Origin of the sequence: Pseudoalteromonas sp. CO348 (assembly GCF_004208845.1) — a bacterium.
In the GTDB taxonomy this organism is placed as follows: domain Bacteria; phylum Pseudomonadota; class Gammaproteobacteria; order Enterobacterales; family Alteromonadaceae; genus Pseudoalteromonas; species Pseudoalteromonas maricaloris.
Map to the genome: position 1 here is coordinate 173,014 of NZ_SGPI01000012.1, position 57,671 is coordinate 230,684.

Here is a 57,671-nt window from a genome sequence, read left to right on the forward strand (position 1 = left end):
CACCGGGAGCTTATCCGGGCGTAGGCGCTGAAGAGCGCGGTCAAAGTGAAGCGATTGCACGTAACCTTAAAGTGATGGCAGCGCTCAAAGTACCAACAATTTGTACCGTGATCGGTGAAGGCGGTTCTGGTGGCGCATTAGCTATCGGGGTAGGTGACAGAGTAAACATGCTGCAATACAGCACGTATTCTGTAATTTCACCTGAAGGGTGTGCTTCTATTCTTTGGAAGAGTGCAGACAAAGCTTCACTTGCAGCAGAAGCAATGGGTGTATCAGCTTCTCGAGTAAAAGAGCTGGACCTTATCAATAACATCATTGAAGAGCCGCTAGGTGGCGCACACCGCAATTATGATGCGATGGCGAAAAACCTGAAAGTGCAGCTTAAACGTGACTTGGCTGATCTTGAAGCGCTAAGCACCGAAGAGATGTTAGATCAGCGTTATAAGCGCCTGATGTCATTTGGTTATTGTTAATACGGGTTTCTGCTCGTATTGATATCAATGCTAATTTAAGTTAAAAAGCCGCTATCGAGCGGCTTTTTTTATTGATTGTAGAAAACATGATTAATAGTCGGGTTTACCAACAAGTAGAGTCAAGTTTAAAGGTATTGAGTTCCAGCCTTGACGCCAAAGGGTTGTGCATTGCCTTATCTGGTGGTGTGGATTCGGTTGTGTTGCTCCACCTTTGTCGAGAATATGCAAACAAGCATAACGTTATACTCCAAGCGGTTTATGTTAATCATGGCTTGTCACAGCACGCTACGCAGTGGCAGCAATTTTGCCAATCACTTTGTGAAACACTTAATGTTCCCTTTGTTGCAAAACAGGTTTCGATTACTCGAAAAACCCGCACTAGCCTTGAAGCGCAAGCACGCGAAGCTCGCTATCAAGCATTAGATGACGCGGCCAAAGCAGGTTTTGCAATCGTGCTTGGGCAACATGCCGATGACCAAGTAGAAACTTTTTTACTGAGATTAAAGCGCGGCTCTGGATTACTCGGGCTTGGAGCGATGAGAGCGACAACTCAGCTGGCATCAGGGCGCTATTGTATTCGTCCGTTACTTGCCGTTAGTCGCAATGACATTGAAGCATTTGCACGGCAGTTTGGTCTTGAGCATATTACTGATGAGTCCAACGCCGACGATGCGTTTGACCGTAACTTTTTACGCAATCAGGTGATCCCGTTACTTACCTCTCGATTCAATGGTTTTGTCGCTAACACACTGCGCAGTATTGATATTTTACAGCGCCAACAAACCATAATTGATGAGGTCAGTGAAGAAGACTTGCAAAAGTGTCGTTGTCGGATGGCGCTAAATATCACGGCTTTACAACAGCTCTCTTTTGCAAGAAGAGATAATGTCATCAGACTGTGGTTATCAAAGCAGGGCATAGAGATGCCGAGTCAAAAACAGTTGGATGAAATCGTACAACAGGCGTTTTCATCACGCCAAGACAGTCAACTTGAAATTCGTTTTAAGCAAGGCGCAGTGAGGCGTTATCGTGATGCACTTTATTGGGTAACGGAAAATAGCCAAAAGCATGACATTGAGACCGTTAACCTCAACGAACTCAGCGGGCAAAGTACACCTGTTGCTTTACAAACGGGCAAGGGGGTCCGCAAACCCTTCACGGACGAAATCGTTAGCATTCGTTACGGTAGACTTAAAGATAAAATCAAACCACAGGGCAAACCTGGCTCTAATACCTTGAAACACTGGCTAAAAGATTTGTACATTCCAAGCTGGGAGCGTGATTCTATTGCGGTTGTTTATTACAATGATACACCGGTGGCGGTGAACGGACTGTTTGTGAGTGCCGAGCACGCAGAGGATAATGGCATTATTTGGGTAGTAAAAGATGACTGAAAGTAAAAAGATTGGCCAACAGTTAGCGCAAAAAGCGCCTTATGCGGTGGTGTTCACTGCGGTGGTGTTTATCGTACTCTTTATGTCGAGTGAAGTGGTGTGGCTGAATCAAATATTTGCTTCGGCATCAGGCATTATCAGTATTGTGTTTTTACTTCTGTATTGGCATGGTAAGGGCGGAATGTATTTTATTCTTGGCTTACTTGCGCCAATGCTTGCGGTGATGTTTTCAGAGTTACCCGATTTCCTTGCGCTGGCATGGGTAATAAATGGATTTTTTAACGGCGCGGCACTTGCCCTGATGGCATACCTATACTTAGGAAAAGATGCTCAGCGTTAACGCATAACGCTGAGCAAAAGGGGAAGTGGTTTTTTTATACTGCGCGAGCGCAGTTTCGTCCGGCTGCTTTTGCGCGGTATAAGCCGCTATCCGAACGAGCAAATATATTGTCGGCAGTATCATGGCTCGATGCCAGCGTAAAGCCAATGCTTGTGGTCACCGTGTATTTAGCCAACATACTCGACTTTCTTACGGCTTCCATAATTCTTTCTGCGATAACTTTGTTGGTTGTAAACGCAGGGTCGTCAATTAAGATGGCGAACTCATCACCACCGAATCTAAATACCGAATCAGTTGCGCGCGTTGAGGTTTGCAAAATACGTGAAAACTCAACCAACACTTCATCACCGGCTTTATGGCCATGAACATCATTCACCTGCTTAAAGTTGTCTAAATCTAAAAGCATTAAGCTGAAATTACGATGTTGACGACGGCATCGTTCAAGCTTTTCTTCTAAGTTGTCTGCAAACTGGCTGCGATTGTAAAGTCCAGTTAGTGAGTCCTTGGTTGCTAGTTGCAACACACGGTTATACATCAAAGCGTTACGCATTGGGTAAATTAAACAGGCGTGTAATTTTGACAATTTTGCCTTGATAGCTTCACTAAATGGAAACTCACTGAAATACACCAGCTGGCCTAAGTGTTCTTTTTCGAGCTCAAGATCAAACGTACTAGCTGGAAATTGGCTATCGCTGTCCTTCATCTGAAAGACGCCAAGGCTACAATGGAACTGGAGTCCCGAAATTTTTGAAATTCTTGCCACATGCTCCGCGTAAATAGTCAACAGCTCTTCAATGTTGAGTGTTGTCTGAAGTTTGTCGACTAATCGCGCGTAGTGTTCACCGCCTTGCGTACTATACTGTTCAGAATTGAACGGCAAGTAATCGCCTCTGGTCGGCAATCTTTGTGTCAAAATATGGACATTTTCCATATTTCTTCCCCTTAAATACAACAATACATGATTAATATGCGAACTTTGTGCCAAAAATTTAAACTGGCTTAAAAACAAACGCTTGCTATATTTAAGAGAAAGAAAAAGAAATCCACCTTTATTCCCCGTCAATTTTTTCGCTCAGGAGGCAGATTGCAAAGTATCTTCGCGCAGGTTTTTGCCTTGCTGTTATGTGCTGTAATTTTAGTCTGGTCCTTTAAGCGGGTTGGCTTGCCGCCTATTCTGGCTTATTTGCTCACTGGAGTAATTGCGGGCAGTCACGGCATTGGATGGATGAGTGACAGCCAAGAAATTCACTTTATGGCTGAGCTTGGGATCGTGTTTTTACTGTTCAGTTTAGGGCTTGAATTTTCCGTGCCAAAATTAATGGCAATGCGAAACGTAGTATTCGGTTTAGGGAGTTTACAGGTCATTGTGACCACGATAATTGGTATGTTGGTATTGCGTTTTATGCAATATGAGTGGGTAGGGGCATTTGTGATTGCGAGCCTCATCGCACTTTCTTCTACGGCGGTTGTGGTTAAGCTGTTAAAAGAGCTGGGGATGCTCAACACACGTCATGGTCAGCTCGGTATTGGCATGTTGTTATTCCAAGATATTGCCGTTGTGCCGCTGCTCATCGCGTTTCCGCTTATTTCCTCTGCGAGTAATTCAGAGCTGGCATCAGCGCTACTTTTTGCATTTGCTAAGGGTGCGGTGGTGTGTCTGGTTTTATGGGCAATAGGTAAGTGGTTACTACCTAGAATATTTAACGAAATCGCATTAGTAAGAACAGATGAGCTCTTTGTTTTATCTACTTTGGTTGTAGCCCTGTGCGCGGGCTCGCTCACTTATGCATTCGGACTTTCAATGGCGCTCGGCGCATTTTTAGCGGGCATGATGTTAGGGGAAAGCCAATATCGGCATCAGCTTGAGGCAGAAATTAGACCATTTCGAGATATTTTAATGGGACTCTTTTTTGTCACAGTGGGTATGCAGCTAAATATTCCTTATGTGCTCGACCAGTTTATTTATATTGTTGCAGCACTTGCCGCGGTGCTTGTGATCAAAGTGTTGATCATCGTTGGCGTTGCGCAGTTAATGGGTGAGCGTAAAAAAGATGCTTGGGGCGCTGGTATTTTGATCTGGCAGATGGGGGAATTTGGCTTTGTGTTACTCGCGCTTGCCAGTAAACATCAGTTGTTGGATCAAAATGCGGTGTCCTTCTTGATCACGCTTGGCGTGTTGTCTATGGCGTTAACGCCATATCTTATTAGTAAAACCGCGCATATTCTCAATATCTTGGGAATAGAAAAAGACTGGCAACCCGAAGCGCCGAGTGGTTATAACGCGGCTGATTTAAAAAATCATGTTGTGATTTTTGGTTATGCGCGTGTTGGTCAAACTATCGCACGATTTTTACGCCCAGAGGCTATTCCTTATATTGCGGTAGAGCGCAACCCGCAAATTGTACAAGACGCACAAATTGCGGGTGAGCCCGTGCTATTTGGTCATGCGGCACAAAAAACGCTGTTAAAGTCAGCAAATATTGATAAAGCGCGCTTGGTTATCATTACCTTTGATGACTTTGAACAGACGCAGGTGGTTGTTGACGCCATTCGTCGGCGTACCCACGAAGTGAAGATCTTGGTACGCATGAAAGATGACAGCTACATGGAGCAATTAAAAGCCATGGGCGTCGCAGAAGTTGTGCCAGAAACTTTAGAAGCAAGTTTGATGCTGGTTTCTCATGTGCTGTACATGTCTGGCGTGCCAATGCGCAGAATTTTTCGTCGTGTCAGTAAAGAGCGAGAAAATCGTTATCCGTATTTACATGGTTTTTTTGCTGGAGACAGTAGTGATCTGCATGAAGTTACTGGCGAGCGGTTAGAATATCTGCATGCCATTGCTTTGCCAGACCATGCATTTGCCGTTAACAAGTCAATTGCTGAGCTTGAGCTCAAGGTTAAGCGCGTTGATATTACTGCGTTAAGACGCGACGGCGAAGAAATTGCTCAACCAGATGAGCAAACCGTTTTACGCGTTAATGATGTTTTGCTGTTAAAGGGAAAACCCCGCCGCGTTGAACGTGCGGAGCAGTTTTTACTCGATGGCCTGCCGTAATAACGGTTCTTAAATCTATGCTTTTTTAACAGCTCGCCGCGTAAAGCGTCTTCTACGGCACGGAGTAGGAGCAGGTTCACCCTGCGATCTTGCTCTATCTATGTTCCTCGATCATCAGGTGTATTAAATGACACGATATGCTTTTGCATCAAATGCATTTGAGTAAACAAAAAGGTTTCACCGTTAAAATCTGCTAAGTAGCGACTGTTACTGGGTACCTCTGCAAGGCGTTGATATATCCCTGTACTGAGATGATAAGACCATAGTTGGTTGTCGTTGTTTACGCCGTACAATATACCGTCTTTATAAACGGCAAATGGCTGCGCTAACTGAGCGCGTAATTCATGGACCTCAGTCGGTACGGGAGCTGCGTTTGTGTTAACAAGCCAAAAACGCTGACTCATATCTTGATAAAGAAAATGCTCACTATCTACTTGCGCGGCCCAAACTACATTTTCAGAAACAATGAGTGAGGCTTCTTTGGTATCTTTATTTATAATGTAAAGCCCCGCGCTTCCATTTTCCCTTGCTGTGACCAACAACGTTTTCGGCGTCAGCCACTGCAGGACGGAATCAATGGCAAGCGAATTAGCAATGAGGGTTTTCTCACCATTTAAGGACCAAATAGTGAGTCCTTGTTGTGTTGTGCCAGCTATCTCATTACCCGCAGGAGACCACACAATTCGTTTGCTGATATTGTCGTGCCGTGAATCGGTAAGCTGTGAAACACCTTGGTCATTGTAAAGCCATATTTGTCTTGAGCCGGTACGTGTAGATGTAAAAGCAATATGATCACCATGAGGTTGAAACTGTGGGTTGTCCTCCTTCATTGTTGTTCTGGCTATCTTTGCTGCCGCAGCGGTTTGGTGATTTCGTATTTGAGCAAGACTTAAGGTAAAAATATCGGTATCGGCATTTATCTGTGTCGCTAAAATCTGTTTTCCATCAGCTGAAAAAGAAGCCTCTCTTAGATTCTTTCTGCCCCCAGTATCAAGTGCAACCATGCTCCCGTTGGTTTGCAGTTTATAAAGTCCATTAGTCGTCGATGCGAGCAAATACTCGCCGCTTGGATGATAACTGACTTCAATTGGCTGTAATGGTGACAATTCGTGCGGTAGTACTATCTTTGCCGTGATCGTTAGTGTCTTATCAGGATTGTAAATATTCAGGTGATGAGAGTTGTGCTCATCAATGCTCACCATTGCGAAAACATTTTGATCTGCAAGATAGTCAAGAGTGTAGTTTTCAAAGTTTGGCAAATACTCGGTAGTGCGGCTTTTTTTTGTATTTAAATCAAAAAGGTAGGGCACTACTCGCTTAGGGCGCAAATGAGATAAGTAACTGATCTCGCCGCTTTTCATCCAATTTGCACGCCATATGGGCTTTTCTTGGCAAGCGATAACGGCATGTGGATTTTGTGGTGAGTTGATTGCAGTATCGACATTTAGTGTGTTTAAAGACCAGCAAAAGGGAGACGTCTCTTGAGCCTTGCAATGACTCCGTTCAGTAAAAGTTAGTTGCTTTGCGTCCTGTGACCAACTTGGTTTTCCGTATACGCCCTGGCGAGCGGTTAAACGAGAGGTTTTGTGCGAGGCTAGATTTTTTACCCAAAGCTGACTATGGCAATTATCGCTAAAGCGCTGAAAAACAATCCATTGTCCATTGGGTGAGTAGCTGGCATTTGCATCCCATGCGTCACTTGTGGTCATTGGAGTAAAAGTAGGTTGAATCGGTACTCTGGGGTTGGTTTTTGGTTGAATTATAACCGTAAAGAGATAAGCCGTGATAACTATCGCTAGTGCCGCTACCCCAAATCTTGCAGCGCGTGGGTGAGATTTTTGAGTCGCTTTATGCGCGCTCGGCTTATCGCTTGTCGACGTAACGGATGCCTCTAAACTATAGCCTTTTTTACTGTGCGTTTTTATAAACTCTAACTCACTACCAGCATATTTGAATACTTGGCGAATTTGGAAAATGCAGCGCTGCAATGTATTGGGAGAAACAACTCTGTCGTGCCAAACGGTGTTAAGTAGTTGCTCAAAGCTCACTACTTCTCTAGGTTGTTTTGCCAATTCACAAAGCACCGCTATTGCTTTAGGGGGGAGCGCATAAGTCTGTTGGTCGATAACAATATGATTGCGGTTTACATCCACAAGGTGCTCTGCTACCAAAAACTGCTTTAATTCCATTTTAAAATTCTTTTTTCAGCGAATTATCAGCGAAAAATCAGCAAACTTTGCTGTTTTATCGCTCTGTTTTTTTCTAATGTAACACACTGATAAAAATAAACTAAAAAGGAAAGTCATGCGTTTTATTATTTTGCTATTGTTAATGCTACTTGCAGCATTGGGCAAGGTGTATGGGCAAACATTAGAACAACAAGCCATCACGATTGGGTCTAAAATAACTTTTGCATCTAAGATATTAAGTGAGAATAGGGAGGTCATGGTTTATACGCCAAATGATTATGACCCTAAGAAACAATATCAAGTGTTGTACTTACTCGATGCAGAATTCTTTTTTACCCAAACAGTGGGCATTGTGGAGTCTTTGGTTAGCACTGGAAAAATACCAGCTACCATCGTTGTTGGGTTGAAAACCACGGTGAGAACAAGAGACTACTTACCGCCAATTAACGGTGAGGCTCAAAGTGATCGACAGCGCTGGATTAAAGAGAAGTTTCCTCAATTTGGCAAGACAACCGAGTTTACAGCCTTCTTAACTCAAGAGTTATTTCCTTTCATTGAGTCACAATATTCACTCAAACCTAATCGTACATTAGTAGGGTATTCCAATGGTGGGATCTACGGACTACACACCTTTTTAAATAAGCCAGAGATATTTACTAATTATCTGCTTGTTAGTCCGCCAGGTTGGTGGGGTGAGGAAGAGCTCGATCAGCAGTTTAAAGCACTCAGCAACTCAGCACATGATTTACGTCGCAATCTGTATCTTAGTATCGCTGGGGAAGGTGGCGACTTTTACACCAACGGTATGCGAGTTGCGTCAAACCTGAAAGCACTCCGATCAAAAGAAGTAAATTGGCAATTTAGCCTCAAAGAATTGGAAACGCATCAAACGACGTTTTACCCAAGTCTCTATGAAGGGTTAACGAAACTTTTTGACGATTTTTACTTTGAGCTTAGTGAAGAAGCAGGAAAATATGCGCATATCTCTGATATTGAAGATTATTATCTAAAGCTCTCTAAGCGCTATGAGTTTGATGTGTTAGTGCCAGAGTCTATATACAGAGCACTTGCTGACGCGCAAACCAGCCATAAACGTCTAGACGCTGCACTTGCGACTTTAAATGCATTTGTCACGCGTTATCCCGACTCGTCTTATGCCCATGCAAGCCTAGGCCATGGATATATAGAGAACAAAGCGTATAATAAGGCGCTGAAAAGCTTTAATCACGCCTTGCAACTTGCGAAAGCACAGCAAGTCGAAGATCCGTCAGTATATGATTATTTTGAAAGCATGATAGCTCAAGCAAAAAGTAAAATCGTGCAGTAAGCTATACAGATCGCCGCGTAAAGCGCCTCCTACAACGGAGTAGGAGCAGGTTCACCCTGCGATCTTGTGTGTTGTTTTTGTTGTTACTGCTCGTCGCGTAAAGCGTCTCCTACAACACAAAATAGGAGCAGGTTCACCCTGCGATCTTGTGTGTTGTTTTTGTTGTTACTGCTCGTCGCGTAAAGCGTCTCCTACAACACGGAGTAGGAGTAGATTTACCCTGCGATCTTGTGTGCTGTTTTTGTTGTTACAGATCGCCGCGTAAAGCGTCTCCTACAACACAAAGTAGGAGCAGGTTCACCCTGCGATCTTTTATGCTTTTACTACCTGTCGAGCTTGCTCAATAAATGCTGCTTAACGGTGGGCCATTCTGAGGCTATAATCGAATACACAACGGTGTCTCTTAGCTCGCCGTTTCTACCGATCTGGTGGCTGCGCAAGATACCATCGAGTTTGGCGCCAAGCCGCTCAATGGCATTGCGAGAGGCATGATTAAAAAAGTGGGTTCTAAATTCAACGGCAATGGCGTCAAAATCTTCAAAAAGTTGCTGTAACAGCAAAAACTTACACTCCGTGTTAACCGCTGTTCGACGTACTTTATCGCTGTACCATGTATAGCCTAGCATGGCACGGCGATTGGCTATATCTACATTGTAATAGCGGGTGGTTCCCACGATTTCGTTGCTGCTATTTAGCCTTACCGCATAGGCAAGGTTGCCTTCAGATCCTTGGCTTATCGCAGTGTTAACATAGCGTTCCATATCGTCTGGGGTGGGGACATTGGCATACCAAAGCTTCCAAGCTTCACCATCTTTTACTGCCTGTTGCAGCGCATTAATATGTGTTGTTGATAATGGTTCAAGGGTGACATGGTGTCCTATCAGTGGTTTATCAGTTGGCCACATGCGTTACTACTTCCTTATTTTGAGTATTTTGATGGTATCTTGTTTTGCAAGAGATACAGCTAAATGATTTGCGTCAGTCACAAAAGCCAAGGCCGATATATTGGCTAAGGAATTGGTCAAATCATCAAAAGTTGCGATATGTGTGAGCTTGCCCGTTGCGGTAATGCTAAACTCTGCAATACCAGAGCTACTCTCAGACGCTGCGAACAACCTTTTGCCATCAGCAGCAAGTAACAAGGTGGAGACACCGTTAAGTGGCTTGCCAACTTGGTTTGCATCAATGGTCTGGAGCAATTGATATTGACCATTTTGTTGACGCTCAAAGGCTAAAATGCTGTTACTGCCCGCCGCTGCAACATAAAAAACAGTGAAATCTGAGCTTGCAACCAAGGCTTGTGGTTTACTGAGTGCGAGCAGGTTAGTGTCGTTTTTAACGATGCGCTGCTTAACAGTATAAGTACCTTTTGTCTGTTGCCACAGCGTAATGACATCGCCTTCATAACCTGCAACGATAAGCGCGTTAGCCTCTTTACTTACTAGCACATCCACAGGCCCACCCATATCAGTTTGCTCAGCGCTATCAATTGGGCCGAGCCAAGTCACGCTGTTTGTAGGAGTGATCCTAAAAGCAGTGACCGTATTGCTTTTATAACTTGGGATAAATGCATAGCGCTTGTCGCCACTTAAGCTAATTTTCCAAGGTGCAAACAAGCTAAGGGTGTCATGAGCTGAGGCATTTTTGGTTGGATCAAACACCACTTTGTAAGACACTTCGTCAGAAAAGGTTTGCACAAGGTTAAACTTACCCGTTTTATCTTTTGCAAACACATTTAATGCACCATCGTAAAAGCTAGTGTTAAGAATGAGATTGCTATTTACGAATACCGCATCGGATGCGCCGGTCAGTAAAAGTGGATGCGCGTCGCTCGATTGAAAGAGTTGATCTTGGACTAGCTGCTTATGTGCATCAAGCGTAAATGTAACCACTGCGTTATCGTCGCCACTTACTGCAACGGCCTGCGTACCTTGGCGATTAAAACGCAGCTGCCTTGGATTATCTAAGCCGCTAAACCCAGCGGTGTTATTTTGGATGGTTTGAACAACGTCGAACGTTTGGCTGTGTGCGCTAAATGAAATTGACCCAAGTGCGATAAGCAGAAGTGCACTTATAGTAGGTTTATACATCTTTTTCACTACCTATTTTTATTATTGTAAATCTTATTTGAGTTCCAAAAACGCTCTCATTTCGTCCAAGCGGTTCATGCCGTCTTCAAATCCAAGCTCAATAAGTTTTTGTGTATAAGTACGCTCAAACAGCAAGTAACTCGTTAAACTCGACGGAGAATGTTTTTTAACCCCCATGGTTCTGAGTAACAGCTTGATTGCCAACGGCATATCTTCGTAATAATGATCTGCGACTTCATTAAAATTAACCGTTGGCTTGATGAGCATATGATCTACTCGCCTAAGCTCTTTGTGCTTTTCTCTGGCCGGTAGCAAACTTACCGTGCGGTTGACGCGGTCGAGCCGTTCGATGTCTGAATTTAGGGTATCGCTAAACACACTGTCTAGCAGGTGACCGGCGACCACAGACATTCCCGGAAAATGCGGCTCATAACCGAGCGGCTGTGGCAGTTTAGGCTGCTCAACACCGATCACAAAGATTTTATCCGCACCTAAATGAATGGCAGGGCTAAGCGGGGAAAGCTGGTGGATAGAGCCATCACCATAGTAATGATGCTTAACGCGCACGCTTGGAAACACCATAGGTATAGCCGAACTTGCCATGAGTAAGTCGAGCGAAATTGTGCCCGGAACGCCTTCGCGCTTTGAGCGCTGCCAAGGTTCAGCATTGTTCGCCTGATAAAACGCCACTGATTTACCAGTAGAATAGCTCGAAACCGTAATCGCGATTGCATCAAGATAATGGCGGTGTAGATTGTGATCGATGCGATTTAAATCAAGCACATTAGCCAGCAGCTTTCGAAGCGGCGAGTTATTTAACAAGCTGGCTGGTGGCTGATTAAGGTATTGTGCTTGAAAGCTGCGCATCATATTGGCAAATAAATGGCCGTATGCACCGGTAAACGAGCTTTTGTACACCATGTCGGTGCTAAAGTTCTTCCAAATATATTCCACTTTTTTCACCGCGAGGTGAAAGCAAGATGCGTAACAGGCAATCCCCGCCGAGTTAATTGCACCGGCAGAGGTACCAGTAATGATTTCAAAGGGGAGGGGAGAAGTACGAGGCATACTTTGCGCAAGCGCCTTTAATACCCCAACTTGATAAGCGGCTCTTGCGCCACCTCCAGTCAGTAGTAAGGCAATTTTTTTATCACTCGTTCTGTGCTTTCTCAAAAGAGGCCATCCTGCTGTTAAATTTGCTTAATTTAAATTTGGTCTTTTTATGCGTTATTTATCTTTGTTGATGTTGTAATGCTTTAGGTGCAAAGAGTTGATAACTCCAGTAAATGCGTTATTTTTAGTAGTAAAGTGCCACTCTGCCCTTATGCCGCTTATAGGTTGTATTATTTATTCTAGTTGAACCTAGCTAAAACCCAAGTTGTTTGAGTGCACATACCCGCGCAACATATTAGGCTATTATTTTGAAATTTAAGCACTAAAGCGCTATGGTGGCACAAACAAATTTTAACAAACTAGCGGTTTAATTTAGTCGCTAATTGGCGCGATTTTGTATTTAATAAAGTGGCAATTTAGCTTAACTTCAATGTACTGAACTTAAGTTCGGTGCTCAAGTATTTTTATTAAGATCAAATGTTTGAACAAGGTGTAGCCAGAGTGTGCACCACAACGCATTTTTTTAGGGTTTCAGCGCGCATTAAGTTATTAGTCAAGTATTTGGTGATAGTTTTACATTAACGCGTATCAACAATGACGAAGAGGGAGTCCCCATGTCAGAGAATCATCAAGAAGGTAATAAAAGACCTTCTAACAGCCAGTTGTTATTTGCCGCGGTAGTTGTACTAGCGTTGATTATTGTGGCTGTGTTTGTGCTAGCACAAAAAGACACTCCATCGACGGAAAACCAAAAGGTAAAGCAAGATATTGTTGTGCCTGAACAAACAGAAACGCCACTGGTCAATACCGCAAGAGAAACACCACCTGAGCAAGTGGTTGAACCTGAAGTCACCTTGCCACCGCAACGAGAGCAAATCGAGCCAGAGCAAGTAGAGCCGGTTGAACCTGAAGTAACACTACCACCGCTTTCACAAAGTGATACAGAAATTAAAGAAGCGGTATCGAACTATCTTTCTAATCAAGCGGTAAAATTGCTGGCAGACGATGATGTGATCCGCCGTACGGTGGTTTATGTAGATAACCTAGCAAAGGGTAAAGTGGCAGAAAACCATTCACCAGTGGTGAAGCCGCAAGATGGCTTTAGCGTAATTGATGACGACATTATTATTACCGACCCTAACAGCTACGAGCGTTACACACCTTATGTCGCCATGTTCGACACCATGAGCACCGCGCAAGTAGTTAGATTATACGACCAATACAAACCATTATTTGAACAAGCATACGAAGAAATAGGCTACGAAGGAGATGCATTCAACGGCACGTTAACTGACGCAATCGACGAGTTGTTGGCAACACCCATTCCAGACACCGCACTGCCTTTGGTAAAAGACTCAGTTACCTATAAATATGCTTATGCAGAATGGGAGCAACTTTCTTCGGCGCAAAAACAGTTTTTAAGAATGGGCCCTGAAAACATGAAAAAAGTGAAAAAGCGCCTAGAAGAAATTAAAATTGCGTTGAACAAATAAGCGCACAGCCTCATAAAATCCACAAAAGCTTGGCAAACTGTTTAAACATCACCCAGTTAGCCAAGCTTTTTGACTTTTCCCTTGCATCCCCCTGCAATCTTCGAGATAATTCTTTCCGCGCCAAACAAGGCCCTCAATGGTAGTCTTATTGGTCCTCTCGCAACAATAGTACGTGAATCTGGTCAGGTCGGGAACGAAGCAGCCACAGCGTATGACTTGTGTGCCGGGATGTGGCTGGTAAGACTGCCACCCAAACCTCCATATTGTTGTTTGAAGTGTAAGTCACTACAAACTCCAATATGTGCTGTTTGAAGTGTAAGTCTTATTAATAGTATTCAAAACTATACTAAAACTCATTCGTACTAGTTGCTTTTGCTATCGCGAAGTGTACCACGTAGAGAGAAGCTCATCGATCGCTCAAGTTTTAATAAAGAAGATAGTTGGCCATTACCTGATTATTAGTACTTCAACTAACGGGTTTGATAGCTTTTGTTGGAGCAAATATCTCCGCTATTTTTACTGAACCATATTCAATGATCACTTCTTGCTCATTGTCAGAAGCATCAAAATAGATAACTTTGTTTCTTGGAACAATCGCTTTAACAACTATGCCTTGAATCTTATCTTTATATATTTCATGAGTAAATCGTCTAGCTGTTTCATAGTCTATAGTCCAAGACTGTGCGAAATTTTTACTTTCAAACTCGTCGGGTGATAAACCACGGTATATAGTTACTTCATCTTCAAGTTGCTCAATATCTGAGTTCGTTGGTACGTCTTCGCGTTTAATTCTGATTGGTGGTGCTCCCCACTCGACTTGCTTGGTTTTGAATAGCTCAAATACACCTCCTGAGTAAAACCGTTTTAAATTGTTAAAAAGCTCAAAAGTCCAATTACACAGTTCTGATTCTATGGGGTAAGAAGCGTACTTTTGCTGCCAAAAATCTCTAAAAGCGAATTCGGGCTGCGTTTTTGTATTGCGATTGAAGCTATCCAAAACATCTGCAAATACTCTGTAATCATCATTAAACCTTTTATATAAGCTTTCAAAGTATTCATCGGCGTCAATTCTCATTTGCTCAAGTAGGGCTTTTGATTTGTCGTTAATCATGTCGTTTGCCTTAACCTATTCTGATTAGGTGATCGCAAGATGGGCACGGTGTTTCATCAACAGAATAAGGAATATCTATACTTGAGCGTTGCCAAATATTCGTACAGTAGCCACACCTAAACCACCTTGTTTCGTATTGTTTTGGTGCGGGGTTTAGGTCAATAATATCCCTAAAAGCCCGTGTCGGTTTTCTTTTATAGCGTGGTTTTTGCTGAAATCCATAAACTGGGTCATATAACGGCTCGGTCTCTTCTGCCAATTGCTGTTGTTCCTCCCACTTACTCGTTTTTGTCCTAGAATAAGATTGTAGAGTGAATGTAAACATTGTAATAGTAATTATTTAGAGCAAATGGTAGAGGTATAAGATGGATGGAAATAAGACGATTTAAAGATAGATAAAAGCCCAATAGCTCGTTGATTACGGTTGTTATGCAATCAAAAACACTTCTCAATAGTAGCTTTGGAGCTACAACAGGTGAATAGGAATTTATGGGACCATCATGAAGAAATCACTCGCAATTGTTGTTTTTATAACCGCAGTAGTTGGCATTGCCGTTTTCGTTATTGGAGATATACAAAAGAAAACATTAAAGGAAGCAATTGCCTCTGCTGTAAATGTCGAACCAAGCAAGTTATTGTTAAATCTCCCTCCAAAACATGCTCGCTTTCCGGGCTCAATACTATCCCCAAGCAATTCATCATTTATGGTTTACAGCTCGGGTGATGCTGATGATGAATCTATTTTGAGAGGTGAACAATTTACTATAGAAGCAGTTGTTAACGATATGTCCAATGTTCAGGCTGGTGGAAAAAGCAGCTTGTTTAATAATGCGTTTTCTAATGATGGACAATTGGAAGTAACTCTTAATATTAAAGATGCATTTATTGCAGAATTACCAATTGGTGCATTGAAGGAGAAAATTGCAAAAAATGTTTTAGCGCAGGCGGCTATGGAAAATAATATAGAGCCAATTATTGTAAGTCGCGCGTATGTTGGTGTCGTTGAGTACGTGGTTCGCGCGCTAAATGAGTCTGGTGTCAAAACGCTAGTTGATATGTCTAAAACTGGATATAAAGTTGAGAAAGCAAGACTTGGCTCATTTAACTTTTCAGATAATATTGAAGATAGAAAAGAAATATCATTTTCTATTAATTCGCCTATCGTATTTGCCTATGAAGTGATGGAAGCAAGTTATGTTGCTACTGATTTATCTGACAAAGGTGCGTTAGTATTAAATGAATTGAGCTCTAGAAGAGTGGCAGAGATCGGTAATGAAAACCCTGTTCAAGAACGAAAAACGAACAATTCATTTGGAGTGGTTACAATTGCCAATGCACATTACGCTAACTTTCGGTCGTTAGATATACCGCAATCTACAGAAGCTTCTCTTTTGATGCGGCAATTCTTTGAATCTTATGACCCAGTTTTTGTAAAGCAACTGAATAGCACCAAACAAATGCCGATCAGTGATGATAAGTTATTGGATTGGACGGTGGATCTGACACTAGAGCTTCTTGAGAATCCTGTAGAGCACCTAGTGGTATATTACACAGGGCATGCCCTTTCTTTACCTAATGGAGAAATCGTACTACTTCAAGGTAATGTAAATAAAGACTACGCGGAACGAGCTGCACAGAGCTATAGCCCTTCACTTAGTGAGTCGGGAGATGGCCTTATTCTTGTAGAGCAGCTATACAATGCGCTGTCAATGGCAAACGTACCTTTCACACTAATGATCGATGCATGTTACCCAAATGATGAGATGGCTGATGCCCTTACTAGGGTTAGCATGCTATTAGGGGATAAAGAAGGAACTGAACTTTACTATATTGGTGATAGTGCGCTGATCACAAATGAGCTGTCAGATATTGGGAAGGTCATGCGGCAAATTGGGAGCAGATTTGAGTACCGCCAACAAAACAATGCTGTGATATTTTCATCGAAACCTGGTGCCAAATCCGTATTTAAGTCTAACCCAGTTAACCCATATGGCTTTGAGTTGCCACCACTAGCTGCACGAATATTAAAATTTAGTGACTTAGTTGATTCTAATAATAGAAAAGAAAAACTATCTAAAATTGTAAGAATGAATATAGATTCATTGAATGGTGTCGGAGAAATTAGTCTAAGTGGTTCAATTACATGGAGTAATCTTGAAACCATGATGAATTCATTGTAACAAGTAAAGCATTGTCGTGGATCATTTAGCTAATATCCAATGTAAATTTAGAACTCAATGGCCCAGAGTATATAGCATTCAATGGGACTAACAGGTCGTTGTTTCGGGCAATTTTCAGTCAGCCTATTTATGTATTTCGCGTTGTGGCATTGTTGTACAAATTTGTTATACGCTTATCATTGGGTAAAAATATGGCAAATCCCATCAGTACTTTTTGTAATGTGCTGTAATGTCCTTACTCATTTTTCGTTTCTATACTTTGTGCGCAGCTTGAGGGAAGGCCTTCAAGCACAAGTTCGAAAGAAGGAGTTTGTTTATGTCCAGTCCAGCGAATGTCACAATTAAGAATAGAACAAATCAATCAATTACTACGAAAGTCACTCGAGACTCTTGGGTTGAGGGTGATGGCAGTTCAATCGATGGTAAAGTCATCCCTCGAGGTGAACATGGCGTCTTTAAGGTGGTCGCTAAAACAGGCCACCATGGTGAGTTAGATATTGACTTTATTGGCGGAGACAGCGGTAACGTACTCGGTACTTTGGAAATTTTGAGTATTAAAGATCCTCAGGAAGGTGTAAAGAGCCTTGCAGTAAATGCTAACCAAAGCGAAATAGATGTGTCAGCAATGGGATATAGAAGTTCGCCTAATGATGACGAATTACGAAGAATTAATTTCTTAATTGTCTAGTCGTTAATATTGAAAAGAGTAAGGCAGTTTTTTGTCACCAAAATCTGGTTTGTGTAGTGAAAATATCATTGCTGACCTATACCTTAACTTCCTCATTAAAGTGGCATAGAGTTAACTTTCTCTATGCCAATATGTCTTATACAGTATTTTAGTCTTTTAAAAGCGGTTACAAATGTTGTTTTCTTTTCTCCTTGAGAAAATCAGCACAAATGTTAATGTTTTCTACATCAGACATTTACCACTATCAAGGACTGAAACAGTGAAGATTAAGTCACCACTAGTTAATTCGCAGGTCAATTTAGCCAGTAACTTAACCGCTAAAAAGGAGGCTAAGGCGCATAACATCGAACCTCAAGCACCAAAGAAGGAGATGAACGCTGCGGCATTGTCAGCCGAAAATACGCCAGTATTAACAGAAGAAGAAATCCAAAAATTAAAACAAGAAACTTTTGAGATTAACAAACAAAATTATAAAGTGATGGGAGAGACGCAAGAGGCGTTTGCAACCACCTTAAGCGAGTTTGAAAAATTTAAAAAAGAACAAAGTAGCTTAAATCCAAGAATTGATTTGAGCTCTTTAGATTTATCGCAAGAGGAAGATGGCACACTAAAGCTCGTTGGTGGAAGTGTAGACGGTAAATTGCGTGAGGATCTTGAGTCTATAATTAACGAAAACAATAAGCTAAAAAATGCCTATGAACAGGTACATGAAGGACTTGCGCAAATTGTTCGATTCTCTGGTGCAGATCGGCAAGGCATCGAAGCAAAGGACCTTTATGGCAATATTAGGTTGAATGAGTTAAGTAAAAGCTTCGAAAACCAATTCCATGATACGGGCTTTGGTCAGGATTATCATACACTTGAGGACAAAGTGAATAGCCACCCAATGCTGTTTGCAATGAAAATGAACGAGGCAATATATCCTAGAATTAACATAAATGTGTAATTGAGTATTGATAGCGTGGGTAAGTCTCACATTTTTGCATGACGCTCAAAAGTTGAAGATAGTGATGAGCGGACGCACACTACAATACTTCAGAGTCTAAAATATCAGAGACTGCTTGTTTAAAGTCAATCGGCAAAAATTCGTTAAAATGAAATTCACTTATAAACTATGACGTTAATAAACTTTGTAGCAGAATCTAAAGCTCTATAACCATGCTTTTGCGCAGCACTAAACTTGGTTTTCTGATCAGTTTTAAGGAGATGCCAAACACCGTCATAAAAAACTTCAAGTTGACCCTCTAGAACATGAACAAGTTCTTCGGCAACATTATCATGCGGCTCTCTTAAGTGTTCATCATTTGGAATGAGAGAAATGACAAACACCTCGGTATTTTTGCACCCGTTAGATGAATAAACAGGAGCAAATATAGAGCCTTCTTGGTTGATAGAGTTATTCGAATTCTGCGGGTCGCTCGGATCAAGTAACACTGTGTACTCTATGCCAATACCCTGCGCCAACTTCCACAATAATTCAACTGTTGGACTAGACTCAAACCTTTCAATTTGTCCTAACATCGCCTTGGAGATGCCGGTCATGTTGGCCAATTTATCTAGGCTTAGGCCTCTCTCTTTTCTGATGTCTTTTAATCTAACACCTAGGTTTTTGGAAATTTCCGATTTAACTTTCATTATGTTGTGCGTTATTGCGTACAGTGATATTGTGTACACTATAACGCACAATGCAGCACTTATCTATTCAGAAGGGAATTACATGCCTAGTAAAACTTTTGTTTGCTTCGTTTATTTACTTTGTTTCATCAGCTCTGTCAGTGTAGCGTCAGAATATACGCCTTTAGACAACTTTATCGTTAAAGCTAAATCCTTGACTAAGTCGGCTTCAGGCACATCCGTTGTATTGATTAAAGATGGTCAAATTACTCACGAAGTTCACGTTGGTATGGCGAATGTTGAAAAGCAGATCCCTGTCGATACAAATTCGGTTTACTATTTCGCTTCGACAACTAAAGCGATAATGGGGCTGGCGACATTACAGGCTGAAAAAGAAGGTTTGCTTTCTAAGGACTCTACTTTGAGGCAGTTATTTCCAAACGTTAAGTTTTCTTTTATCAATCCTGACAACTACTCAGTCAGAGATTTATTGTCTCATCGCTCCGGGTTAACAAATGACGCGATGACATGGACTTTTTCTTACACTGGAAACCATGACAAAAAGCAACGACTTCATTTTGTTTCCTCGCTAAAACCGCACCCGAAAATTAAAAAAGGTAAGTTTGGTTACACAAACCTTGGGTACAATCTTTTAGCAATATGGTTTGATGAGAACTATGAAGGAGGATGGCCCAACGCGATTAAAGAGCTAGTGCTTTCACCTGCAGGAATGAAAAATTCAACAGCAGATGTTGACCAAGCGAGATTGCAAAATTGGCCTATTCCAAGCCCATATTCATATAAATTTCGAAGTGGTCAATCTGAGATTTATATGAATAAAAACAATGCGACTTTGTATTCAGTGGGTATCTTTGCCAGACCAAATGATTGGGGTAAGTTGATAACCCACTTGCTACCAATAAATGCAGAGCGCTCAGCGTTTCCCAAGTCGGTTGTAAGAGCGTCTCAACAACTACTGGTTAGTGATATTGATAGCTATTTTTCCGGCTATGGATGGGGATGGATGCACTCAAAAGTCGCTGGTGAAAGTGTGTTAATGCACACAGGGGGATTTGATGGCGCTTCTGTTCAAGTATCTTACGCTCCCGAAAAAAATCTTGGTGTCGTTGTTGTTCATAACGAAAGTGGGCTCATTGCAAATGAGTTAAATGGCAGAATAACTGAAATCGCTTATAAAATGTTAACTAATCAAGATGTGAGTAAGCTTATTGAATTCCATCAAGAGGAGATGACTGATCTTGCTGTTTATGTCGAGAAAGCAAAGGCAGAACTTGCCGCTAAAAGAGAAGATTTGTCAAAACGCCGGAGCATATCACCTTCGCTTAAGTCATTACTTGAAGGTGTATACGAAAACACGGAAGTTGGACGGTTGACTATTAAACAGAGAGACAGCGATTTACATCTTGCTTGGGGGGATTTACAGAGCAAGGTTTACAGTGGACAAGCAGATAATGAATTTATAGTAGAACTTAGACCGGGTAAGTTCTACGAACTAACCGCTGATAAAAGCATGTCCGTTATCAAATTAAAGGATTGGCAATTCCAAAAAGTTAGATAATTCAGAGGCAAGGTTAGTTGCAATCTAAATGCAAATTGGTGTGACAACGTCAAAGTTGTGTAGCGGATATGCCGACAGCCCCTTTTGGGGCTCGCATTAGCGTAACAGCTGATCCAATTTCAATTCAAAAGCTTGTCATAGAACTAGTGTATATAGTCATCAATTAGCTGGCGCCAAGCATCGGGCTTACCGTAATAGGCAGTATGCGGAAGCTTTATCTGTTTCTCATGCTTTTCAAGGATAAGGGTTGGGTAGCCAGTAACTTGAAGCTTCTGCATTAATAGGCGGCTTTGCGCGATTTTTGTTTGCTCAGTCCCTTGATTTGCCAGCATAGCTCGTTGCCAGTGGTTTTTATCTAGCCCAAGCTCTACCGCGAGTCCTTCTATGACTTCAGTTCGGTTAACCTGTTTGCCCTCTATATAGTGGGCATGCTGAATAGTTTTAAGCATGTTAAGTGGCGCTATGCCCAATTGCTCAGCGGTTATGATGGCACGAGCGGTGATGTATGAGTCAAGGATCATCGGATCGTTACTCTCCACCCTTTGGATGTAACCTTTGCCAAACTGCGCGCCTGTTATGCTGGCTATACGCGCATCACTTGTGAGAATGTGGTTGCGGAACGCTTTCTCTATAGATTGGTTGGCAATCATACCTCCAGGATGCAGCTCAAGCTTGAGGTCACTGTTAGCTGTAATTGCATCCAACAGTGCAGTCGCACCGTAACACCAGCCACACATGGGGTCGAAGAAGTAGTGCACTTTTACCATTTCATCTCTCCCATATGTACCTTAGCACCAATACCCAACGCCATAGGTAATCCTGCATCAGGGTAGCGTGCAGACATACTATCAATCAGTTCAGCGCTATTTTTGCTGCTGCTTTTTGCCTGACTAAAGTCGCTTAAATACTGCTGCGAGTAGCTTATGGTACTTGCATCAAGTTTGGTGCCTGCTTTCATGTGACCAGGTATTACAACCTCTGGCTTCAGTGCTTTTAACTCTTTTAATTGGCGACTCCACGCTTGTTGACTGCGTTGGGATTGCGCATCGGCCATCCATAAGTGCACATTACCGTAGACTGCAACATTGCCCAGAACCGCTTTACTTGACGGGATCCATAAGTAGGGGCGGTGTGCCAGCTCAGATTGCGTGCCGTGGATCTCTATTTTGTGTCCATCTACAAAGAGTGTATTTCCCTCTACAACTGTGGGGATGTATGGCTTAACAGGTGCATTTTCCCCCATTTTTGGTGTCCAGAATGCTAATTTACCCGCGAGCTTTTCTTCAATCACTGCTTTTACGGCAGCTGTGGTTAGGATCTTAGCTTCTGGGAACAAAGCGTGTAGTACTTCCGCGCCAAAATAATAATCCGGATCAGCTTGGCTGATAAAAATCGTCTTTAAGGTTTTGCCGCTGTCGAGTACTTTGGCTGCTATGCGTAGAGCATCCGCTTTGGTAAAACCTGTATCTACGACCATCACTTCACTCTCACCAATCACCAGCGTTGAGTTAACGTGGAAGCTGTTTTTGTCAGCGTTATAAACATCCAGTGTAAGTGGGGCGGTGTTTGCTGCCATCGCACTGCTTGCTAATAAAGTCGATGCTGCTATCAATGTTAGGTGTTTCATATCTTTTGCCTCAATAGGTTTAGTACGGAGCAGATGATATGAAATTGATAGGCTCAGAAAAACATGCCAAACTAAACATCATTGTTTCATAAATCGAGCAAATAAATGGATAGACTCATCGCTGCTAGGGTCTTTGCCGACGTTGCAATCACGGGTAGCTTTACCGCGACGGCTGACAGGCTAGATATGTCTCGCCCTATGGTAACTCGGTACATTGAAGCAATGGAGAGCTGGCTAAACATTCGTTTATTACATCGCACCACGAGAAGAGTGTCTTTAACTACAGCTGGGGAGTCCTGCTTGGAAGAAGTGAGACAGTGGCTGAGGCAAGCCGACACCATAACCGGCTTGGCGAATACCAGCGGCAAACTGTCTGGTTCGGTTCGACTAGCAACCAGTATGTCTTTTGGCTTTTCTCAACTTGTGCCCGCTATTCAACAGTTTATGTCAGCACACCCTGACGTAAATATTGACATTGATTTGCAAGATTCTGTGGCCGATCTCACTGAAAGTCAGATAGATCTTGCTATTCGTATTGCCTCTGCACCGGACCCTTCTTTGATTGGTAAATCAATTGCAGTATGTAGCTCAGTTATCGTGGCGTCGCCGCAATACCTTGCGAATACAAGTGAAATCAAAAAGCCAGATGATCTAGCTGAGCACTTGTGCCTCGGGTATAAGAACTTTCAGCAGCATATCTGGCATTTGCGCAAAGGTAACTCACAACAGTCGGTAGCCGTAAACTGCCGTTTAACTGCGAACGAAGCAACGGCCTTATTGCACGCAGCGTTAAATGGCGCTGGTCTGGCAATTCAACCCACTTATTTGGTTAACCGCTACATCAAATCTGGCGAGCTTAAGCAGGTATTGCCTGATTGGAAGCCAAGCGATATGAATATATATGTGCTCTATTCTTCGAGAAAGTATATGTCTCCAACCGTGAGGGCATTGATAGACTATTTGTCTCACTATTTTGCCAGCACGCCATGGTGATCTAGTAACTGTCTCAATTTTGGTGCTGTCGTGAGTAAGATTGGGAAATTATTTTGATATCTATTCTGAGCTTTCTGAAATCGTCGGGATAGCAATCCAATCATCCCACGAGTTCTCATCTGCTAATTCTCCCCCCCTGGGTTGTTTCTTAGTAAATTTTGCTAAGATAACAGGGTTTTTCACTTCAAATACAAATGTTCCTTGGGAGGAAGAACTTAGCTTGAAGCCTACTTGTGAATCAGAAAAAGCCCCTCCTGGAATCTCAATTAGCTTAGCATCTAGCCCTGATTGTAATTTAGAATCAACCATAATTTCTACTGTCATATTTTCAATAACTACGTCGGATACAACGACGGCAAGACGTCCTTCCATAAAAGCTTCTCTAAGGAATGTATCCGCGCCAATATCTGCTCTAGTGATAAACTCTCTAAATTTTCTTCGTTCAAGGGTTCTTGGGTATGCTTGGCCAAGAGTGATTTTGGCCCGTGTAACAGATTCCTTTTCGAAATTACCATTAAGACCAAGAGCTGCGAATAATTGGGGCAAGACAAAGCTCAAGCCAAGGCTTTTTGATTCATTCTCAGAGAATGTAATGACTCCGCCTTTTAAGCCTGTGCTTGCAAATCCGTCTAAGTCTATAGTTGACTTGCCTAAGACTCTATTTTTCTCCAGGCCTAGGCAGCTATATGTCGCGCAATATTGATTTGATGTGTTTATCGGTTCGTTGGGTTTATTTAAAACGTGGATAGTACCGATTCCAAAATTATCAGTTGGATAAGAGAAAAAGTAGTAGTTATTGTAATCTTCACCTAAAGCGTTACGTACTTTTTCTCGCATTATTCCATTATAATCTTCGTCACAACCCGTAATATATAATGTGCTAAAAATAATACTTATAAGACAGTATTTTTTCATAAAGCAATGACTCCTTTATATTTCAGTTTCAACTCACTAAGTTCAATAGTGCCTATGTCTGTTACAATACTGAATGTACTTACCTTAGCTTGGCTCCACCTCCAGAGAGATTCTCTGAATACGTACGTATCATTTACTCCGAAAAATACACCTGCGATAGAGGGGGTATTTCCGCTGACAAGGCCAAAAGGTTGCTTAATCTGATCAACCGTTAAAGTGTGTTTCTTTGAAGTGGAACTTAATCGTTCAATAATTCCATTATGCTTAATTCCGTAGAGGCCAGAATCAAGGTTGGCAAGATCTAGCCTAGGTGAGCCAGGAGCCTGAACTCTATTCACAAACTTTTCTTGTATATCGGCACTGAGTAAAACTCGCCTAATTACTTTGTCGCGTGGAGATTCATTTGCGAGTTTGAATACCAATGCTGCTATTTTTGGAGTTGCAAAGCTACTGCCATGGTCGTTACGGTTTTTACAATGACCAAATTGACCTGTGACAGTACCTAAATCAATGAATTCTATTCCATCTCCATTACGTGAAAACATACTTGTAATAGCAAGGTTAGCGTCAAAAGCCGAAACAAGAATTGCAGAGCGAGAACGATTTGAGTATACACTCCCTTGAGGTTCAGGAAGGCTCGCTGACTCAATTTCGAGAGATAAATTTGGTGTAGCAGCAAAGATGAAGGTCCGCTCATAAAACCTATGATCCCGAGGTAGAATTCTTATTCCTTGATCTTTTACCCAAAAGGAAGCTGATAAAATTGGAATACCATTGTCGGCTTCAACGTTTTCCAACAATGCTCTCAAATATAAGGCTGGGATACCATCACGAGCAGCGCCTCTTTCAACGTCTTTTTTTATATCGTAAAGCTCTTTCTCGAATAGCTGTTTAGCATGAAAGCCAGCATATTTAGAGTCTATAAAATTCCTGATTATTTTAATTCCTTTTTCAGGGTCTTTCCAAAAATCTAGTTCAAGCCGATGAACTCTTGCCTTTAACTCATCCCATGCTTCAAGCTTAGTCAGTGTATCTCTAACAACATCTTCAACGAGATTACCGTGTGCACAATTGTCTTCTGAAAATTTATCCACTATATATAGAGATGCAGCTCCAGCACTTGGAGCCTGTGGAAGGTGGGATTTTACTATTGTTGGTGAAACTCCAAAGTCATCTTGCAGTAGTTCAATTTCAACATATCCAGAAGGTATTAAAGTTGCCTTTGAGCCGAGGTTTGAGAGTAGTACGTCTATTTTCTCAAATTCACGAGGGGCTATTTTACTTACGGATATTGACAGTGCACCTGAGTCAGCAAGGCTGCGACGTTGATTGTTAATCAAGGTTTTTGGTAAACCAACAGGATCACACCCATCTGCGGAGCAAATTGCTAGCTCCTTTGTTTCAAGGTTAAACTCTTGATATTGATTATATGATGCACCTTCACGGAAAGGACGCACTGGCAGTGATGGAAATTGAAGAGTTTGACCTTGTCTAATTATATTCAAGTTACCAACACCACTAGCTTTAGCTACTGCGTTTGCAATTTGGGTGACTGATAATGGAGAGGCACCATCAGAATATCTAGTGTAGTTTTGTATGATAGAGTAAAGATTTTCGTTCTCTGCTACCGTATGTTCGAAGTACTCTTCTTGAGGCTGCATTTCGATCAAGAGTTTGTTGACCTGACCAATTTCATCATCTGACAGCTTGCTATAATCAACAGCCAGTATCATGCGAGCTTCAGGTGAAGCAGCCGCCTGAAGATTGTGAAAAAGAAAAAAGGCTGCCATCAAGAATATAATTTTCATCGAATCCCTCCTCACGTTACCGACAAATTATAGTCTAATTTTTCTTGGTGCGAGTGAAATATTAATTACTAAAAAATACTATGAGGTTCTACAAATGCTTTATGAAATAAAAATATTTTAAAATAGTTTCTTAGTACTTTTTAAGTTTATGTCCATGTTTTATAGGGAGGAAAATCACCCAGTTATTAAAGGCCTATGCTAAGCTCACCTGACAGTCTTGAATAAGGTTGGTGACTTTCAATTAAGCCGAATATTTTGCAAAAATAGAGTAACGTTAGCTGTAAGAGTTCTATGTAAAATTAAAAAGATAGCTTGATTGAGAAACACAGCCAAGCCCAGCTAGTTGCTGGGCTTGGCATACTTAGCAGATGTAAATTGTTGGGCAAAATTCAGGAGTGGTATAGCATGCGCCGTAGTCTTTACTGTAAGCGCCGGTTCCGCCTGCTATTTCTTTCGTTTGTTTAGCATCTAGCGCTTTATTTGCGTTAAGGTTTTTTAATTTTACTTTTTTCAGTTTCATGTTGTATCCAGTTATTTTTTATCTTTGATTATTCGGTAATGTAGATAAATACCTATTTCTAAGTACTCACCTGTTAAATAATCTGTTTAATTTTTCAACACATTTCAAGCGGGGATGGCAAATAACTTCAGTAGATCTTTTAGTTGTTTGTTTTTTAAGTTGTTTATTATATTGAATTTTTATCAAGTAAATAAATATGACAGCGCTAGACTTTTGTGCATGTCAATCTTGTTGATTGTGCAACCTATATTCAATCAATTGTTGCAGCAAATAGCTGTATACGCCTTACACATTAAAAGAAGCAATGCTAGTATCCTAGTTAGGATAACAATCGAGTTGATAAAAAGTAGGAAGCTAATGGCATTATCATTTCAGACCTTAAGGTTGCACATTATTGAGGTTAACGACGATCTTCCGGCACTCGATCGTGAACGGCTGATAGAGCAAATTCCCCATATCCTGAGTTCTAATGTGGTTGAAAACCTTCCCCCTTATTTTCATGGTATTAATTCAACAAAACAGGCCGAAAACTGGTTTCAGCGTATGCGTTCAGAGAGCCGCTTACTGCAAGTTAAGCTTGGGCAGCATGAGACAATTGGCTTCTTGTTTGTTTACGTTGAAAACGAAAGTGATGCGCATATCGGTTACTTATTGGCTGAAGAACACTGGGGCAAAGGTTACGCCAGTGAATTGCTGCAAGGGTTTATCCATGCAGTTATCAATGCAGAGCTTTGGAGTACCCTCATTGCGGGAGTGGAGCAATCCAACCATGCGTCCATTCAGTTGCTCAAAAAGCTGGGGTTTTCACAGCAAGTGCATGATGAAAACAGTCCACTTTTCTTTGAATATGAGATCCATCGTGTCTGTTGACCTCAGCGGTTTGACTTTTATTTCCCTGAGTGTGCTTTGGTCACAGCGCTCGATTTGTCGTTAGTCCATCAATTGATAAAAGTAAAAAATATAACAATTATTGTTATTTTCTTGTTAATGTAAGCGCTTACATGTTAGGTTTAACATTCAACATACGATTACACCGCGCTGAAAGGTGTGTAGTAAAGCTTGTGTGTTTGAAAAGCGCTATATTTTTCAATTGTTCGGGGTTGTTATGGATTGAAATGTAAGCGCTTTCATTTCTGCAGTTTATGAAGTGATTAAAAGGATCCGTGTTTTAGTGGTTGATCACTAAAGCAGTTTTATACATTACATTTGGAGACATAAAGTGAAAACGAGTAGCAAGTTAATCGCAAAGCTCGCAAACATTAGCGTTATCAGTCTAATTGTTTGTGCGTCTTCGCAAAGTAACGCGGCTGTGGGGAATTTACTTTGGGAAGATAATTTTAATAATTTAGATACCAACACATGGAATATAGATATCGGGGATGGTTGTGACCAAGGTATATGTGGTTGGGGTAATCAAGAATTACAGTGGTACAGTGAAAATAACGTCTATATTAGCGACATTGTAGGCGAGGCGGGAAACAAAGGCCTTGTTCTTGAAGCAAAAAATCAAGCGATAGGCGGCAAGGCATTTACCTCAGGTAAGATCCAGAGTAAGAATAAGCTTGCCGTGCAATATGGCATGATAGAGATCAGAATGAAGGTATCTGATGTCGACACGGGGCTTTGGCCTGCACTTTGGATGCTAGGGACGAGTACTGCTAGCTGGCCGGCAAAAGGCGAAATCGACATCATGGAAATGGGCCAATCTCAAGCCGCTCGCAATGATGCAGGCTTTCCCGGTGCGCCAAGCAATAACTATACAGGTTCAAACTTAATTTTTTATGCAGATGCCGCCTGCAATGAAGGTAATCCAACCTGTGCAGCAAGTGTGGCATACAAAACCGATAATGCACATTTGTCCTCAACCCCCTTAACCAATCGCTTTGTTATCTATCGTACTTATTGGACCGAAGAAACGATCCGTTTCACAGTTGAGGATAATGGGGTCGAATATGATATGTTCGATAGCCCGTTTGCCATCAGTGAAGAGTCAAATGAATTCAACGCGCCATTTTATCTATTGATGAATTTGGCTGTCGGCGGGTTATTTACGGACGCGCTTAGCAACGAACAGGTGAGCGCGCCACTTCCTGGGAAAATGGTGGTGGATTATGTGCGTATTTATGAGCTAGATGGTCAAGGTGAAGTGTTCAGCGGCAATGTCATTGCGCCCGAAGTTGGCACCTTTGGCGTTTTTAGTGAGGGGCCAAGCGATAATCAGTTAGTGCCGGGAAGCAACGCGGATATTTATGTGTGGAACCAAAACTCACTCACTCAGGGTAATACCCCTGCCTATGAAGGCAACGAGGTGATTGCATGGCAGTATTCGCCAGCGCAGTGGTTTGGAGCCGGTATTCAAAGCCGTCAAGCGCGAGACATGAGCAACTTTAGGGATGGTTATTTAAATTTTAAGATTAAAATTCCTGCGGATGTGAGTTTCAGAATTGGCATCGCTGACACTTATACTAATGAGAATTGGATCACATTCCCCGCGAACACCAATCAGTATGGCCTTGTTCGTGATGGTCAATGGGGGGAAGTACGTATTCCGATCACGGAGTTAGCGGGTAGCTTAGTGGCATTACAATCAATTAAAAATCACTTCAATATTGTCTCTGTCGCTGGGCAAGAACCTAACTATTCTTTTCAAATGGCAATTGACGATATTACCTGGACTGGTGGCGGTAGTGCCCCTGTCGATAGCGATCAAGATGGTGTTGAGGATAGCCTCGATCAGTGCCCAAATACTCAACCAAATGAAGAAGTTGATGCGAATGGCTGTCCACTGAATAATTTACCCGATGGATTGGAACAGGTCTCTCTGGATACCTTAACTTTCTATGTTAACACTACCGGCTGGGCGGATGTTCATTATCGAGTCAACGGCGGTGTGCAGCAAAATGTCCGCATGCAAGTGATTAATGGTCGCAATGAGCTGACAATATCTGGGTTAGCAGTGGGGGATGTGGTTAGTTTTTGGTTCACTTACTTACAGGAGGACGGAACGGTCGTAGATACCGCTGAGCAGGCCTACATACTTTCAGAATCTTCAGCTGGTAACGATAGCGATGATGATGGCGTGAATGATGGTATCGATCAGTGTCCAGATACGCCTGTAGGGGATGTGGTAAACTCCGATGGATGTAGCATTTTAATCACTGAACAACTTCGTATCGAAGCGGAAGACTATAGCAACTATTTTGATAACGATGCAGGCAATACAGGTGGCGAATATCGCAATGATGATGTTGATATTGAGCTGACCAGTGACAACGGCGGTGGTTACAACGTAGGTTGGACGTCGGCGGGAGAGTGGCTCGAATATCAGGCTAATTTAGGCGCTGGAAGCTATAACTTGACTGCACGCGTTGCCTCCCAAGTTGGTAATGGAGCATATAATGTTGTTGTTAATGGTAATCTAGTTGCCAGTACCGTTGTGCCTGCTACGGGTGGCTGGCAAACCTTTATTAGTCAAAATATTGCGTCGATTACGTTAAATGAGGGCGTGCATACCGTTCGTGTTGAAATGGCGGGCGGCGAGTTAAATCTAAACTGGCTTGAGTTCAATATCGCTGGTTCATCTAACAATGATAGCGATAACGATGGTGTGCCAGATAATCTAGATCAATGTCCCAATACCCCAACGGGGCGCCAAGTTGACAGCCAAGGTTGTGAGATCAGCTTTGGCACTATTGTGCCACTTTATGATGCAACAACACCTTTAGAGCAAGCTGTGAGTTATGACCGTGGCGATGCACTAATTACGCGTTTTGCTGATCGCGGCCGAGACCGCCATGCAAAAGAAGATCAGTTTCAAATCTATGATCACTATTTATCGCATTATTGGACGCATCGAACTGCGCAATTTGAAATCGCTGATTTTGTAGCTAAAGGCGGCTCACGCATTGAAGTGACCTTTATTACAGAATGGAAACTTGGTGCGCGCGAATTTCGTGCTTGGTATCGTGGATTAGGCACAGTTGCTGAGTACCACGGTAATTACTTTGGTGGCGGTGCGGTCGTTGAGCTTGATAACGGCAGTTATGATACGAACTTTAATAAGATAAGTGATTCAGGTGATCAATATCGTTACAGAGTGATCATTGATGACTACAGACCGCTAAATTGGGACCCAGCGGCAGGCTTTTTGCCTCTTGAAGTTGGTCAGCGCATGGAGTTTGAAGTTAGCCAGTTTCTTGATGCGCCACCAGAAGGACGAGAAAATTATTATGGTACAACGTATTTATACATGGTAGGTGAAGGGCTTGTCCCATGGAAAACCGTTGGCGACTTTGCTGATCCATCATCACAACGCGAAGATTCTTACCCGATTGCAGAAGCGGGGTGGTTAGGAGGCAAAACCACATTGCCATACAATTACACCAATGAGCCTGATAATCACTTTATGCAAATGGCGACCAATTTATCGAGCCAAAATGGACAGGCATTTGTTCAGGGGCGACGTGTTCACCACAGTAGTTTTGTTAATGGTGAGCACGATGAACGCAACGGAGAAAATGGCGTGTTTAGTGCGGTGGTTGGAAAGTCAGGCCCACACTATATCAACGACAGTTGCGCAGCCTGCCATGTCCGCAATGGTCGCGCGGCGCCACCAGCTATTGGCGGCTCCTTGGCAAAGTGGGTGTTTAAAGTGGCCGATATCAATGGCAACACCCATCCCTTATTGGGGAATGTGCTACAGCCTAAAAACACAGGCATAGATACCGAGACACAAGGCGAGGGAGATGTAACGATTGCTTCGTGGACTGAAAATAATGGTTTGCGTTCACCCAATTACCAATTTAATAAAACCACTCCAGCACGCTATTCAGCCCGTATCGCGCCTCAGCTGGTGGGCTTGGGCTTACTTGAAGCGATACCAGAGAGTGCGGTGTTAGCCCTAGCGGATGAAAACGACAGTAACGGCGACGGTATTTCGGGCAAAGCGCAGCGCGTGAACGATCCTATTACTGGTCAAACACGGTTAGGACGCTTTGGCTACAAAGCTGCGGCGGCATCAATTAAACACCAAGTCGCTAGTGCATTTAATACGGATATGGGGGTAACTAACTCGGTATTTCCAAATCCTGACTGTGGGGCATCACAATCAAGCTGCGGAGGTGGCGGTGTAGAAGTGTCTGATCAACATCTCACTGCGCTAAGCAAATATATCGCTTTATTGGGTGTGAGAGCGCAGCGTGGGCTTGACGACCCTGAGGTGCAATTAGGAAAGGCACGCTTTACCTCAATTGGCTGTGAAGGTTGCCATACAGCAACATTTGAAACCAGTGAGTATCATCCATTTGCGGAGTTACGTGCGCAAACGATCCATCCGTATACCGATTTATTACTGCATGATATGGGCCCAGGTCTTGCGGATAACTTAGGTGAAGGCATCGCGAGCGGTGCTGAGTGGCGAACAGCGCCATTATGGGGGATTGGATTGTCTGCTTGTGTGACAGGTGGTGTTGATAATGTGTTAGGTGGGCAAGGCAATGAGTTTTGTACCGCTGAGCCAAGCTATCTGCACGATGGTCGTGCGCGAACGATTGAAGAAGCTATTTTATGGCATGATGGTGAAGCGCAAGCGGCGAGGGTCGCTTACGAAAGTATGTCGGCAAATGATAAATCAGCCGTGTTGGCATTTTTAAACTCATTGTAAATTTGTAAGTTTTCAATATCGTATATTTTGGCCAGATACAGCCACAGGCATAATGTTGAAATCAATTAGTGCATCAAAGCTCATGAAAGTCATGAGCTTTGATGCACTGGAAGTTATTATTACAGTGCTTAGTCTTAAAGCGTGTAATGAAAACCGATGGCGATACCGTCGTCTTCGGTTTGTGACATTTGTGCTTCTTGCGCGGCATCGGCGCTTGAGAAGTCACTAAAGTCCTTACGCGCTTCAATGTACAAAATGGTGTCTTCAGACATAAAGTAGTGTGCGCCTATCACGGCAAACTGACGCTTAAAAACATCATTAGGATCAGCATTAAAATTTGGTTGGATCACATAGTCATCGCCCGCATCAAATACGTTGTAAGCGATAAATGTACGCACGTCATTGTCAAAACGGTAGCTAACAAGCGACTCTAATCCAACGGCATCTTTGATTAAGCGGCCTAGGTTATCGGTATCGTGGTTTTCGTTTTTATTGATGTTTGCAGCTGCATACCAACCTGGCTTATAGAAATCGCCGTAGGTAATACCGACACCATAAATTAAATCTTTAACCGATTGATTTCGACCAGCAGCATACACAATATCAAACTCGCCGCGGTTAACACCGGCTGTGAGAGTTAAGTTTTCGGTTGCTGCATAGGTGAGTGAAGCGCCGTAGGTTGAATTAAACTCTACCATTTGTGCTGCACTATCCCCTTGATTAAATAGGGTTTCACATGAGCTGCTGGAAATATCAACGACATCACAAGTATAAAAATCGTCAGATTTTAGCTGAGCTTGTACCGCAAAGCTCAGCTTGCCAAATTGATTACGGTATTGCAGCACTTTATCACCACGACCAGTACCATTGATCGCGCCGTCGTCTTTGTTATAGGTGTAAACACCTGCGGCATTACCATCCCAAACTAAGCTGTAGTTGGTGCTGTATACCACGTCGTACCAAGCGCCCCATTGCTTTCCTAGGGTAACTTGGCCGTATTCATCGTGCTTAATACCAACATAACCTAATCGGTTATATAAAAACTCGTCTTGTATTGATTCGAAGCGGTTGCTGTAAACAATATCACTACTACCAACAGGGTTTACACCCCATTCAAGTAGTGCGAAAGCCTGCCAGTTGTTTTTCAATTGGCGTTTAAAGTCAAAGTTAATACGCGATGCGCCGTTTACCAACTCAGTCTCGCCTTGAGTGTTAATAACTCGAGCATCGATAAAGCCGCCAATCGTGACACTATTCTTTTCATCTTTGAATATCTCGATAGCGTTTACTGTTGGAATAGTAGTCACGCTAGCGATAAGAGTGGCAGCAAGTGTTCTTTTCATGAATTACCTTGTTTCAATGTTGTTGCTAAATAGGGTTAAATTAGCTAAAAAATGGAGATTATCAAAGCTAAAATACAGGCAAAAGTGAAAAAATATCAAGAAAATAACGTGGTTTTTGGTAAATTTATTCATTTCCTGTTCATTGAGTCTAAATATCAATGAGTTAGGGAAAGCTGCGTTCTGAGGTTATTGATTGATTTTACGCAATAAATGCAAGGGTTTATAGCAATATCTACGTTTTGTGACAGCAAAATAGCACGAAACGGTGTAATTCAGCGAAAAATCAATAAAACATCATGTTTTTGGTAGATAGACTTCTGTAGTCTTCCAATTAGATACACAACTACAAAAGGGAGATTGAGTAATGCTTGTTAAAAAAATTGGTATCTCAAAACTGGCTTGTTTTTCCACCATTATGTTGTTTTTTATCCATGAAGTTCAATCATATAGCGAACCATCAACAGAGTCGTATGGTATTATATATGGTTTTAAAGACGGTAATAGCAAAGCGATTTACTTAAGTGACCAAGATGGTAAATCGCCAGTAAAGATCGTGAAAGCCACGTCAAGTGACGGCTACCCTGCTGTCTCACCATCAGGAGAAAAAGTAACCTTTTACGGTAAATACGATAACTTCAAAACATGGTCAATTCATACCGTTGATATTACTGGCCGCAATATGAAAAGATTAACCAGTAAAAAATATGTGTGGGATAGTGCACCTGCTTGGTCTTTGGATGGAATGACGATAGCGTTTGGCAGAGAATATGAAAATAAGGAAGGTGTTTGGCAAGAAGAAATTTGGTTAATGAATGCAGATGGTAGTGAACAGCGCCAAATTAAAAATCTTGAAGGTCGTGCTCCAGAATTTATGCCAGATGGGCGATTACTATATCAATCTAAAGCCAGCCCAAGCCAAATTAGCATAGCTAATTTGGATGGTAGTGAGGCTATTCAACTTACTCAAGATGACACTGACAACATGTCTCCTCAAATTTCCCCAGATGGCAAAAAAATAGCCTATCTATCTAATAGAGATGGCAATCAGGAGGTATATGTCATGGATATTGATGGAGCCAATAACAAGCGGCTTACTCGTAATGACATTCAAGAATGGGATCCATCTTGGTCTCCAGACGGCACAAAGGTGTATTTCGCTTCAGAGAATGTATATGGCTTTTATGATGTCTTTTCTATAAATGTGGATGGCACATCTATCAAAAAAATACTTCAAAACAGCTCGCAAGCGACAGTTGTGCCAGGTCTTGACCAAGAAACGCTACAAAAGTTAAAGAAAACAAGTGAGCGCCAGTAGACCTGTGCGCTGACCGCAGCTTAAGTTATTTACTTTTGCTGTTGTTGGAGACGACCTAAAAAAGGAAAAGAAGTATCGCGATATTGTGACTAAATCTGGTAATGTTCTACAAAATATTAATAACAACTACGACCAATTAAGAGACCGTTATAATTTTACTATATTGCCAAGATCAACGCGTTGGAATAGTGTTAATAGGCTCGGCTTCATTAGTACGTATTTGATTAGACAAGGCCGAGTCATAGAAGCGATAGAAGTCGCAGAAGGTTACACCGAATATCAACCTAAGTCTTGGCAAGCCTATGAGTCTTTAGCAAAGGCGTTTGAGGCGAATGAGGATAACTTGCAAGCGCTGCAAAACGCCAAAATAGCCGTGCGACTGGTTGATAATGAAGTAAATAAAAGCTTTCTATTGGCATACATTAATCAATTAATCAAGGCGACAGAGCAAATATGCAGCTACGTTCAGTGAAATCATTAACCCTACTTTGTTTGATGCTCTTTTTGATGGTTTTAACCGCCTGCAACAACGATAGCAAACTAGACTTTGACGCATTTGTTGAGAAAAAACTAACAGATTTTCTGATTGAGGAAAATGCACAGGTTGCCTCCATCGCCATTGTGAATGATAAGCTTAACTATCAAAAACAGTTTGGCGAGTTTCCTGATGGTACAAAGCCACACCATGACACCGTGTATGAAATTGCATCCATCACTAAAACTTATACCGGGTTGTTGCTTGCCAAGGCGGTAGTAGATAAAAAAGTGCAACTAGATGAAGATATTAGGGTGTACTTGCAAAAAGGTGATTATCAAAACCTGCAACATCTAGGCAAACCTATCACTTTGCGTCATCTCGCGACTCACAGAAGTGGGTTACCGCAAGATTTTGCATATACAAGCGCAGATATAAAGTCTGGCAAGGCTTTTGAGCTGTTCTCTAACTATTCAAAAGTGAAGTTTTTTGAAGATTTAGCTCAGTACCAACTTACCTCAACGCCTGGTCAGACATTTCAATACTCCAATGTTGGCGCAAACCTGACTGGGTATATTTTGGAAAACGTGTATAACCAACCATTATCTACACTTGTTGCGCAATTGATCACGGAACAATCGGGTGAAGTACACACAAGGTTTCGTTTAGAGCCCAGTGAGATAAGTAAAATAACGAGAGGGGTAGATAGAAACGGAAAAATTGCACCGTTACTCAGTCCACACTCGTTCGCTGAAGGCGGACTAACATCCACTGCAGCTTCGATTGCCGATTATATGCAGTATTTACTCAGCACCCAAGCAGAAGAAGTACTGTTGTCGCGCACCTTATTAACAGAAACCAGCAGTGAACATGGCCACGCATTTTTTTGGAATACATACGAGTATCACTCAGCTAATCCTATGTTCTATCACAGCGGAGGCTCTACGGGGACTTCCACTTGGCTTGCGCTTTATCCAAAGCAGAAGTTAGGAATATTTATTGCCACGAATGTTTCAGCGAACAACACGCAAGGGAAACTAAATGATATTGCCAATGCGATTGTTGAAAAGTATGAGCAAGTTGGACAGTCAAAATGACAAGCGAATGTAGTTTCAAAGTATGGCAGACCCTATTGAATATCTTGAGCGTCGCCTTTGCAGATTTAAGCATATACTAGGAGGTATCATGAGTTGGAAATGCAAAAATTGTAGTACTGAGATTGAAGAAACAAGTTTTGAAGTTTGTTGGAACTGTGGTTGTGAGAAAGGAAAAGAGAGCTTACCAGAATTAAAAAGTCCGTCATTACAATGCCTTCGTTGTGACTCGTCTATGGTGAAATTGGGCTCCAAAGAGTTTCATGAAGGCTCACGATGGGGGGTTTTAGGTAACTTGGGTGAATTACTTGTTAGTAGACAAGCACTTGATATGTTTGCCTGTAAAGCTTGTGGTAAAGTTGAGTTTTTCATCCCGAGTGAGAAAGAAAACAAATAACCAAAATTACTATTGGTAGCTTTCGCAGTGGGTTGTGCGCTAAGTTACTGATTTTGGCCTTAGGGTTAGTAGTTGGATAAGATATGAGTTTACTTGCATGGATACTTTCTCATGTCACACTTGCGGCATTTTGGCTTTGGATTTTAAATTTTGGTGGGGCTGAAAAAATAGAAGGGTGGAAGTCGTTCTTTATCATAGGATGGTTTGCTGCGCTATGGACTGCTGAACAGTTGCGTTTGTATGCACTGTGTATACTCGTACTACAAGTTCCTTGGTTTATTGCAGGCCTTTTGATGCCGCAATGGCGAGGCTTTGCGGTGTAACATCAATTTGCTTAATTAAGTGCTCCACTTTGAGGCGAGAAAATCTTGTCGATAACACCGCTTCCGCATCCTGCTCACGCTAAGGTACCTACGTCCTGTAGGCAAGACAAAGATTTTGCTATTTAGTTATTCTAAATAAGAAACCTTTAACGCAGTTAGTGTCAGATTTACTCCTTCAAATTGAGCAAGTATTAAGACAAACTGGTGTCATTGTCAGGTTTTGTAAAGGTGCTTGGATTTGTCTGTTTCCTAGTGCAATTATAATTACTTGAAACTAAAGGCTCTAATAAAAGGATAGTTTATGAAGCAGATGAGCATTCTAATTGCTATGTTTTGTAGTTTAATAATTTGCGATAAAAGTTATGCCCAAAACAATTACGGTTTAGGACAAAAGCCACCGGGATTAACACCCGAATTATTTGCTCCCGGTGTCGTTTCTACGGATGAGCACCGTGAGACTGAAGTGTTGTTTTTGCCAGATATGTCAGAGCTTTCTTTTACTCGCTCTGGTGGAGAATATCAAAAACCAACATGGATTGTGATGCAATATAAAAACAATCAATGGATTGAAAAATCAATACCTGAAGCAGATAAAAAAGCATATCAGGAGCAATTTAGCCCACCGGTTTCACACATACAAAACATCGAGCGTTTTAAAGATATTCCAATCAGAGGTTATACTACCTCAGCAAAAGGGACACACTACTTTTATGTCTTAGATTTGAAAGACGGCAGTGGGCATTTGAGTTATTCACGGCTTGTTGATGGCAAATATGAAAAGCCGCACAAAATGAGTAAAGCAATTAACCAAGGAAAGTACATTGCCCATCCCTACATAGCACCAGATGAGTCTTATATTATGTGGGATGCTGAAAAGGAAGGTGAAAACACGCCTGATATCTACATTAGTTTTCGTAACCAAGATGGCACATGGACAAACGCAATAAACATGGGAGATGCGATTAATACGGCTGCGTACGAGCAACGTCCTAAAGTATCACCAGACGGAAAGTATTTATTCTTTTGGCGAGGTGACAAAAAAGTCAGAAAAGACGGCTCCAGTTACTGGGAAGGTAATCCATACTGGATGGATGCGAAGGTTATTGAAACGCTGAGACCAACACGCTAGCACTCAATTATTCTAGGTTATACGACCACTAAAAACCTAGACTAAACAGCCGCAATCCGGCCATTTTTTAGATGCAGTCAAAGTGCTATTTCGCGCAGTATAAAGAACCTTCACCATACTATTTATCGCGGTTTGAAGTTGTCTCTGTGTTGCGCTTTGAATGTTAAGGAGCAATATGCAATTTCCAGAATTTGAAACACCACGCTTGAAGCTTACAGCACTATCCACAAGCGACAGTAATGCTATTTTTGAACTATTTTCAAACCGAGAGGTAGTGAAATACTACGATTTAGAGGCGTTCAGTGAGCGGTTACAAGCTGAAAAACTCATAGATTTCTTTCATTCTCGATTTGTTAGCGGTGTTGGGATCCGTTGGGCTATCCGATTAAAAGGCACCGAGCAGCTTATAGGTACGTGTGGCTTTAACTCATGGAACCCGGCGATGAAAAATGCAGTTATCGGTTATGATTTGATGCCGAAATTTTGGGGAAAGGGTTATACCACTGAAGCATTACACCAAATTATCACCGCTGCGTTTGGTGGTTTACTGGGATGTGGCGCACTGAATCGAATTCAAGGAGATACGGTGGTGGGGAATCATGCATCAGAGGCTGTGCTAGAAAAGCTAGGTTTTAAAGCTGAGGGGGTTAGACGACAAAGTGGATACTGGAAAGAACAATTTCACGACCTAACGTGCTTTGGGTTATTAAAGTCAGAATTTAATCGCTGAGCCAATATTTTTTAAAAGGAAAGACTATGGACATCTGGACACTACTTTTATTTATCCCAGCGTGCTTTGCCTTGAATATGGCACCAGGTCCAAATAATCTTTTAGCGCTAAATAATGCTCGTCGTTATGGTTTTCGTATAGCTCTACTTGCAGGACTTGGAAGGCTCGCCGCATTTTGTGTGATGATTGCGCTTGCCGCGTCAGGCCTTGCAGTTGTGCTGTATACGTCGGAAATATTGTTTCTAGCCATTAAAACTTGTGGCGCGCTCTATTTATTATGGATTGCTTATAATTTATGGCGCTCAGACGTTAGTCCAGTTTCAGATGATGTCCGCAATCTGAGCATTATCGGACTGATGAAACAAGAATTCGCCCTTGCTACGGGTAATCCAAAAGCAATTTTGATATTTACCGCTTTTCTCCCTCAGTTTGTCGACGTTGCAAAAAATGTGACAGAGCAATTTTCACTATTGGGAGCTATTTTTCTCGTTCTGGAAATAGTGGCTATCGCTATGTACGCTGTTATTGGGCTGTATCTAAGGCAGTGGTTTAGTAAACCTAAACTGGTTAAACGTTTTAATCGTGCATGTGCTTCATTTTTGGCGCTATCTGGCGGCAACTTACTGTTGAGTAGACAGTAGCGATGCCAAAGTTAGTGACTCGCTTGCCCATAAAGTGATGCTGTTTCTCAATTTACTCATCTGGCCTTGCGTGTGCTTGACAATAATTAGGGCCTGTTGACCTTTGCTGTTTGACTTTTGTTCTCCTGAGTGTGTTTTGGTCGCGACGCTCGACTTGCCGCCTAGTAATCTAGGCAAAAGTTGAGCAACAATGAACAAAGCGCACTCAGGTGAACCCGAAGGGCAGCGCTTGATTGGCATTTCTACTGTGTTATCGCCTGACTCACATAGAATGACTATGCTACGCCGGCTCTGCCTTGTATAAATACCAATCAAACTGCTGCAAAAACAAACTTGAAAGATAAACAGGCCCTAATCATTACGTGAAAGTATCGGTATGAATATAAAACTATTTCTCACAAGTACACGAATTATTACCATTCCTTAGGAGTGGTGGTTTTGTGTGCTTTTTTAATGAACCCACCAAAGTAAGGTGGGTTTTTTTGTATCTGCCTTGTGGGGCCACAGCAAGGAGGTTACATGAAGAAAGTAGCAGTTTTTGGTAAACCGGGAAGCGGCAAGTCTACGGTGAGTAAAGGACTGGCCGCGGCAATACGCATCCCGTTATATCAATTAGACTCGATGCTCTACCAAGCAAATGGCGAGTTTGTTGAAAGAGCCGCTTTTGATAAAGCACATCAAAACATATTGAATACTGATGCGTGGATCATTGACGGCTTTGGTCCGTTAGATGCGTTTAAACAGCGCTTAGATGCAGCAGATACCTTAGTCTACATCGACTTACCATATCGAGTGAGTTATTGGTTTGTGATAAAACGTCTTTTAAAAAGCATGATCACTAAGCCTGAAGGCTGGCCAGATGGTAGCTCAGTGTTTAAAGGGACGGTTGCCAGTATTAAAACGTTAAGGCGCTGTCCACAATTTTGGAATGAAGAATTCTTATCGCAGTTAGAGCAAAGCGCGCAAACCAAAACACTCTATGTGATTAAGTCGGTTGCGGCGCTTGATAGCTTTGTACGCCAACATGCGAAGTAATATCACCTAAGGGTAAACGTGAGTAATGTATTGATTTGCAGCCTTTGGTGTTACGTCCTTTGAGCTGGACATGATGAATAATAAAACTTGTGGCGGTCTTACCCACACTAAAACGGTGATACATCATCATATAATCGTAACCATTATTTGCCTTTGTACCTTTTTTGTTGTGCTGTATACTTAGCCGGTTTGATAATTGCGCATGGAGAGACGCGTGAGAAGAGTTGTAATATTTAATAAGAAAAAGCATTTTTTTTGGCCAGGACCAGACGTTGAGTTACTCAACCAAGAGATTGAGCAGATAGAGCAAGATGGTTGGAAGGTGCTGTCTGTCACGGCTAACTGCGATTTTTTAGGCAATATTGGCTCTTTTACAATCTTAATTGAGTCTTAATTTGTCTGCCGTGAAGCTTGAATTAGCTTCACGGGCGTGCTAATTTGCTTTCGCTCTGGTGGACGACCTCCAGAGCTTTCTTTTACTGGCGGGGACGACCCCATTTTGGAGTTGTCATGAGCTGGTTGCTACTTGTTTTTGCAGGTTTATTGGAAGTCGTTTGGGCTATTGGTTTGAAATTTACCAACGGTTTTACGAAGCCTGTTCCCTCAATTATTACTTTAGTGGCGATGGCCGCAAGTTTCTACTTTCTCAGTGTTGCACTACGAACTTTACCGCTTAGCGTTGCTTATTCTGTCTGGGTTGGAATTGGTATGCTAGGGTCGATTATTGTTGGCTTTGTCTATTTTAAAGAGCCGTTGTCATCACTTAAGCTACTCAGTTTGCTGTTGATAGTGATTGGAATTATTGGTCTGAAATTATCCTCTCAGGGTTAAATTACAGCTATAGTTAATCGGAGCTTAGGTTAGATAATTCCACTTCAGATGAAAAGGAAATTCGATGACGATTGAACTGAATATGGCGGGGTTACAAACGCTTGTCGAGACTACCCTCACACCACTTAAAGACTATCATGGTGATTTGTTACCTTGGCGCGGGGAAATAGTAGAAAGCCGTAGCTTCGCATTGGAGGGGATAACCGCAAGTGTTACCGGTGAAAGTAAGATAGAGCTTATCAACGCAAGCACTGTTATCGATGAAGACGGTATTATTGGTGAGCAAAAAGAGGTTAATGCAGATCTCGAACCTACCACAACACTTACCTATAGTGATGAGGTGTGCTGGATAAAATACAGCACACACATTGACTTTGATCTCACCGGTGCCTCCAAAGCGGAGCTGCTTGGTATCAATATAGATGGGCAGGCGCAATGTAAACTAGCAGCCTACCTTTGCCATCAATCACATGAAGCTGTGGGTCTTGCCTTAGGCCGCGACCTTGCAGCTATGCCGGTTATTTTCGATGTTGAGGATGTTAAGTCACTTGCACCTAACAATGCATTGATGATGGAAACGGCAGGGGCGTTAACGGTGAGCGCCAATTTTAGGTGGTCAGATATAATCGCGCAAAATCTCGATATGTTTAGCCGCTGGTTGGATCAAGGAGAATTACTTGATATTAACCTTGATTCGGCTTCGAATGTGGACCTTAATATCGAGATCCGTGGTGGCTTTCGTGTTGTCTTTTCTAAACGCTTAGATAAACCACACCATACTTTCCTCGCAATTAAAAAATCAACATTGTCGAATACCGCTTTAACAATCACTGGGGGAGTGAACGCCAAATTTGCCGACCAAACCGGATTTAAGCAAGCTTATTCGAGTATTTTGACAGGGATATTCAACGCACCTCTGGATAAGGTTGAAGAAATCCTCTCACTCGTCGCAACAGAATCACCCGATGAAGCGCAAAACGACCTGATCTTAAGATTAAAAGATCGCTTACAGCTTGATCCACTAACGGACAGTTTAGAACGACTTCAAAGCGAGCTGCTGACCATTAAAAAAACGGTGTTAGCAAATATTGAAACAGCTGCAAAGCTAAAAGCCGAGTTAAGTGTTAAGTTTGAATACACGCGTTTATCCAGTCATCAATCGCTGCTTGAGGCGAAATTAACTACCAAAGGCCTAGAGCAGGTGCATCTTGATGCGCTATTTGGGCGGGTTGGTACTATCACTCAGCATAGTTATCAAGATGAAATCGAGATAGAGCGCTTCTTCTTTCAAACCAGTACTGAAATCAAGCAAGCCTATGGATTCAATTTAGGCTTTGGTGCTTGGTCGGCCATGAGCCGTAACAGCTATTCATTTAAAACCATTGAAACAAGAGACAAGCTAAATAGAGTGCAACTTGCTACGCTTGGAATGCGTGGTTATCAAGATGATATTAATGGCGATAAATGTCATTACTACCTCAGCTTTGATGCTCAGATGGTGGCCTTTTCAACATCAACGCCTCCTAAGCTACGCGAGTTTACGCTGGGTCTGACGCTCGTACATGAACAGCAAGAGGCGAGTGTGACCAGTAACGAGCTGGACCACTTGGTCGATGATTTATCGGTATGGGGCATGATCCCAGAGTTTGAATATGAGGATACAAAACACCGGTTGAGCGAGATACTCAAAGATGCCGATAATGTGCGAATCGTTAAAACCTTAAACCTAGACCATGACGCGTTTATTCAGCTATTACCTTTATTAGGTCAGTTTGATAGTCGAAGACTGGCCATCTCGCTTGCCGCTGCATTACCCATTAATCATAAAATACTACCTGAGCGGGCAACTATAGAAAATCGAGTGAAATTATATGATGCGATTTTTGAGGCATTGTTAAATTCGCAACTTAACTCTCATAACGAAGTGGCTCTGGCGACATATCAATATCTCAAAGCAAAAGGGTGTCGAAAACTTGCAGGAAAAGAGCGGGATTGGCGCAGGCTAGGTGCGAGCAAATTCCAAACCCTTGCAGGAATAGTCGAGTTGCATCCGCGGATTTTGCACGACATTAAAAACCTATGCGATGGTTTTGCACAACTTAAACTCTCTTATCACCAAGAAGGGGATTATTCTGTGCTTGAACAAGCATTTAATCTTTTTGATGACATGGGCGAACATGGATTCTATAACCGCTTTTTCGCCCATTATGTATTGCAATGTACGCGCACTTTTCCTCAGGCACAAAATGGCACCAAAGTGACGGTGAAGCTAGAGTTTGTTAAAGACGGTAAAGAAATTGATGTGCTTTGGGGCAAGCGCTAGGGGGCTATTGCTCTCGCTTCGCTCTAAACTTGAACAGCCATCACTCTTCTTTAAGATCATTGCTTAATTTTCTCTTCAGTTTCGCTACTGCATCATGTTGGCAATCTAAGCCCATATACAAGTAACACATTGTAATTGTGGGTGACTTTTATTTGTTGGACTTACGGTCGGTTAGATAAAACGAGATCAGTCCATGTAAAGGCGGTTTGTATCCATATGAATGATGTAGTTACTGACAAAGTACGGTTTACTTTTAAAAACCATCCCCAAGGATGTGCTGAAGAATTTATTGTTGCTATGGCAGTAGGCGATAACATTTATCAAATAAAAGGTGCCCCGCTTTTTGCTTTTGGTGTTAACTACGGCGACCACGTTTTGGTTGCACCAGATAGCGAAGGTGCTTTAGAAGTTATCGATATAGTGGCTCGAAGTGAGTATCGTTCTTTGCGGATCCGCTTTACAAACGAGTTAGAAAATGCCAAAAACATAGAGCTGCTTCAAGAGCTTATTCTATCTGGCGTGGAGAGCGAGCAATTTGATGATGGGCGCTTTGCGTTGACGGTTTCACCGCAAAGAGAATACGAATCTTTTATCGATATCTTGCATTATTATCAGGAGCTTGGCGTATTGAAGTATGAACTTACCGGCGAGCCCCACGATAGCTTCGATGGTAAAAGTGCATAGCTAAGGAAAATTACCTAATTCTTCTCAAATTCAGTGGCTTAGTGTTCAGTTTTGTGTTTCACTTGGAACTTTAATAGGCATGGTAATTTACTATCGTACTTAGTTTAGGATAATGGCGAAATACTAAGGAAACACAAGGATGGCTGTCAATTTTGTTGGAGGATGTTTATGTGGGCAGATCCGTTTTACCGCGATTGGCGTCCCTCGTAACCCTCATACCTGCTCATGTAAAATGTGCCAAAGACATAGCGGTGCACTAACCGTTGCATGGGTAGAGTTCGCAAGTGAAGAGGTAAGCTGGGATGGGCCTGGCGGTGCGCCTAAGGTGTGGCGTTCTTCGGATTATTCATCGCGCGCTTTTTGCCCTGAGTGTGGTAGCACATTAGGTGCAATAGATGACGCGCCTGTCATTGCATTAGTGCTCGGCGTTTTTGATGCCAATAGTCGTAAAACCCTAGAACCCAAATCCCATTCTTATATTTCAAGAAGGCCAAAATGGTGGTGTATAGGATGCAATTAGTCTCTGTGCCGTATGTGAGTAAATTATGACTTATTACGTTATCGAAGATGCGTCGTGGCCTGAGATCCTAACGCTACAAAATCAGGCGTATCATGATGTTGCGCCGGAAACTGTGGATATCCTAAAAAGTAAATGGATGCGCTCGCCAAAGAGTTGTTTTGTTTTTAAACAACATCGAGCCGTGGATGCCTATTTACTGGCGCACCCTTGGTACGATGAAAAGCCGCCGAGTCTGTTTACATTATACCAATCTACCTAAATACTTGCTCAATTTGAAGGAGCAAATCTGACGCTAACTGTGTTAAAAATTTCTTATTTAGAACAACTAAATAGCAAAATTTTTGCCTTGTTATCGACAAGATTTTCTTGCCTCAAAATAGAGCACTTAATTCAGCAAATTGGTATTACTTCCTGAACAGCCACCTAGTTCGTCGTTGTTTCTACATGACCTAGTTGTTTCACAAGCCGTATCTGGGCAGGGAATTGGTGCCTTGATGATTAAACGCTTAGTTGAGTTGGCGACCCAAATGGGGTACTGTCGCATTCGGCTCGTGGCTGTACAAAATAGCGTAGGGTTTTGGTTGAAACTAGGCTTTGTTCCAAAGCCAACTAAGGTATGCAAAAGTTATGGTGAAGATGCGCAGCTGATGGAAATGAAAGTGTAAGGTGCGCCAGCTAAGCTTGGAAGTTATGAAAGTAGCCATACGGTAATTTACGATGATAAAAAAAATAGTAATTATATTCTCGCTGCTGTTTGCATCTAGTCACGGCAGTGCCGATGAATTAAAGCCATTCACAAGCGATGGTTGTAGTGCATTTCCTGATGGTACTTTGGCGCAAAATGAACTGTGGTTGAGCTGTTGCACGGCACATGACCTTGCCTACTGGAAAGGTGGTACCGCTATAGAGCGCGAAAATGCCGACATTGCCTTGCAAAAATGTGTTGCTGCGGTAGGTCAAGAAGAAGTGGCAACCTTGATGTTAGCGGGTGTGCGACTTGGTGGGTTGCCTTATTTACCTACGCCATTTCGTTGGGGGTACGGGTGGTCTTATCCTAGACGCTACGCCGAATTGACCGCTGAAGAGATAGAGCAAGTAAATAAGCAGATGGCAAAACTAGCATTAGACAAAAAATAAATTGACGCAAAGTCAAATTCTGTATATTTTCTCCGCGATGTTTCAATGAGGGCCATACAGTCAACTCGTCAACCCAATATTAGGCAGATCCTCACACGCATTAAGTGCCTGTGATTTTAACCTTTTGTTCTGAATTTGGGAAACGGATAAGACTGCATCAGCCGCTGTTTATAGCCGATGTTGCGTCCCTTTTTTCCGCTGCTCAAATTCCTTTGATTTGGGAAATTCGCATGGCTGAGCCAAGTGCAATTAGCATCATTCCCCCAGTCGTCGTATTGACGCTTGCAATTATCTTACGTCGTCCTATCTTGTCCCTTGTTTTAGGGGCGCTTGTAGGACTCGCATTGTTAGACCCTGCCACCGTATTGGCAAATTTTGCTGATGCTTCGCTAAAAGTGATGGGCGATGAAACCATCGGCTGGCTTATTCTGGTATGTGGTACGTTTGGTGCTTTGATAGCGCTGTTGGTGCACACGGGCGGTGCCTTAGCATTTGGACGTAATGCCCTGAAAATGGCAAAAGGGCCAAAGTCGTCTTTGCTTATGACCTATTTTTTAGGTGTGATCATTTTTATTGATGATTATCTTAATGCGCTGACGGTTGGTGAGACGATGCGCCGCGTTACCGATAAGTTTAAGATTTCTAGGGAAATGCTTGCCTATGTAGTGGATTCAACTGCTGCGCCTATCTGTGTTTTAGTACCACTTTCGACTTGGGCGGTGTTCTTTGGTGGTTTGCTGGTTGACAACGGTGTCGCAGGAGAAGGTCAGGGGATCAGCACGTATATTCAGGCCATTCCTTACATGCTGTATGCTTGGGTGGCTGTAATTATGGTGCCACTGGTGATATTTGGTGTTGTGCCACTATTCGGCCCAATGAAAAAAGCAGAGCTTGCAGCTAAACAAGGGCAGCCTGCGCTTGAGCAGGTTGATTTGGAAGAAGTACATACACCGGATCACTATGCTGCAAAAGCCATTGAGCAGGAATTTGAACAAGCCGACACTCAAGGTAAACTGGTTAACTTTTTGGTGCCCATTGGTTTGCTGGTGGCGTTTACGGTGTATTTTGACATTGATGTATGGAAAGGCTTGTTAGCGACTTTGGCAGTGACTATCCCATTTTATATGGTGCAAAGGTTGATGCCGCTTGCAGACATGCTTGAGCAAATGATCAATGGTTTTAAATGCATGCTACCTGCAATAGGAACGGTTATCGCCGCATTTATCTTTAAGGATGTGTGCGATCAGCTGCTATTGCCACAATATGTGATAAATGCACTGAGTCCTTATATGACAGCTGGTTTACTGCCTGCGATGGTGTTTTTATCTATGGCTATTTTGGCCTTTGCAACTGGCTCTAGTTGGGGGATCTTCGCCGTGACTATTCCTATCGTGATGCCATTGGCCGTTGCTGTAGATGCTAATATTCCTTTGGTGATAGGCGCGTTGTTGTCGGCATCATCATTTGGAAGTCAGGCGTGTTTCTACTCGGATTCTACGGTATTGGCAGCCCAAGGCTCAGATTGTAACTTAGTCAGTCACGCCATCACTCAACTACCTTATGCGTTGATTGCGGCTGCAATTGCCTTTGTTGGTTTCTTGATTATTGCTTAATCGCAAGTACGTTTTAGGGTTAGTTTTGCTAACCCTTCGAAGCTAACTTCCCAAAATACTTACTCTATTGCTCAAGTCTTGCTAGGCTATATAACCAGACTCTAAAAGTGTAAGGATAGCAATGTCCACACCTCGCAAGTTGGCCGAAAATTATCGCGAACTGATAAGTAGTATCGGTTTCTACCCCTCTTTACTTGCAGTTGCATTTTTTATTTTCGCGCTCATAACCACGGCACTTGAATATGCAGCTCCTATCAGCAACTTTAAGGAGCTTATAGCGATTGTACTGGTCGACAGTGAAGAGAACGCACGAACCATTTTAAGCACGCTCGTGGGTAGTATCATCTCATTGACGGTATTTAGTTTTTCAATGGTGATGATTGTGCTGAATAATGCCAGCGCAGGGTTATCACCTAGAGTACTGCCGGGCCTTATCACCAGAAAGTCGCACCAGCTGGTATTGGGGTTTTATCTCGGGAGTATCATTTATGCCATCATTATGCTGATAAACATTCGTGGCGTAGGCAATGGTGAAACTGGGATCCCGGCGTTAGGGGTTTTATTTTCGCTGGTGTTTGGATTGATCTCTTTAGGCTTTTTTGTGTTTTTTATCCATTCAATCTCCCGCGCCATACAGGTCGATAATGTGTTAAATGATCTGTTTAACAACACCAAAAGTGAGATGAAGAATATTATCACCAAACAGCAAGAGCAGCCTTTTAATAACTTTCCTGACTTCTCAAGTTGGCATAACCTACCCAGCACAGAAGAGGGGTATTTTAAGGGAGTACACAGTGACAAACTGTGTGCGTTGTGTGAGCAACATGACTTAAAAATATATATTGCAGTTAAACAAGGGTTTTTTACCGTTAAAGGCTACCCGTTTCTTAAGTGCAACAAGGATCTTAGCGAAGATGAGGCGCTACATGATGCGTTACTTAGCTGTTTTATTTTTTATGTCGAAGAGTACATCAGCGACCATTATCGCTATGGCTTAACACAAATCTCGGAGATTGCAGTGAAGGCCATGAGCCCAGGCATTAATGACCCCGGTACAGCGGTAAAGGCGATTGATATGCTGAGTATTTTACTTATCCAGCGTTTGGATATTTGCGATGTGAACTACTCCTTTAAACACGCTAAAAATGAGCCGCTTTTATATATTCACGAAGCGTCTTTTGATGAATTACTGCATGATAATTTTACTCCGATAAGAAACTATGCAAAGACCGATGGCTATGTCATGGTCAATGTGTTGGAAGCGTTTAAAAATATACTGTTTCGCGCAAGTGCGGATCAACACGCGACGGAAAGCTTATTTAATTACTTAGAGGCCATCATCGACGATGTGCGCAATACCATCACTAATCCGTTTGATCGTCAACGGATCATTGAAATGCTCGAGGCCATTGAGAAAATCAATGGCGACAAAGGAGAAGCGCTTATTACACAATTTACACGAGAATAAGCGTGAACCTTTTTAATTCAGCGCAAGCTTAGCAAGACCGGCGGCAATGGCAGAAAGAGAGAGTAGTCTCAGTAAAATGATAGCAATATCAGAGCTGCCGCCTGCAGACGTATTTCGATAAACTAAGGGATAGTCAAAGAATATAAGCAAGTAGAGTAAGTCAAAAAAGCCGATCCGGGTGCCATTGAGTTCTACTTTTGTACCATCTTTTAATAAGATTTCGGCAAAGCATAAATTGGCCGTGGTTTTTATTCTTCCGCCTTTGCGGTCGTTCAATAGCAAGTAATGAAAGGTGATTTCAGTAATGTCTTCTCTAGCAATTTTTTGCGTACCAGTTACCTTTGTTTTTATCGCTTTGGGCGAAATGGTTAATTGGTTTTTCGACACATCCATCACCCATTGAGAGCCAAAGCCAAATTTTTTGTACAGCATGACTCTTTTAGTAAAAAAGATAATTAAAAATGCGATTAAACAAGTAGGAAAAGCAATATAGCGTGGGTACTCACCATCAATAAAGGACGCTGTGATAGCCAAGGCAAAGACGAGTAATGCAAATAAAAACTCAGCGCCACCGGAAAGCATGCCCAGCGCAGCGATAGATTTGAGTGATACTTGAGAGTTATCGTTCAATTCATTTTTGTTTTTTAGAGTCACATATTTGAACCACACTTTATCCGTGAGTGATAAATCGAGTGTGTGTTTGGCTAAGGACAAAGGGCACCTCCTTGGTATTAATAAAAGCAATGGTCCTGGTCCATTTATATCGCATTTCCATGAAACTTGGAAATTTTTCAACTGGTTGCGTTGTGTTTTGACTAATAGATTGGTACTTTTTTGATTACCAATTGGTACAATTATGGGAACGTTTGGGAAGCGGAATATATGATCCAAAAATTAAACAATCGCGATGCGTCGATGGCGAGAGAGATTTTCAATGTATTTCAACGCTCATACAAAGTAGAAGCAGAGTTAATTGGGGCGAGTTATTTTCCGCCTTTATCTCGAACGATAGAAGATATATGCGGTGCGACGAGTCACTTTTATGGATATTTTGAAAATCAAAATCTTGCCGCAGTCATTGAAATTGTCATTTTTGAGAAAACGCTAGAAATAGATAGCCTGACTGTCGATCCCAGTTATTTTCGCAAAGGGATTGCGGGTAAATTACTGAATTTTGCTTTAACGGAGTTTGATGCTGCAAAAGTGATTGTTGAAACTGCGACCGCAAATGCACCTGCGATAAAATTGTATAATAAGCATGGTTTTGTTGAGTACAAACGCTGGCTGCCCGCACATGGTATTGAGAAATTAGCGCTGGCGGTGGGTGTTTGTAGCTAATCGGATAATTAATGCCTTTCTAGCAGCCAGTTTTAGCGCTAACTGCGTTGAATTTACTTCCAATAGCCAGCTAAGTATAAATTGTCATGTAAACTTGATGTTACCCAATGGTTGGTATGTTATATTGTATCTAAATTGGTGCAAGGTTTATTTTATGATCACAATAACGGATGGACCACTTCATCTTTACCAAGTGGAGCAAGGTGGTATTTTGGTTACAGGCATTTTGGCCGAGCTTGACGTTTCAGCGTTACCTGAGCAAGCAATTTTGCCTCACGAGTCGGTTTCGGTTTCCCATGCTATGGCGCTGAAAAAGCGTGTTCAGAGCGAGAAGTTGCTGTTACCCCCTTGTCTTTTGGTCGGAAAACTTGACTTGGATGAGGTGCGATGGCAAGCGGAATGTATTGAAACTGCGCAGTGGTACAGTGATTGCGGTGAGTGTACTCATCGCCTCTATGTTGTTGAAAGCCCTTACGTGCTACAAGAATTCAGGCAGCAGATCTCAATGCACCAGCAATGGCTAATTGCAGATGGACATCACAGGATGTTTGCAGCAAGCCAACGTCATGCGCGTCAATCTCGGATGATGGCATGGTTAGTTCCACAGCAAGATGCGGTGATAACGAGTTTCGCGGTGCAGGCATCTTACACACAAGCTGTAGATGTTACCAAATTCAAACAGCACCTTAGCAATTTTGATATCTGTGAATCCTCGGAGACTGAGGCCGATTATACTATTTGGTTGGGGAAAGCTGCTCTATATTTTGTCCTACGACGCGCGACAAGCGATTCTTATCTTATTCAGACCCAGTTGCGTAGAGCACTGCAGTCACTGCCAGCGTTTGAGGAGCTGTGGTCTAAAAATAAAGTTGAGCTGAGTGATGACGCTCATGTTGTAACAGCCATCTGTCGCGCTCCCCAAATTGAAGACATCTTTGCTGCTGCTAAAGCAGGTAAGTACTTTCCAGAAAAGTCGACCTTATTTACGCATAAGGCCGACAGTCAAGTACTTTACCATTTAAATCAGCAGGCAGCTTGTGCTTAAAAGCCCTCACAGAGGGCGATACTTACAACTGTTTAAAGGCTTCAAGCACCCTAAGGTTTTGCTCCGGAAGCCCGATGCTTACTCTCACAAAATGATCAAAACCTGATTCTAGCCAAGGTTTTATCATTATTCCTTGTTGCAGCAGCAAAGATGCGACATGCTCAGACGGCTGCTTGACATCAATAAATAAAAAGTTTGCTAGACTTGGCGCGACAAAATAACCCAGCTCAGTGAGGGCGGCGCTGAGTTTTTCCCTCTCGCGATTCGTTTGCGTGACCGTGTCTGCCAAATAGGAAGGATCTTGTAGTACCGCGATCGCTGCAAGTTGTGCTAGTCGATTTACATTGTAAGGAGTACGTACGCGGTGCAGATAATCCGCCAATTGTGCATTTGCCATTACGCCGTAGCCCACTCTAAGCCCTGCAAGACCATAAGCTTTGGAAAAAGTCCGTAATACCGCGTAGGGGCGGGGCTGTGTTTGAAGTAGCGTTAAGCTGTCGACAAACTGTTTATGGCCTTGGGCGTACTCGCAGTACGCTTCATCAATGACGATAACCGTATTGAGCGGACAGGCATCAATGAGGCGCTGCAAATTATTGGCATCAAACGTACAACCTACAGGGTTGGACGGGTTGGCAAGCATAAGCATTTTTAAGTCTGGGTGATGTGCGATAGCATCGAGCCAATCATCAATTCGATAGGACAAATCGCTTTGCATCGGCACCTCTAGTACCTTTGCCCCCATCATATTGGCGTAAATCCCATGAAGCGCAAAGGTAGGCTTAGCCACTAACACTTTATCACCTCGACTGAGAAAGGCTTTGCAGAGCATTGAGAGTACATCCTCAGAGCCATTGCCGAGTACAACTTGTTCTCTGGCAACGTTAAGTTTAGTTGCCAGCTGCTCGCTTAGCTCTGTGCATTGGCTGTCTGGATAGCAGCTAGCGGTATGCAACTGTGCCTTAAAAGCATTAAGCGCTGCAGGGCTCGGCCCTAAAGGGTTTTCATTCACTGAGAGGTTTATCATATTGGAGTGGAGATTACGCGCTGTTGCTTGCTCAATGGTTTGTCCTGCACCATAGGGCGGCAGTGCAATAACTTCTTTGCGGGCTGGGTTTGGCATTGTCGTTGTCATGCGTTTTGCTCCTTGAGTAATGTGGGCTCAAGCAAACGATTAGCCCTATGATTAAAAAGCCAGATCTCAGATAGCGCTGTGACCGCAAGGCCTAACATTAAAGCGTACCAAACGCCCAAAATCCCCAAAGAGAAAAACTCTTGAAATAACCACGCACCGGGAAGACCAATGCACCAATAACCAATTAAAGACAGCATTAAGGTACTTTTAACATCGCCAAGTCCACGCAGGATACCGAGCCCGATATTTTGCCATGCGTCAAAAAATTGCAAAAAGGCAGCAATAACGAGTAGCTCTATGGCAATAACAACGACGTCGGAGTTTTGTAATTCTTCTGCACTTAAAAATGGCAGCAGTACAAACTCGGGTACGAATAAATAGATTAAGGCGAAAACAGACATGACCGCTGCACCGCAAATAATGCCCAAATTGCCGATGCGTTTCGCATGGTGAAAGTCCCCCGCAGCATTGGCTTCGCTGATGTAAATAGAACAAGCAGATGAAATGCCGGCAGATACCATAAATACGATGTACACCATTTGGCTTACCACGTTGTGGGCGGCTAACGCATTAACGCCGAGTGTTGCCACAAATAACGCAAGCACGGTGAAAAACCCAGCTTCAAGTCCGTAAGTTGCGCCAATTGGCACGCCCATTTTCCATGTTTTGCTAAGTGCTTCGCGGTCGGTTTGCCAAAACTTTATAGTGAGGTAGGGGCTGAGTACGTCATCGCGCTTGGCAAATAGTATAAACAGCAAAAACGATAAATACAGTACGATGCACGTGGCGGCCGCAACCCCCACAAAACCGAGTTGTGGTAGACCAAACTGACCAAAAATTAGGCCATAGTTGAGCACGATAGTGAGGACAACAGATACGCCGGTTATCAACATCAATGGCCCTGGCCTTTTCAACCCAACACTAAAATGCCGTACGCTTTGAAACCAAAAACAAGGTAATAGGCCCAAAGCGACAACGGTTAAATATTGGGTCGTCAAATTGGCAATTGCCTCGGATGTACCGATAAACCTTAAAAATGGCTCTATGGCAAACATCATGGCAGCGAATGCCAGACCCAAAAATGTTCCGATAAGCATGCTGGCGTTAAAAAGAGGAGTGATCTGATCTAGTTTAGCCTTGCCGATTGCATCAGACACCAAATTACCCGTTGCCGTGACTACGCCCGTTCCCATGGTTCTAAATTGATTAAAAATACCAATGGCGAGGCCGCCAGCAGCCAGCTCTAACGGGCTCAACATCCCGAGCATGATAAGATCTATCGTTGCAATTGCCACGTAAAGTAGATTGGTCAGAATAAGTGGCCCTGCGAGCTGGCTTACTTTAAAAATATCGGTGCGTGCTGAAGCTACCATAGCGTTACTTCCTCCACGCTTTCTTGTGTGATGGCAAAGTCTGCAACCGCTCGTCCGAGCGCCACGTCAGTAATGATCATGCCGCTGTTATAGACAAAGATAATTTCATCAGGGTGGGTGCGTGCTGGCTTTTCACCATTTAGTATGTCCGTTAATGTCGCATCAACGGCAGGTAGTTTACCGTTCTCGTCTAATAAATCGTCTCCGGTGACCTTCATTTGTTCTGCATCCGTTGTGAGCAATCTATCAGCTCGGTGTAGCACTGGTTTTTCGATTCCATAGCCAACTAAAATCACCACAGCGCCGGGTTTTAACCATTCATATTTAATGTTCTCTTTGGCGGACAACCCAGTAACGGCAAGGATCACATCGGCTTGTCTTACTGAAGCTTCTAAGTCTTGTGATACCGCAACTTGTCGCTGTGGGTGATGCTCCTTTAGTTTTTGCTGAACCGCTTCCAAACCTGTTTGATAGCTGCCGTGGACGGTTAGATGTGTGAGTTGTGGTAATGCCGTGACGAGCATAGGTAAAGCGATTTGCCCTTGAACACCTGTGCCTACAACCAACGCATTTTTAGCATCTGAATGAACGGCATATTTTGCAAACAAAGCGGAGGTGGCTGACGTGCGCATAGGACCTAGTTCTTTTACATCCATGAGGGCCACAGGGTGGCCTGTGGCATCATCGCAAAGGAAGATAAAAGAGTAAAACTGATATTGGTTACGGCTTCTGTCAGGATCGTATTCGTAGACCACCTTAAACCCTACGGTATTACTTGCAGCATCGCGGCCAGCCATACTATAGGCAATGGAGCGGCCATCTTGTGGCGTCATAATCACTTTGAGTGGGTTTGCAGAGTCAGGGTGATGCAGTGAGCGAAAGGCATTTTCCACCACCTCAATGACTTTACTATAGGGAAAATCAAGTTGCGCCAATCGGGCTTCATTTAGTATCGGCAGAACAGTTTGTTGGGTCATGGTTAGGCTCTCGCGGCAGGTTGATGTTGCGTTAATAGGTCATCGAGCTCTTGCTCGATGTTAATGTCGATAAGGTCGTGTTTTGCCATCCAATCATCATTGAATACGGTATCGAGATATTTCTCGCCACCGTCACAAACGAGCACTACAAATAAGCTATCGGCGGGGGCGGTTTTTAACGCCTGTAGCGCTTCGTATATAACTCCACCTGCCGAGCCACCGACCATTAGGGCGTAGTGCTTGGCAAGGTATCTGGCGGTATTAAACGCTTGTTTGTCAGATACCTTCACGCCTTTGTCGATAAGTTCATACTCAATTACAGGACCTATCTCAGCGCCTTCCGGCGTCCCCGTTCCTGATTGATGATAATTCAGTCCAGGTCCACCGAAGATCACAGAACCCACAGGTTCAACCCCAATCGTTGTGAGTTGATGACAACCTAAATCCCGCAGAGCCCTTGTTGTGCCGCATAGTGACCCACCTGTGCCAACTGCACCGACAAGGTGGGTAATGTGTTCACCAAGTTCATAAAAGACCTCTTGCGCAAGTCCTGTATAACCGCGACTATTGGCAAAATTATTGTGCTGGGCGGTCCAAAATGCGCCTTGCTCTTTTGCCAGCTTTGCGGCCATCGCATCGCGAATATCAGTCGATAAGCTGTCGTCTCCGGCTTCGCTAACACAGATCACTTCCGCGCCAAAAGCTTTCATATTGCTGATTTTCTCTTTTGCCGCATGGTTATCTACAAGAGCGGTAAAGCGATAGCCACGCTCAGCTGCAAGCAGTGCAAGACCAACACCGGTATTGCCGGAGGTTGACTCAACGACCCAGCCCCCCGGCTTCAGTTGGCCGCTGGCTTCTGCTTCATCTAACATAGACTTCGCCATTCGGATCTTAGCGCTACCGGTGGGGTTAAACTGCTCAAGCTTAAGATACAGTTTGCTACCGTTTGGTAGACTTAAAAACTGCATTAGCGGGGTATTACCTATGCTTTGCGATACCCTTAAATAAGGGGTTAGGTGTAATGTCGAGGCGAGCGAATGCTGCGCATTTATGTTCATAAATAGGCTCCTTTACGTTGTGTTGTTGGGTAACTTTTAGCTAAGTAGCTGCCAAGAAAGTGTCTTGTTCTCCCACGTTACGGCGATTTTTCGTGGCAATGGCATAGAGTGAAATTCGGATTCATTTGAATCCATTTGATATCCTGCGGTGTTGAGGTAAATCATGAGGTCATCGCGTTGTGGTAGTTGCGACAAGGGAATAAACCGCCAGCTTAGCATGTCGCTATCTAGGCAGGTTGCACCGCCAAAAGCCACGCGATACGCTCCTTGTTTGCAGTTTGAATGTGCCGTGAGTAACATCGGACTTGGCAAGTATTCACTTTCAAACCACTGTTCTGACAGCGATAAGCTTGAGCCCGAAAGTGTAGCGATATGGCAGTCAGATGTGCCTAGGTATGGCTTTGTCCCTTGCACTTTAAACAAGCTAATGCCAGCCTCATCGAGCAGTGCCCGGCCAGGCTCGAGCATCAGTGTTAGGCTCCTTTGGCGTAATGCCGCTAATGCGGTTTGCCCATGTGCGTTCTTCACTGCCAAAATAGCGTGTAAGGTGTCCGCAGGGCTTTGCTCATTATGGTAGGGATAAAACCCTGCAAAGGTTTTACCTGCAAAAAAGCATTCAAAGTCCAAGGCTTGTTGCCACTGCTCATTTTGTAGATAGGAGACAGGCAGGCCACCGCCAATATTCACTTTTGATGGCGACAGTCCTATTTGCCTAGCCTCGTCTATCGCATCGATTAAAGTATGGATGCTCTGGCCACGTGCTTGTTGGCAGTACCCGCTTAAGTGGCAGCTAAATCCTTCTAAGTTTACCCACTCCTTGTATTCTCGGCACTGAGCTAATAATGGCGTAAGCTGGCACAGTGGACTGCCAAAGCGTGAGGTTTTAGTTGGTTGTGTTTGTAAACGTAGTAGCACTCGCGCTGGGCGCTTTCGCTGGCGGGCCAGTGTAATGACCGAGCTTAACTCAGCACTTGAGTCAATGGCGATAAGCGCTTGATGTACAAGTGCTAAGCTAAGCAAGGCATCTGATTTATGCGGACCGGATACACCAATTTTTACCCCTTGAATACCACCGCTTAGGGCAAGTTCAAACTCTTGCACACTAGCCACGTCTATCCCTATATCGTGATTAGACGCGACTTGAGTAAAGCATTGGGCTTTGTTGGCTTTTTTGGCAAAATAAATCTCATGCTCAAGCCCGAGTGTTATAAAGTAGGCTTGCAGGGTTTCGATATTTTCCGCAAAACGCTGAGGAAACACTAAATGTAGCGGCGCTCCCAATGCTGCCGTCCATTCAAATAATTTGGCTTGGTGCTCCGTTAGCAGGCTTTGTGTTTGCGGATGCAATTTTGCAGTGAAGGCATCACTCATACGACTAACACCTCTTTGTTATTTGCACTGTCTAACTTGTTGACGTGGCGTTTTGCTATAACGAGCAGGCCAACGGCTAGTAGCAGCAACCAGATTAATGGCGTGTAGTTGTTCACAGGTGTGGCAAAGTCATTGCTAAATT

54 protein-coding genes and 1 other RNA gene (2 of these 55 only partly in view) are annotated in these 57,671 nt (G+C 42.9%); 35 read left to right on the forward strand and 20 right to left on the reverse strand.

The features are described from left to right. From accA to EXT48_RS05375, 3 genes are all read left to right on the forward strand, one after another. Positions 1–473: the 3' portion of an acetyl-CoA carboxylase carboxyl transferase subunit alpha gene (accA, locus tag EXT48_RS05365; protein WP_010371368.1), read on the forward strand. It extends 484 nt beyond the left edge of the window; only the last 473 of its 957 coding nucleotides appear in the window; its start codon lies beyond the left edge, outside the window; it ends in the stop codon at positions 471–473. Between the two features lie 86 nt (positions 474–559). Then, on the forward strand, positions 560–1,867 hold the full coding sequence (gene tilS, locus EXT48_RS05370; protein ID WP_130163791.1) for a tRNA lysidine(34) synthetase TilS: 1,308 nt from the start codon (positions 560–562) through the stop codon (positions 1,865–1,867). Then, positions 1,860–2,207 carry a hypothetical protein gene (locus tag EXT48_RS05375; protein ID WP_039497156.1) on the forward strand — a complete coding sequence of 116 codons (348 nt, stop codon included), beginning with the start codon at positions 1,860–1,862 and terminating at the stop codon, positions 2,205–2,207. Before tilS ends, EXT48_RS05375 begins: the two co-directional genes overlap by 8 nt. 34 nt (positions 2,208–2,241) lie before the next feature. On the opposite strand, the gene EXT48_RS05380 is transcribed toward EXT48_RS05375, so the two are convergent. Then, positions 2,242–3,138: a GGDEF domain-containing protein gene (locus tag EXT48_RS05380; RefSeq protein ID WP_010371382.1), complete on the reverse strand. Its 897-nt coding sequence runs from the start codon at positions 3,136–3,138 to the stop codon at positions 2,242–2,244. 153 nt (positions 3,139–3,291) lie between these two features. Between EXT48_RS05380 and EXT48_RS05385 the strand changes: the two genes are divergently transcribed. Further along, the gene (locus EXT48_RS05385; protein WP_130163792.1) at positions 3,292–5,262 is read left to right on the forward strand and encodes a monovalent cation:proton antiporter-2 (CPA2) family protein; all 1,971 of its coding nucleotides are present in this window, start codon (positions 3,292–3,294) and stop codon (positions 5,260–5,262) included. Between the two features lie 98 nt (positions 5,263–5,360). Here EXT48_RS05385 and EXT48_RS05390 read toward each other — a convergent pair whose 3' ends face one another. Then, on the reverse strand, positions 5,361–7,451 hold the full coding sequence (locus EXT48_RS05390) for a winged helix-turn-helix domain-containing protein (RefSeq protein WP_130163793.1): 2,091 nt from the start codon (positions 7,449–7,451) through the stop codon (positions 5,361–5,363). Positions 7,452–7,566: 115 nt separating this feature from the next. On the opposite strand from EXT48_RS05390, the gene EXT48_RS05395 reads away from it, so the two are divergent. Then, on the forward strand, positions 7,567–8,778 hold the full coding sequence (locus EXT48_RS05395) for an alpha/beta hydrolase-fold protein (RefSeq protein ID WP_130163794.1): 1,212 nt from the start codon (positions 7,567–7,569) through the stop codon (positions 8,776–8,778). A gap of 323 nt (positions 8,779–9,101) precedes the next feature. On the opposite strand, the gene EXT48_RS05400 is transcribed toward EXT48_RS05395, so the two are convergent. From EXT48_RS05400 to EXT48_RS05410, 3 genes are read right to left on the reverse strand one after another with little or no spacing between them, the layout of a single operon-like run. Next, positions 9,102–9,683 carry a GNAT family N-acetyltransferase gene (locus EXT48_RS05400; protein WP_130126050.1) on the reverse strand — a complete coding sequence of 194 codons (582 nt, stop codon included), beginning with the start codon at positions 9,681–9,683 and terminating at the stop codon, positions 9,102–9,104. Between the two features lie 6 nt (positions 9,684–9,689). Next, on the reverse strand, positions 9,690–10,868 hold the full coding sequence (locus EXT48_RS05405) for a beta-propeller fold lactonase family protein (protein WP_130163795.1): 1,179 nt from the start codon (positions 10,866–10,868) through the stop codon (positions 9,690–9,692). A 33-nt stretch (positions 10,869–10,901) separates the two neighbouring features. Next, a complete protein-coding gene (locus EXT48_RS05410) occupies positions 10,902–12,041 on the reverse strand; it encodes a patatin-like phospholipase family protein (RefSeq protein ID WP_130163796.1) in 1,140 nt (379 codons plus the stop codon). A gap of 554 nt (positions 12,042–12,595) precedes the next feature. Here EXT48_RS05410 and EXT48_RS05415 point away from each other — a divergent pair. After that, a complete protein-coding gene (locus EXT48_RS05415) occupies positions 12,596–13,474 on the forward strand; it encodes a DUF3014 domain-containing protein (RefSeq protein WP_130163797.1) in 879 nt (292 codons plus the stop codon). Between the two features lie 146 nt (positions 13,475–13,620). Beyond that, positions 13,621–13,717, forward strand: an RNA gene (gene ffs / locus EXT48_RS05420) — signal recognition particle sRNA small type. A 223-nt stretch (positions 13,718–13,940) separates the two neighbouring features. Here ffs and EXT48_RS05425 read toward each other — a convergent pair. Next, positions 13,941–14,585: a hypothetical protein gene (locus EXT48_RS05425; RefSeq protein WP_130163798.1), complete on the reverse strand. Its 645-nt coding sequence runs from the start codon at positions 14,583–14,585 to the stop codon at positions 13,941–13,943. A gap of 500 nt (positions 14,586–15,085) precedes the next feature. Here EXT48_RS05425 and EXT48_RS05430 point away from each other — a divergent pair, with 500 nt between their 5' ends. From EXT48_RS05430 to EXT48_RS05440, 3 genes are all read left to right on the forward strand, one after another. After that, positions 15,086–16,765: a hypothetical protein gene (locus EXT48_RS05430; RefSeq protein WP_130163799.1), complete on the forward strand. Its 1,680-nt coding sequence runs from the start codon at positions 15,086–15,088 to the stop codon at positions 16,763–16,765. 316 nt (positions 16,766–17,081) lie between these two features. Beyond that, entirely contained in the window at positions 17,082–17,453 is a 372-nt protein-coding gene (locus tag EXT48_RS05435; protein ID WP_039497169.1) for a hypothetical protein, read from the forward strand. A 172-nt stretch (positions 17,454–17,625) separates the two neighbouring features. Next, positions 17,626–18,399: a hypothetical protein gene (locus EXT48_RS05440; RefSeq protein WP_240703346.1), complete on the forward strand. Its 774-nt coding sequence runs from the start codon at positions 17,626–17,628 to the stop codon at positions 18,397–18,399. Positions 18,400–18,554: 155 nt separating this feature from the next. On the opposite strand, the gene EXT48_RS05445 is transcribed toward EXT48_RS05440, so the two are convergent. Then, positions 18,555–19,088: a helix-turn-helix domain-containing protein gene (locus EXT48_RS05445; protein WP_084204354.1), complete on the reverse strand. Its 534-nt coding sequence runs from the start codon at positions 19,086–19,088 to the stop codon at positions 18,555–18,557. Between the two features lie 82 nt (positions 19,089–19,170). On the opposite strand from EXT48_RS05445, the gene EXT48_RS05450 reads away from it, so the two are divergent. Continuing rightward, a complete protein-coding gene (locus tag EXT48_RS05450) occupies positions 19,171–20,646 on the forward strand; it encodes a serine hydrolase (protein WP_165384086.1) in 1,476 nt (491 codons plus the stop codon). 143 nt (positions 20,647–20,789) lie between these two features. Here EXT48_RS05450 and EXT48_RS05455 read toward each other — a convergent pair whose 3' ends face one another. Next, positions 20,790–21,413: a DsbA family protein gene (locus EXT48_RS05455; protein ID WP_130163801.1), complete on the reverse strand. Its 624-nt coding sequence runs from the start codon at positions 21,411–21,413 to the stop codon at positions 20,790–20,792. Next, positions 21,407–22,273, reverse strand: a complete 867-nt coding sequence (locus EXT48_RS05460) for an MBL fold metallo-hydrolase (protein ID WP_130163802.1) — start codon at positions 22,271–22,273, stop codon at positions 21,407–21,409. The genes EXT48_RS05455 and EXT48_RS05460 overlap by 7 nt, the downstream gene beginning before the upstream one ends. A gap of 105 nt (positions 22,274–22,378) precedes the next feature. Between EXT48_RS05460 and EXT48_RS05465 the strand changes: the two genes are divergently transcribed. After that, positions 22,379–23,266, forward strand: a complete 888-nt coding sequence (locus EXT48_RS05465; RefSeq protein WP_130163803.1) for a LysR family transcriptional regulator — start codon at positions 22,379–22,381, stop codon at positions 23,264–23,266. A gap of 60 nt (positions 23,267–23,326) precedes the next feature. On the opposite strand, the gene EXT48_RS05470 is transcribed toward EXT48_RS05465, so the two are convergent. The 3 genes from EXT48_RS05470 to EXT48_RS23695 all read right to left on the reverse strand — a co-directional run bounded on the left by EXT48_RS05470 (position 23,327) and on the right by EXT48_RS23695 (position 26,509). Then, positions 23,327–24,181, reverse strand: a complete 855-nt coding sequence (locus EXT48_RS05470) for a hypothetical protein (RefSeq protein ID WP_130126071.1) — start codon at positions 24,179–24,181, stop codon at positions 23,327–23,329. Beyond that, positions 24,178–25,989, reverse strand: coding sequence for a hypothetical protein (locus EXT48_RS05475; protein WP_130163804.1), 1,812 nt, complete (start codon positions 25,987–25,989; stop codon positions 24,178–24,180). Before EXT48_RS05475 ends, EXT48_RS05470 begins: the two co-directional genes overlap by 4 nt. Before the next feature lie 361 nt (positions 25,990–26,350). Then, positions 26,351–26,509 carry a hypothetical protein gene (locus tag EXT48_RS23695; protein ID WP_165384087.1) on the reverse strand — a complete coding sequence of 53 codons (159 nt, stop codon included), beginning with the start codon at positions 26,507–26,509 and terminating at the stop codon, positions 26,351–26,353. A gap of 357 nt (positions 26,510–26,866) precedes the next feature. On the opposite strand from EXT48_RS23695, the gene EXT48_RS05480 reads away from it, so the two are divergent. After that, a complete protein-coding gene (locus tag EXT48_RS05480) occupies positions 26,867–27,379 on the forward strand; it encodes a GNAT family N-acetyltransferase (protein ID WP_039497182.1) in 513 nt (170 codons plus the stop codon). Between the two features lie 349 nt (positions 27,380–27,728). Continuing rightward, positions 27,729–32,171: a di-heme oxidoredictase family protein gene (locus tag EXT48_RS05485; protein WP_130163805.1), complete on the forward strand. Its 4,443-nt coding sequence runs from the start codon at positions 27,729–27,731 to the stop codon at positions 32,169–32,171. A 134-nt stretch (positions 32,172–32,305) separates the two neighbouring features. On the opposite strand, the gene EXT48_RS05490 is transcribed toward EXT48_RS05485, so the two are convergent. Further along, positions 32,306–33,514 (reverse strand): porin, encoded by a 1,209-nt coding sequence (locus EXT48_RS05490; RefSeq protein ID WP_039497186.1) that lies wholly within the window; start codon positions 33,512–33,514, stop codon positions 32,306–32,308. A gap of 364 nt (positions 33,515–33,878) precedes the next feature. On the opposite strand from EXT48_RS05490, the gene EXT48_RS05495 reads away from it, so the two are divergent. From EXT48_RS05495 to EXT48_RS05585, 19 genes are all read left to right on the forward strand, one after another. After that, complete coding sequence (locus tag EXT48_RS05495; protein ID WP_130163806.1) at positions 33,879–34,829, forward strand: DUF5050 domain-containing protein; 951 nt, start codon at positions 33,879–33,881, stop codon at positions 34,827–34,829. 85 nt (positions 34,830–34,914) lie between these two features. Further along, positions 34,915–35,301, forward strand: a complete 387-nt coding sequence (locus tag EXT48_RS23845) for a hypothetical protein (RefSeq protein WP_240703347.1) — start codon at positions 34,915–34,917, stop codon at positions 35,299–35,301. Beyond that, the gene (locus EXT48_RS05500; RefSeq protein ID WP_240703348.1) at positions 35,283–36,401 is read left to right on the forward strand and encodes a beta-lactamase family protein; all 1,119 of its coding nucleotides are present in this window, start codon (positions 35,283–35,285) and stop codon (positions 36,399–36,401) included. Before EXT48_RS23845 ends, EXT48_RS05500 begins: the two co-directional genes overlap by 19 nt. A gap of 88 nt (positions 36,402–36,489) precedes the next feature. Further along, complete coding sequence (locus tag EXT48_RS05505) at positions 36,490–36,795, forward strand: hypothetical protein (RefSeq protein ID WP_039497194.1); 306 nt, start codon at positions 36,490–36,492, stop codon at positions 36,793–36,795. Between the two features lie 83 nt (positions 36,796–36,878). Beyond that, positions 36,879–37,118, forward strand: coding sequence for a hypothetical protein (locus EXT48_RS05510; RefSeq protein ID WP_088530261.1), 240 nt, complete (start codon positions 36,879–36,881; stop codon positions 37,116–37,118). 301 nt (positions 37,119–37,419) lie between these two features. Then, positions 37,420–38,247 (forward strand): PD40 domain-containing protein, encoded by an 828-nt coding sequence (locus tag EXT48_RS05515; RefSeq protein ID WP_130163807.1) that lies wholly within the window; start codon positions 37,420–37,422, stop codon positions 38,245–38,247. 175 nt (positions 38,248–38,422) lie between these two features. Next, complete coding sequence (locus EXT48_RS05520; protein WP_130163808.1) at positions 38,423–38,977, forward strand: GNAT family N-acetyltransferase; 555 nt, start codon at positions 38,423–38,425, stop codon at positions 38,975–38,977. Positions 38,978–39,003: 26 nt separating this feature from the next. After that, positions 39,004–39,618 (forward strand): LysE family translocator, encoded by a 615-nt coding sequence (locus tag EXT48_RS05525; RefSeq protein WP_130163809.1) that lies wholly within the window; start codon positions 39,004–39,006, stop codon positions 39,616–39,618. Positions 39,619–40,137: 519 nt separating this feature from the next. Continuing rightward, on the forward strand, positions 40,138–40,653 hold the full coding sequence (locus tag EXT48_RS05535; protein WP_130163811.1) for an adenylate kinase: 516 nt from the start codon (positions 40,138–40,140) through the stop codon (positions 40,651–40,653). A gap of 214 nt (positions 40,654–40,867) precedes the next feature. Continuing rightward, positions 40,868–41,047 carry a hypothetical protein gene (locus EXT48_RS05540; RefSeq protein WP_039497207.1) on the forward strand — a complete coding sequence of 60 codons (180 nt, stop codon included), beginning with the start codon at positions 40,868–40,870 and terminating at the stop codon, positions 41,045–41,047. 116 nt (positions 41,048–41,163) lie between these two features. Beyond that, a complete protein-coding gene (locus EXT48_RS05545; protein WP_017216036.1) occupies positions 41,164–41,484 on the forward strand; it encodes a multidrug efflux SMR transporter in 321 nt (106 codons plus the stop codon). A gap of 64 nt (positions 41,485–41,548) precedes the next feature. Further along, the gene (locus EXT48_RS05550) at positions 41,549–43,807 is read left to right on the forward strand and encodes a hypothetical protein (protein WP_130163812.1); all 2,259 of its coding nucleotides are present in this window, start codon (positions 41,549–41,551) and stop codon (positions 43,805–43,807) included. Positions 43,808–44,023: 216 nt separating this feature from the next. Then, the gene (locus EXT48_RS05555) at positions 44,024–44,491 is read left to right on the forward strand and encodes a DUF4265 domain-containing protein (protein WP_130163813.1); all 468 of its coding nucleotides are present in this window, start codon (positions 44,024–44,026) and stop codon (positions 44,489–44,491) included. Positions 44,492–44,630: 139 nt separating this feature from the next. Further along, a complete protein-coding gene (locus EXT48_RS05560; RefSeq protein ID WP_069018651.1) occupies positions 44,631–45,011 on the forward strand; it encodes a GFA family protein in 381 nt (126 codons plus the stop codon). Between the two features lie 25 nt (positions 45,012–45,036). Then, positions 45,037–45,270 (forward strand): hypothetical protein, encoded by a 234-nt coding sequence (locus tag EXT48_RS05565; protein WP_240703349.1) that lies wholly within the window; start codon positions 45,037–45,039, stop codon positions 45,268–45,270. 175 nt (positions 45,271–45,445) lie between these two features. Then, on the forward strand, positions 45,446–45,676 hold the full coding sequence (locus EXT48_RS05570; RefSeq protein ID WP_240703350.1) for a GNAT family N-acetyltransferase: 231 nt from the start codon (positions 45,446–45,448) through the stop codon (positions 45,674–45,676). 52 nt (positions 45,677–45,728) lie between these two features. Beyond that, positions 45,729–46,148, forward strand: coding sequence for a hypothetical protein (locus EXT48_RS05575; RefSeq protein ID WP_130163815.1), 420 nt, complete (start codon positions 45,729–45,731; stop codon positions 46,146–46,148). Positions 46,149–46,378: 230 nt separating this feature from the next. Beyond that, positions 46,379–47,761: a Na+/H+ antiporter NhaC family protein gene (locus EXT48_RS05580; RefSeq protein ID WP_039497221.1), complete on the forward strand. Its 1,383-nt coding sequence runs from the start codon at positions 46,379–46,381 to the stop codon at positions 47,759–47,761. 121 nt (positions 47,762–47,882) lie between these two features. Next, positions 47,883–49,229 (forward strand): DUF2254 domain-containing protein, encoded by a 1,347-nt coding sequence (locus EXT48_RS05585; protein ID WP_130163816.1) that lies wholly within the window; start codon positions 47,883–47,885, stop codon positions 49,227–49,229. Positions 49,230–49,241: 12 nt separating this feature from the next. Here the strand turns inward: EXT48_RS05585 and EXT48_RS05590 are convergent, their stop codons facing one another. Continuing rightward, positions 49,242–50,120: a hypothetical protein gene (locus tag EXT48_RS05590; RefSeq protein WP_240703351.1), complete on the reverse strand. Its 879-nt coding sequence runs from the start codon at positions 50,118–50,120 to the stop codon at positions 49,242–49,244. On the opposite strand from EXT48_RS05590, the gene EXT48_RS05595 reads away from it, so the two are divergent. Beyond that, positions 50,112–50,567 (forward strand): N-acetyltransferase, encoded by a 456-nt coding sequence (locus tag EXT48_RS05595; protein WP_130163817.1) that lies wholly within the window; start codon positions 50,112–50,114, stop codon positions 50,565–50,567. The two genes, EXT48_RS05590 and EXT48_RS05595, sit on opposite strands and share 9 nt — an antisense overlap. Positions 50,568–50,721: 154 nt before the next feature. Continuing rightward, on the forward strand, positions 50,722–51,612 hold the full coding sequence (locus tag EXT48_RS05600) for a DUF1015 family protein (RefSeq protein WP_130163818.1): 891 nt from the start codon (positions 50,722–50,724) through the stop codon (positions 51,610–51,612). Between the two features lie 22 nt (positions 51,613–51,634). Here EXT48_RS05600 and hisC read toward each other — a convergent pair whose 3' ends face one another. The 6 genes in view from hisC to EXT48_RS05630 are tightly spaced (at most 36 nt apart) and all read right to left on the reverse strand, a layout consistent with a single transcriptional unit that may run on beyond the window. Continuing rightward, positions 51,635–52,747 (reverse strand): histidinol-phosphate transaminase, encoded by a 1,113-nt coding sequence (hisC, locus tag EXT48_RS05605; protein ID WP_130163819.1) that lies wholly within the window; start codon positions 52,745–52,747, stop codon positions 51,635–51,637. Further along, positions 52,744–54,120 carry an MATE family efflux transporter gene (locus tag EXT48_RS05610; protein WP_130163820.1) on the reverse strand — a complete coding sequence of 459 codons (1,377 nt, stop codon included), beginning with the start codon at positions 54,118–54,120 and terminating at the stop codon, positions 52,744–52,746. Before EXT48_RS05610 ends, hisC begins: the two co-directional genes overlap by 4 nt. Continuing rightward, positions 54,114–55,097 (reverse strand): ornithine cyclodeaminase, encoded by a 984-nt coding sequence (locus tag EXT48_RS05615; RefSeq protein ID WP_130163821.1) that lies wholly within the window; start codon positions 55,095–55,097, stop codon positions 54,114–54,116. The genes EXT48_RS05610 and EXT48_RS05615 overlap by 7 nt, the downstream gene beginning before the upstream one ends. 2 nt (positions 55,098–55,099) lie before the next feature. Beyond that, a complete protein-coding gene (locus EXT48_RS05620) occupies positions 55,100–56,158 on the reverse strand; it encodes a cysteine synthase family protein (RefSeq protein ID WP_130163822.1) in 1,059 nt (352 codons plus the stop codon). Between the two features lie 36 nt (positions 56,159–56,194). Then, positions 56,195–57,529: an alanine racemase gene (locus tag EXT48_RS05625; RefSeq protein ID WP_130163823.1), complete on the reverse strand. Its 1,335-nt coding sequence runs from the start codon at positions 57,527–57,529 to the stop codon at positions 56,195–56,197. Then, positions 57,526–57,671, reverse strand: partial view of a DUF3526 domain-containing protein gene (locus EXT48_RS05630; RefSeq protein WP_130163824.1) — the end only. The gene runs 1,324 nt beyond the window's last position; the window shows 146 of its 1,470 coding nt (coding positions 1,325–1,470); the start codon falls outside the window, past its right edge — the gene reads right to left on this strand; the stop codon is at positions 57,526–57,528. The genes EXT48_RS05625 and EXT48_RS05630 overlap by 4 nt, the downstream gene beginning before the upstream one ends.

Coding starts and splice junctions, on each gene's coding strand:
- tilS (WP_130163791.1), top strand. CDS start 560: ATGATTAATAGTCGGGTTTACCAACAAGTAGAGTCAAGTTTAAAGGTA.
- EXT48_RS05375 (WP_039497156.1), top strand. CDS start 1,860: ATGACTGAAAGTAAAAAGATTGGCCAACAGTTAGCGCAAAAAGCGCCT.
- EXT48_RS05380 (WP_010371382.1), bottom strand. CDS start 3,138: ATGGAAAATGTCCATATTTTGACACAAAGATTGCCGACCAGAGGCGAT.
- EXT48_RS05390 (WP_130163793.1), bottom strand. CDS start 7,451: ATGGAATTAAAGCAGTTTTTGGTAGCAGAGCACCTTGTGGATGTAAAC.
- EXT48_RS05395 (WP_130163794.1), top strand. CDS start 7,567: ATGCGTTTTATTATTTTGCTATTGTTAATGCTACTTGCAGCATTGGGC.
- EXT48_RS05400 (WP_130126050.1), bottom strand. CDS start 9,683: ATGTGGCCAACTGATAAACCACTGATAGGACACCATGTCACCCTTGAA.
- EXT48_RS05405 (WP_130163795.1), bottom strand. CDS start 10,868: ATGTATAAACCTACTATAAGTGCACTTCTGCTTATCGCACTTGGGTCA.
- EXT48_RS05415 (WP_130163797.1), top strand. CDS start 12,596: ATGTCAGAGAATCATCAAGAAGGTAATAAAAGACCTTCTAACAGCCAG.
- EXT48_RS05425 (WP_130163798.1), bottom strand. CDS start 14,585: ATGATTAACGACAAATCAAAAGCCCTACTTGAGCAAATGAGAATTGAC.
- EXT48_RS05430 (WP_130163799.1), top strand. CDS start 15,086: ATGAAGAAATCACTCGCAATTGTTGTTTTTATAACCGCAGTAGTTGGC.
- EXT48_RS05435 (WP_039497169.1), top strand. CDS start 17,082: ATGTCCAGTCCAGCGAATGTCACAATTAAGAATAGAACAAATCAATCA.
- EXT48_RS05440 (WP_240703346.1), top strand. CDS start 17,626: ATGTTGTTTTCTTTTCTCCTTGAGAAAATCAGCACAAATGTTAATGTT.
- EXT48_RS05445 (WP_084204354.1), bottom strand. CDS start 19,088: ATGAAAGTTAAATCGGAAATTTCCAAAAACCTAGGTGTTAGATTAAAA.
- EXT48_RS05450 (WP_165384086.1), top strand. CDS start 19,171: ATGCCTAGTAAAACTTTTGTTTGCTTCGTTTATTTACTTTGTTTCATC.
- EXT48_RS05455 (WP_130163801.1), bottom strand. CDS start 21,413: ATGGTAAAAGTGCACTACTTCTTCGACCCCATGTGTGGCTGGTGTTAC.
- EXT48_RS05460 (WP_130163802.1), bottom strand. CDS start 22,273: ATGAAACACCTAACATTGATAGCAGCATCGACTTTATTAGCAAGCAGT.
- EXT48_RS05465 (WP_130163803.1), top strand. CDS start 22,379: ATGGATAGACTCATCGCTGCTAGGGTCTTTGCCGACGTTGCAATCACG.
- EXT48_RS05470 (WP_130126071.1), bottom strand. CDS start 24,181: ATGAAAAAATACTGTCTTATAAGTATTATTTTTAGCACATTATATATT.
- EXT48_RS05475 (WP_130163804.1), bottom strand. CDS start 25,989: ATGAAAATTATATTCTTGATGGCAGCCTTTTTTCTTTTTCACAATCTT.
- EXT48_RS23695 (WP_165384087.1), bottom strand. CDS start 26,509: ATGAAACTGAAAAAAGTAAAATTAAAAAACCTTAACGCAAATAAAGCG.
- EXT48_RS05480 (WP_039497182.1), top strand. CDS start 26,867: ATGGCATTATCATTTCAGACCTTAAGGTTGCACATTATTGAGGTTAAC.
- EXT48_RS05490 (WP_039497186.1), bottom strand. CDS start 33,514: ATGAAAAGAACACTTGCTGCCACTCTTATCGCTAGCGTGACTACTATT.
- EXT48_RS05495 (WP_130163806.1), top strand. CDS start 33,879: ATGCTTGTTAAAAAAATTGGTATCTCAAAACTGGCTTGTTTTTCCACC.
- EXT48_RS05500 (WP_240703348.1), top strand. CDS start 35,283: ATGCAGCTACGTTCAGTGAAATCATTAACCCTACTTTGTTTGATGCTC.
- EXT48_RS05505 (WP_039497194.1), top strand. CDS start 36,490: ATGAGTTGGAAATGCAAAAATTGTAGTACTGAGATTGAAGAAACAAGT.
- EXT48_RS05510 (WP_088530261.1), top strand. CDS start 36,879: ATGAGTTTACTTGCATGGATACTTTCTCATGTCACACTTGCGGCATTT.
- EXT48_RS05515 (WP_130163807.1), top strand. CDS start 37,420: ATGAAGCAGATGAGCATTCTAATTGCTATGTTTTGTAGTTTAATAATT.
- EXT48_RS05520 (WP_130163808.1), top strand. CDS start 38,423: ATGCAATTTCCAGAATTTGAAACACCACGCTTGAAGCTTACAGCACTA.
- EXT48_RS05525 (WP_130163809.1), top strand. CDS start 39,004: ATGGACATCTGGACACTACTTTTATTTATCCCAGCGTGCTTTGCCTTG.
- EXT48_RS05535 (WP_130163811.1), top strand. CDS start 40,138: ATGAAGAAAGTAGCAGTTTTTGGTAAACCGGGAAGCGGCAAGTCTACG.
- EXT48_RS05545 (WP_017216036.1), top strand. CDS start 41,164: ATGAGCTGGTTGCTACTTGTTTTTGCAGGTTTATTGGAAGTCGTTTGG.
- EXT48_RS05550 (WP_130163812.1), top strand. CDS start 41,549: ATGACGATTGAACTGAATATGGCGGGGTTACAAACGCTTGTCGAGACT.
- EXT48_RS05555 (WP_130163813.1), top strand. CDS start 44,024: ATGAATGATGTAGTTACTGACAAAGTACGGTTTACTTTTAAAAACCAT.
- EXT48_RS05560 (WP_069018651.1), top strand. CDS start 44,631: ATGGCTGTCAATTTTGTTGGAGGATGTTTATGTGGGCAGATCCGTTTT.
- EXT48_RS05565 (WP_240703349.1), top strand. CDS start 45,037: ATGACTTATTACGTTATCGAAGATGCGTCGTGGCCTGAGATCCTAACG.
- EXT48_RS05575 (WP_130163815.1), top strand. CDS start 45,729: ATGATAAAAAAAATAGTAATTATATTCTCGCTGCTGTTTGCATCTAGT.
- EXT48_RS05580 (WP_039497221.1), top strand. CDS start 46,379: ATGGCTGAGCCAAGTGCAATTAGCATCATTCCCCCAGTCGTCGTATTG.
- EXT48_RS05585 (WP_130163816.1), top strand. CDS start 47,883: ATGTCCACACCTCGCAAGTTGGCCGAAAATTATCGCGAACTGATAAGT.
- EXT48_RS05595 (WP_130163817.1), top strand. CDS start 50,112: ATGATCCAAAAATTAAACAATCGCGATGCGTCGATGGCGAGAGAGATT.
- EXT48_RS05600 (WP_130163818.1), top strand. CDS start 50,722: ATGATCACAATAACGGATGGACCACTTCATCTTTACCAAGTGGAGCAA.
- hisC (WP_130163819.1), bottom strand. CDS start 52,747: ATGACAACGACAATGCCAAACCCAGCCCGCAAAGAAGTTATTGCACTG.
- EXT48_RS05610 (WP_130163820.1), bottom strand. CDS start 54,120: ATGGTAGCTTCAGCACGCACCGATATTTTTAAAGTAAGCCAGCTCGCA.
- EXT48_RS05615 (WP_130163821.1), bottom strand. CDS start 55,097: ATGACCCAACAAACTGTTCTGCCGATACTAAATGAAGCCCGATTGGCG.
- EXT48_RS05620 (WP_130163822.1), bottom strand. CDS start 56,158: ATGAACATAAATGCGCAGCATTCGCTCGCCTCGACATTACACCTAACC.
- EXT48_RS05625 (WP_130163823.1), bottom strand. CDS start 57,529: ATGAGTGATGCCTTCACTGCAAAATTGCATCCGCAAACACAAAGCCTG.